54 protein-coding genes (2 of these 54 only partly in view) are annotated in these 57,671 nt (G+C 54.5%); 34 read left to right on the plus strand and 20 right to left on the minus strand.

The window, feature by feature from the left end:
* The 8 genes from IE092_RS07365 to IE092_RS07400 all read left to right on the plus strand — a co-directional run.
* On the plus strand, positions 1-57 hold the 3' portion of the coding sequence (locus IE092_RS07365; protein ID WP_189356413.1) for a DUF3108 domain-containing protein. 687 nt of this gene lie to the left of the window's left edge; 57 of the gene's 744 nt are visible here — the last part of the coding sequence; its start codon lies off the left edge, out of view; it ends in the stop codon at positions 55-57.
* Positions 58-247: 190 nt separating this feature from the next.
* A complete protein-coding gene (locus IE092_RS07370; protein ID WP_189356414.1) occupies positions 248-685 on the plus strand; it encodes a holo-ACP synthase in 438 nt (145 codons plus the stop codon).
* Between the two features lie 50 nt (positions 686-735).
* Positions 736-975, plus strand: coding sequence for an acyl carrier protein (locus IE092_RS07375; RefSeq protein WP_189356415.1), 240 nt, complete (start codon positions 736-738; stop codon positions 973-975).
* 2 nt (positions 976-977) lie between these two features.
* Positions 978-2,144 carry an acyl-CoA dehydrogenase family protein gene (locus IE092_RS07380; protein ID WP_189356416.1) on the plus strand — a complete coding sequence of 389 codons (1,167 nt, stop codon included), beginning with the start codon at positions 978-980 and terminating at the stop codon, positions 2,142-2,144.
* Positions 2,145-2,159: 15 nt separating this feature from the next.
* Positions 2,160-3,071: an amino acid--[acyl-carrier-protein] ligase gene (locus IE092_RS07385; RefSeq protein ID WP_189356417.1), complete on the plus strand. Its 912-nt coding sequence runs from the start codon at positions 2,160-2,162 to the stop codon at positions 3,069-3,071.
* The gene (locus tag IE092_RS07390; RefSeq protein ID WP_189356418.1) at positions 3,068-4,066 is read left to right on the plus strand and encodes a DUF1839 family protein; all 999 of its coding nucleotides are present in this window, start codon (positions 3,068-3,070) and stop codon (positions 4,064-4,066) included. Before IE092_RS07385 ends, IE092_RS07390 begins: the two co-directional genes overlap by 4 nt.
* A 2-nt stretch (positions 4,067-4,068) precedes the next feature.
* Positions 4,069-6,570 carry a glycosyl hydrolase 2 galactose-binding domain-containing protein gene (locus IE092_RS07395; RefSeq protein ID WP_189356419.1) on the plus strand — a complete coding sequence of 834 codons (2,502 nt, stop codon included), beginning with the start codon at positions 4,069-4,071 and terminating at the stop codon, positions 6,568-6,570.
* A gap of 5 nt (positions 6,571-6,575) precedes the next feature.
* The gene (locus IE092_RS07400) at positions 6,576-8,345 is read left to right on the plus strand and encodes a serine aminopeptidase domain-containing protein (protein ID WP_229793112.1); all 1,770 of its coding nucleotides are present in this window, start codon (positions 6,576-6,578) and stop codon (positions 8,343-8,345) included.
* On the opposite strand, the gene IE092_RS07405 is transcribed toward IE092_RS07400, so the two are convergent.
* On the minus strand, positions 8,293-9,603 hold the full coding sequence (locus IE092_RS07405) for a lipopolysaccharide biosynthesis protein (RefSeq protein ID WP_189356421.1): 1,311 nt from the start codon (positions 9,601-9,603) through the stop codon (positions 8,293-8,295). The two genes, IE092_RS07400 and IE092_RS07405, sit on opposite strands and share 53 nt — an antisense overlap.
* A gap of 96 nt (positions 9,604-9,699) precedes the next feature.
* Here IE092_RS07405 and queC point away from each other — a divergent pair, with 96 nt between their 5' ends.
* The 3 genes from queC (at position 9,700) to IE092_RS07420 (ending at position 12,660) form a co-directional block, all read left to right on the plus strand.
* A complete protein-coding gene (gene queC / locus IE092_RS07410) occupies positions 9,700-10,416 on the plus strand; it encodes a 7-cyano-7-deazaguanine synthase QueC (protein WP_189356422.1) in 717 nt (238 codons plus the stop codon).
* Between the two features lie 65 nt (positions 10,417-10,481).
* Positions 10,482-11,225, plus strand: coding sequence for a metallophosphoesterase family protein (locus IE092_RS07415; protein WP_189356423.1), 744 nt, complete (start codon positions 10,482-10,484; stop codon positions 11,223-11,225).
* A gap of 1 nt (position 11,226) precedes the next feature.
* The gene (locus IE092_RS07420; RefSeq protein ID WP_189356424.1) at positions 11,227-12,660 is read left to right on the plus strand and encodes a bifunctional serine/threonine-protein kinase/universal stress protein; all 1,434 of its coding nucleotides are present in this window, start codon (positions 11,227-11,229) and stop codon (positions 12,658-12,660) included.
* 71 nt (positions 12,661-12,731) lie between these two features.
* On the opposite strand, the gene IE092_RS07425 is transcribed toward IE092_RS07420, so the two are convergent.
* Both IE092_RS07425 and IE092_RS07430 read right to left on the minus strand, forming a co-directional pair.
* On the minus strand, positions 12,732-13,988 hold the full coding sequence (locus tag IE092_RS07425) for an ABC transporter substrate-binding protein (RefSeq protein WP_189356425.1): 1,257 nt from the start codon (positions 13,986-13,988) through the stop codon (positions 12,732-12,734).
* Positions 13,989-14,338: 350 nt separating this feature from the next.
* Positions 14,339-15,490, minus strand: coding sequence for an alpha-D-ribose 1-methylphosphonate 5-triphosphate diphosphatase (locus IE092_RS07430; protein WP_189356426.1), 1,152 nt, complete (start codon positions 15,488-15,490; stop codon positions 14,339-14,341).
* Between the two features lie 383 nt (positions 15,491-15,873).
* Here IE092_RS07430 and IE092_RS07435 point away from each other — a divergent pair, with 383 nt between their 5' ends.
* The 4 genes from IE092_RS07435 (at position 15,874) to IE092_RS07450 (ending at position 19,011) form a co-directional block, all read left to right on the plus strand.
* Positions 15,874-16,755: an amino acid ABC transporter substrate-binding protein gene (locus IE092_RS07435; RefSeq protein ID WP_189356427.1), complete on the plus strand. Its 882-nt coding sequence runs from the start codon at positions 15,874-15,876 to the stop codon at positions 16,753-16,755.
* Positions 16,756-16,758: 3 nt separating this feature from the next.
* Complete coding sequence (locus IE092_RS07440; RefSeq protein ID WP_189356428.1) at positions 16,759-17,448, plus strand: DUF1045 domain-containing protein; 690 nt, start codon at positions 16,759-16,761, stop codon at positions 17,446-17,448.
* Positions 17,449-17,505: 57 nt separating this feature from the next.
* Positions 17,506-18,237, plus strand: a complete 732-nt coding sequence (locus IE092_RS07445) for an alpha/beta fold hydrolase (RefSeq protein ID WP_189356429.1) — start codon at positions 17,506-17,508, stop codon at positions 18,235-18,237.
* Positions 18,238-18,456: 219 nt separating this feature from the next.
* Complete coding sequence (locus IE092_RS07450; RefSeq protein ID WP_189356430.1) at positions 18,457-19,011, plus strand: DUF2726 domain-containing protein; 555 nt, start codon at positions 18,457-18,459, stop codon at positions 19,009-19,011.
* Positions 19,012-19,051: 40 nt separating this feature from the next.
* On the opposite strand, the gene IE092_RS07455 is transcribed toward IE092_RS07450, so the two are convergent.
* From IE092_RS07455 to IE092_RS07465, 3 genes are read right to left on the minus strand one after another with little or no spacing between them, the layout of a single operon-like run.
* Positions 19,052-19,543: a hypothetical protein gene (locus IE092_RS07455; protein ID WP_229793088.1), complete on the minus strand. Its 492-nt coding sequence runs from the start codon at positions 19,541-19,543 to the stop codon at positions 19,052-19,054.
* 58 nt (positions 19,544-19,601) lie between these two features.
* Positions 19,602-20,984 carry a CoA transferase gene (locus IE092_RS07460; protein WP_373295325.1) on the minus strand — a complete coding sequence of 461 codons (1,383 nt, stop codon included), beginning with the start codon at positions 20,982-20,984 and terminating at the stop codon, positions 19,602-19,604.
* 30 nt (positions 20,985-21,014) lie between these two features.
* Positions 21,015-21,962: an alpha/beta fold hydrolase gene (locus IE092_RS07465; RefSeq protein ID WP_189356432.1), complete on the minus strand. Its 948-nt coding sequence runs from the start codon at positions 21,960-21,962 to the stop codon at positions 21,015-21,017.
* A 108-nt stretch (positions 21,963-22,070) separates the two neighbouring features.
* On the opposite strand from IE092_RS07465, the gene IE092_RS07470 reads away from it, so the two are divergent.
* Positions 22,071-22,742 carry a hypothetical protein gene (locus IE092_RS07470; protein WP_189356433.1) on the plus strand — a complete coding sequence of 224 codons (672 nt, stop codon included), beginning with the start codon at positions 22,071-22,073 and terminating at the stop codon, positions 22,740-22,742.
* A 22-nt stretch (positions 22,743-22,764) separates the two neighbouring features.
* On the opposite strand, the gene IE092_RS07475 is transcribed toward IE092_RS07470, so the two are convergent.
* Together IE092_RS07475 and IE092_RS07480 are read right to left on the minus strand one after the other, a co-directional pair.
* A complete protein-coding gene (locus tag IE092_RS07475; protein ID WP_189356434.1) occupies positions 22,765-22,995 on the minus strand; it encodes a hypothetical protein in 231 nt (76 codons plus the stop codon).
* 45 nt (positions 22,996-23,040) lie between these two features.
* The gene (locus IE092_RS07480; protein ID WP_189356435.1) at positions 23,041-24,336 is read right to left on the minus strand and encodes an acetyl-CoA hydrolase/transferase family protein; all 1,296 of its coding nucleotides are present in this window, start codon (positions 24,334-24,336) and stop codon (positions 23,041-23,043) included.
* A 182-nt stretch (positions 24,337-24,518) separates the two neighbouring features.
* On the opposite strand from IE092_RS07480, the gene IE092_RS07485 reads away from it, so the two are divergent.
* Positions 24,519-25,130 (plus strand): glutathione S-transferase family protein, encoded by a 612-nt coding sequence (locus tag IE092_RS07485; protein ID WP_189356436.1) that lies wholly within the window; start codon positions 24,519-24,521, stop codon positions 25,128-25,130.
* A gap of 284 nt (positions 25,131-25,414) precedes the next feature.
* On the opposite strand, the gene IE092_RS07490 is transcribed toward IE092_RS07485, so the two are convergent.
* The 3 genes from IE092_RS07490 to IE092_RS07500 all read right to left on the minus strand — a co-directional run bounded on the left by IE092_RS07490 (position 25,415) and on the right by IE092_RS07500 (position 31,186).
* Positions 25,415-25,804 carry a DUF423 domain-containing protein gene (locus IE092_RS07490; protein WP_189356437.1) on the minus strand — a complete coding sequence of 130 codons (390 nt, stop codon included), beginning with the start codon at positions 25,802-25,804 and terminating at the stop codon, positions 25,415-25,417.
* A 73-nt stretch (positions 25,805-25,877) separates the two neighbouring features.
* On the minus strand, positions 25,878-27,353 hold the full coding sequence (locus IE092_RS07495; RefSeq protein ID WP_229793089.1) for a peptide MFS transporter: 1,476 nt from the start codon (positions 27,351-27,353) through the stop codon (positions 25,878-25,880).
* 251 nt (positions 27,354-27,604) lie between these two features.
* Positions 27,605-31,186, minus strand: coding sequence for an indolepyruvate ferredoxin oxidoreductase family protein (locus tag IE092_RS07500; protein WP_189356439.1), 3,582 nt, complete (start codon positions 31,184-31,186; stop codon positions 27,605-27,607).
* A gap of 331 nt (positions 31,187-31,517) precedes the next feature.
* Between IE092_RS07500 and IE092_RS07505 the strand changes: the two genes are divergently transcribed.
* Positions 31,518-33,830, plus strand: coding sequence for a methyl-accepting chemotaxis protein (locus tag IE092_RS07505; RefSeq protein ID WP_189356440.1), 2,313 nt, complete (start codon positions 31,518-31,520; stop codon positions 33,828-33,830).
* Between the two features lie 287 nt (positions 33,831-34,117).
* Here IE092_RS07505 and IE092_RS07510 read toward each other — a convergent pair whose 3' ends face one another.
* Together IE092_RS07510 and IE092_RS07515 are read right to left on the minus strand one after the other, a co-directional pair.
* Entirely contained in the window at positions 34,118-34,603 is a 486-nt protein-coding gene (locus IE092_RS07510) for a porin family protein (protein ID WP_189356441.1), read from the minus strand.
* Between the two features lie 233 nt (positions 34,604-34,836).
* Positions 34,837-35,286: an outer membrane beta-barrel protein gene (locus IE092_RS07515; RefSeq protein WP_189356442.1), complete on the minus strand. Its 450-nt coding sequence runs from the start codon at positions 35,284-35,286 to the stop codon at positions 34,837-34,839.
* A gap of 227 nt (positions 35,287-35,513) precedes the next feature.
* Here IE092_RS07515 and dapF point away from each other — a divergent pair, with 227 nt between their 5' ends.
* The 4 genes from dapF to IE092_RS07535 all read left to right on the plus strand — a co-directional run bounded on the left by dapF (position 35,514) and on the right by IE092_RS07535 (position 38,490).
* Positions 35,514-36,365, plus strand: a complete 852-nt coding sequence (gene dapF, locus IE092_RS07520; protein WP_189356443.1) for a diaminopimelate epimerase — start codon at positions 35,514-35,516, stop codon at positions 36,363-36,365.
* 35 nt (positions 36,366-36,400) lie between these two features.
* Positions 36,401-37,072, plus strand: coding sequence for a DUF484 family protein (locus tag IE092_RS07525; RefSeq protein ID WP_373295326.1), 672 nt, complete (start codon positions 36,401-36,403; stop codon positions 37,070-37,072).
* Between the two features lie 17 nt (positions 37,073-37,089).
* Positions 37,090-38,001 carry a tyrosine recombinase XerC gene (gene xerC / locus IE092_RS07530; RefSeq protein ID WP_189356808.1) on the plus strand — a complete coding sequence of 304 codons (912 nt, stop codon included), beginning with the start codon at positions 37,090-37,092 and terminating at the stop codon, positions 37,999-38,001.
* A gap of 213 nt (positions 38,002-38,214) precedes the next feature.
* The gene (locus IE092_RS07535; protein WP_189356445.1) at positions 38,215-38,490 is read left to right on the plus strand and encodes a TfoX/Sxy family DNA transformation protein; all 276 of its coding nucleotides are present in this window, start codon (positions 38,215-38,217) and stop codon (positions 38,488-38,490) included.
* Between the two features lie 154 nt (positions 38,491-38,644).
* On the opposite strand, the gene IE092_RS07540 is transcribed toward IE092_RS07535, so the two are convergent.
* Both IE092_RS07540 and IE092_RS07545 read right to left on the minus strand, forming a co-directional pair.
* Complete coding sequence (locus IE092_RS07540) at positions 38,645-40,129, minus strand: S41 family peptidase (RefSeq protein ID WP_189356446.1); 1,485 nt, start codon at positions 40,127-40,129, stop codon at positions 38,645-38,647.
* Positions 40,130-40,370: 241 nt separating this feature from the next.
* Complete coding sequence (locus IE092_RS07545; RefSeq protein WP_189356447.1) at positions 40,371-42,353, minus strand: PhoX family protein; 1,983 nt, start codon at positions 42,351-42,353, stop codon at positions 40,371-40,373.
* A 246-nt stretch (positions 42,354-42,599) separates the two neighbouring features.
* Between IE092_RS07545 and IE092_RS07550 the strand changes: the two genes are divergently transcribed.
* The 10 genes from IE092_RS07550 (at position 42,600) to IE092_RS07595 (ending at position 52,448) form a co-directional block, all read left to right on the plus strand.
* Positions 42,600-43,088, plus strand: coding sequence for a Fur family transcriptional regulator (locus IE092_RS07550; protein WP_189356448.1), 489 nt, complete (start codon positions 42,600-42,602; stop codon positions 43,086-43,088).
* A 23-nt stretch (positions 43,089-43,111) separates the two neighbouring features.
* Positions 43,112-44,212 (plus strand): CobW family GTP-binding protein, encoded by a 1,101-nt coding sequence (locus IE092_RS07555; protein WP_189356449.1) that lies wholly within the window; start codon positions 43,112-43,114, stop codon positions 44,210-44,212.
* Between the two features lie 196 nt (positions 44,213-44,408).
* Positions 44,409-44,813 carry an RNA polymerase-binding protein DksA gene (gene dksA, locus IE092_RS07560; RefSeq protein WP_189356815.1) on the plus strand — a complete coding sequence of 135 codons (405 nt, stop codon included), beginning with the start codon at positions 44,409-44,411 and terminating at the stop codon, positions 44,811-44,813.
* A gap of 165 nt (positions 44,814-44,978) precedes the next feature.
* Entirely contained in the window at positions 44,979-45,365 is a 387-nt protein-coding gene (locus IE092_RS07565; protein ID WP_189356450.1) for a hypothetical protein, read from the plus strand.
* An 86-nt stretch (positions 45,366-45,451) separates the two neighbouring features.
* Positions 45,452-47,452: a TonB-dependent receptor gene (locus IE092_RS07570; RefSeq protein WP_189356451.1), complete on the plus strand. Its 2,001-nt coding sequence runs from the start codon at positions 45,452-45,454 to the stop codon at positions 47,450-47,452.
* Positions 47,453-47,724: 272 nt separating this feature from the next.
* The gene (locus tag IE092_RS07575) at positions 47,725-49,182 is read left to right on the plus strand and encodes an STAS domain-containing protein (protein ID WP_189356452.1); all 1,458 of its coding nucleotides are present in this window, start codon (positions 47,725-47,727) and stop codon (positions 49,180-49,182) included.
* A 121-nt stretch (positions 49,183-49,303) separates the two neighbouring features.
* Positions 49,304-49,840: an ATP-dependent protease subunit HslV gene (gene hslV, locus IE092_RS07580; RefSeq protein ID WP_189356453.1), complete on the plus strand. Its 537-nt coding sequence runs from the start codon at positions 49,304-49,306 to the stop codon at positions 49,838-49,840.
* Between the two features lie 37 nt (positions 49,841-49,877).
* Positions 49,878-51,212, plus strand: a complete 1,335-nt coding sequence (gene hslU / locus IE092_RS07585; RefSeq protein ID WP_189356454.1) for an ATP-dependent protease ATPase subunit HslU — start codon at positions 49,878-49,880, stop codon at positions 51,210-51,212.
* Between the two features lie 371 nt (positions 51,213-51,583).
* Positions 51,584-52,108 (plus strand): GAF domain-containing protein, encoded by a 525-nt coding sequence (locus tag IE092_RS07590; protein WP_189356455.1) that lies wholly within the window; start codon positions 51,584-51,586, stop codon positions 52,106-52,108.
* Between the two features lie 136 nt (positions 52,109-52,244).
* Positions 52,245-52,448 carry a hypothetical protein gene (locus tag IE092_RS07595; protein WP_189356456.1) on the plus strand — a complete coding sequence of 68 codons (204 nt, stop codon included), beginning with the start codon at positions 52,245-52,247 and terminating at the stop codon, positions 52,446-52,448.
* A 10-nt stretch (positions 52,449-52,458) separates the two neighbouring features.
* Here IE092_RS07595 and IE092_RS07600 read toward each other — a convergent pair whose 3' ends face one another.
* The 5 genes from IE092_RS07600 to IE092_RS07620 all read right to left on the minus strand — a co-directional run bounded on the left by IE092_RS07600 (position 52,459) and on the right by IE092_RS07620 (position 55,461).
* On the minus strand, positions 52,459-53,463 hold the full coding sequence (locus IE092_RS07600; protein WP_189356457.1) for an NAD(P)H-dependent glycerol-3-phosphate dehydrogenase: 1,005 nt from the start codon (positions 53,461-53,463) through the stop codon (positions 52,459-52,461).
* A 150-nt stretch (positions 53,464-53,613) separates the two neighbouring features.
* Complete coding sequence (locus IE092_RS07605) at positions 53,614-54,060, minus strand: SH3 domain-containing protein (RefSeq protein ID WP_189356458.1); 447 nt, start codon at positions 54,058-54,060, stop codon at positions 53,614-53,616.
* A 34-nt stretch (positions 54,061-54,094) separates the two neighbouring features.
* Positions 54,095-54,568: a protein-export chaperone SecB gene (secB, locus tag IE092_RS07610; RefSeq protein WP_189356459.1), complete on the minus strand. Its 474-nt coding sequence runs from the start codon at positions 54,566-54,568 to the stop codon at positions 54,095-54,097.
* A gap of 210 nt (positions 54,569-54,778) precedes the next feature.
* The gene (grxC, locus tag IE092_RS07615; RefSeq protein WP_373295327.1) at positions 54,779-55,021 is read right to left on the minus strand and encodes a glutaredoxin 3; all 243 of its coding nucleotides are present in this window, start codon (positions 55,019-55,021) and stop codon (positions 54,779-54,781) included.
* A gap of 32 nt (positions 55,022-55,053) precedes the next feature.
* Entirely contained in the window at positions 55,054-55,461 is a 408-nt protein-coding gene (locus IE092_RS07620) for a rhodanese-like domain-containing protein (RefSeq protein ID WP_189356461.1), read from the minus strand.
* Between the two features lie 176 nt (positions 55,462-55,637).
* On the opposite strand from IE092_RS07620, the gene gpmA reads away from it, so the two are divergent.
* Positions 55,638-56,384, plus strand: coding sequence for a 2,3-diphosphoglycerate-dependent phosphoglycerate mutase (gene gpmA / locus IE092_RS07625; RefSeq protein WP_189356462.1), 747 nt, complete (start codon positions 55,638-55,640; stop codon positions 56,382-56,384).
* A 27-nt stretch (positions 56,385-56,411) separates the two neighbouring features.
* Positions 56,412-57,671: the 5' portion of a peptidoglycan DD-metalloendopeptidase family protein gene (locus IE092_RS07630; protein ID WP_189356817.1), read on the plus strand. The gene runs 93 nt beyond the window's last position; 1,260 of the gene's 1,353 nt are visible here — the first part of the coding sequence; its start codon is at positions 56,412-56,414; the stop codon falls past the right edge of the window.

The following is a 57,671-nucleotide window of genomic DNA, read 5'->3' on the forward strand; positions in this document are numbered from 1 at the left end:
GGTGACTTCGTTGATCAGACTTTGGAAAGCCTGAAAAAGACAGGCGTAGGTTCTTAATTTTCGGGAAAGTTTTATAAAATTTCCGGAGCGCAATATCGTTCCGGACAGAAACAGGACGGTTTCATTTCCACATGGAAATGAAACCGTTTTTTTTCGCAGAAAGTTTGCATTTTTTCACGCTCACGTCAGACAGTTCGTCTATCCTATTGGGTTATTACGTTTAGTTACAATTTCCTGCCCACTGCGAATGATGCCTACGCCAGCGCCATTTTCTGCATTCCGCATCCGTCAGCGCCGGCGCGTTGCCGCCCGCCCTTCGGTCTGCTGTGATCTGGCATTTATTCCGGCAGTCAGCGCTTCACTGCAGCAATTCGGCGACCGCTATCTGCACAGAATTTTCACACCTGCAGAAATTCAGGACGCCCGTCCCGGCAGCAGCGGTTTTGCCGCCAGTCTGGCAGCGCGCTTTGCCGCGAAAGAAGCCTGCTTCAAATTACTGAATCCGGATGCTGACACCGCGTTACCGTGGAAACAGGTGGAAGTCGTGCGTCCGCGCGGTCGTGCGCCATTCATACGTCTGCATCAGGATTTACGTCACATTGCTGCAAGGCAAGGGATTTACTATATTACAGTCAGCCTCAGCCACGATCAGGATTACGCGATTGCGGTTGCCAGCGCTGGCTGACATTCTTAAAAAAACAGATAACAATCACTTTTCAAAAAAGGGGAATAACGATGAGCAAAGATACTATCCGTCAGATTCTGAAAGACCACGGCAAATTCACCGTCGATGTCGCCACACTGTCTGATGACGCAGATTTGTACGAAGCCGGTATGACATCGCACGCCAGTGTGAATGTGATGCTGGCACTGGAAGATGCATTTGATCTGGAATTTCCTGACCGCATGCTGAAACGCAGCGTGTTTGAAAGCATCAGCGCGATTAACGCAGCGATTGAAGAACTGAAAGGCTGATCATGTGCACCGCCCTCACACTGACGGAACAGGTAAAGCAGATCGCGAATGATGTCGCGGCTGTGCATGCCGATGCAGTAGACCGCGAAGCACGTTTCCCGCACGAAGCCATCGCTGCGCTGAAACAGGCCGGACTGATGAGCGCCTACGTGCCGCAATCCCTCGGCGGTGCCGGCGTCAGCCTGCGCGAGCTGGTGGTGATGTGCGATACGCTGGCGCGTGCCTGCGCATCCACGGCCATGATTTTCGCGATGCACCAGATTCAGGTGATTACGATCGTCGATCATGCACCGGATGATGCATGGTTCAGCCAGTATCTGCGCGATCTGGTGCAGCATCAGTATCTGATTGCATCGGTTACGTCGGAAGTGAATGTGGGCGGTGAAATGCGCCGCAGTCAGTGTGCAGTGGAAAGCGATGGCCAGCGTTATCACGTGGTCAAAGATGCGACCACCATTTCTTACGGCGCGCAAGCCGATGATTTACTGCTGACCGCACGCCGCAATGCGGAGGCAGGCCCGAGCGATCAGGTACTGATTCTGTTGCGCAAAGGCGATTTCACGCTGGAACAAAAAGGTAACTGGGACACCATGGGCATGCGCGGCACCTGCAGCCCGCCGTTTCTGGTCACTGCCAGCGGCGATGCCGCGCAAATCATGAAAGTGCCGTTCGGCGATATGTCGGCACGGACTGTCGTTCCGGTTTCGCATTTACTGTGGGGCGGTTGCTGGAGCGGTTGCGCATCGGCTGCAGTCAACAAAGCACGCGCTTTTGTGCGCAAACAGGCGCGCAGCAAACCGGGCACCGTACCGCCAACCGCGACCCGTCTGGCGGAACTGGTCAGCATGCTGCAGGGCTTGCGCAGCGCGGTGGAAGCCTGTCTGCATGAATATGAAGTCTTGTCAGCCCGTGAAGATGCAGCGACCGGCCCGTTGTCGTCGATAGGCTACTCGGTGCGGATGAATAATCTGAAAATTGATGCGACTGAAGAATTACCGCGCATCGTGCAAAAAGCCCTGTCGATCTGCGGCATTGTGGCCTATAAAAACGGTACACCGTTCAGCATGAACCGCCATGTACGCGACAGTTTGTCCGCGATGCTGATGGTGGGCAATGACCGCATTCTGGCAACCAATGCCAATCTGCTGCTGGTACTCAAAGACGACTGATAAGGAGAACAAACAATGTCTGCTGATTTTACGCCTGAAGGCTTGCACGATGATCTGGTGGCTGCCGGCCACATTATTCCTGTCGGTGTACAGGGCATTTTCGGACGCGGTCCGGTGTTTGAACAAGTGCTGCGCCAGTTTGATGATTATGTATCGCGCGTCGCTGCGCCGGATCTGGCAACACGGATGTCGTTTCCGCCTTGCCTTGATCGCAAAGTGCTGGAACGCAGTGAATATCTGGATTCTTTCCCGCAACTGGCCGGTACGATTTTCAGCTTCACCGGCAATGATGCGCAACACAAAGAATTGTCTGAGAATGTGCATGAAGGCCGTCCGTGGACCCATCTGCAAACCATGACAGCAGTTTGCCTCACACCGGCTGCCTGCTATCCGGTGTATCCGAGCTTTACCGGCACGCTGCCGGAAGGCGGCCGTCTGGTGGATATGCAGAACTGGGTATTCCGTCACGAGCCATCGCCGGAACCAACCCGTATGCAGTCTTTCCGCGTGCGTGAATTCGTGCGTGTCGGTACGCCGGATGTGGTGGTTGCATGGCGTGATCTGTGGCTGCAGCGCGGTCTGGAAATTCTGACTTCGCTCGGTCTGCCTGCGCGTGCCGAAGTCGCTTCCGATCCTTTCTTCGGTCGCGGTGGCCGTATGCTGGCAGCGAATCAGCGCGAACAGCAACTGAAGTTTGAAATTGTGGTGCCGGTGATCTGGCAGGAAAAACCGACCGCGGTGTGTTCCTTCAATTACCATCAGGATCACTTCGGTAAGCTGTTTGAAATTCAGAACCCGAACGGCGATACCGCACACACGGCCTGCCTCGGCTTTGGTCTGGAACGTATCGTGATGGCACTGTTCCGCACCCACGGTATGCAACTGGCAGACTGGCCAGCCAGCGTCAGGGAGCAACTGGGCTTATGAGCGTCGCCGCCTTTCGTCCCGCACTGGAAAACGGCTATCAGGCGCATGCGCTGCATGCGCCCGACTGCGAATGGGCGGAAACCAATTGCTATATTGATGTCTGGGTAGAGTTGCTGCACAGCCTCGGCCTGAATCCGCTGGCCTGTTTATCCATGGTGTTTGCCAATGATTTTGACGGCGATCAGTGGACGTTTTACAAGCCGCCACATGAAGATTTATTCACGCTGTACGGTATCGATGTACAGGAACTGAATGTCTGGCGCGGCTTGCTGCCGAATGCGCTGACGCAGCTGGAGCGCGGCCGTCTGGTGCTGACCGAAAGCGATGCGTTCTGGCTGCCGGATACAGCCGGTACTGATTACCGTACCAATCATGTGAAAACCACGATTGCGATTCAGGAAATCGACGTCGCAGCACAAAAGCTCGGTTACTTCCACAACAGCAGTTATCACGTGCTGCAGGGTGAAGATTTCGTGGAAACTTTCCGCGTCGGCAAACCGTATGATCCGGCTTTCATGCCGCTGTTTGCCGAATTTGTGCGCACCGACCGCAAACAGATTTTGCCGGAAACCGAACTGGCTTCGCGTGCGCTGACGCTGCTGCGCAAGCATGTGGCGCGTCGTCCTGAGCACAATCCGGTGCAGGCGTTTGCGCCGGTGTTTTTGCAGGAGGTGGATCGTTTAAAAAAGGAAGGCATGGGCGCTTATCATGCGTATGCGTTCGCCAATCTGCGCCAGCTCGGTGCCGGATTTTCGCTGGGTGGTGAAATGCTGCGCTGGCTGACAGCGCAGCAACAGGGCGATTTTTCTGAAGCTGCCGCAGCATTCGCTGCCATTTCCGCCACCACCAAAACCCTGCTGATGAAAACAGCGCGTGCCGTAATGAGTCCGCGTGTCGTCGATCTGGCTGGTCTGGTGGATGAACTGAGCACCCATTACAGCCACGGTATGACAGCGCTGGAAGCGGCGCTGAACGCCGCTAATGTGCAGAAATAATCATGCAGGCTTTTCTCTCCCCCAGCGTTTCTGCCGTGGACAGCCAGTGGGCTATGCAGATCACCGCATCCGGGCAGTTTTCAGCCCCTTCCGCACTGAACTGGCAGGCTGCACTGACTGCGCAGCCGCCCTGCACTGCCGCGTCGGTATACCGCGCTGCGAATCAGGCTTTACCGGAACCGCTGGATCAGCATGATGTATGGTTTCAGACCACGCTGACGCTGCCGGAGGATCTGGCCTTTCTGCATTTTGATGGCCTGGCCGGACCGGCACAGATTTTCTGGAATGATGTGCAGATCGGGCAATCTGAGAATATGTTCATGCGCTGCAGCCTGCCGGACAGCCTGTTCGGTGCACAACGCAGCGGTACGCTGACCCTGTATTTTCCGGCGCTGAACACTGTGCTGGCGCAACGCCGTCCGCGTCCGCACTGGAAAACCCGTCTGGTCGAACAGCAGCAATTGCGCTGGCTGCGCACCAGTCTGCTCGGACGTATGCCGGGCTGGTCACCGACCGGTGCACCCGTCGGGCCGTATCGTCCGGTCTGGTTTGAGCGACGTCAGACCTGGCGCATCAGCCAGCTCCGCTTGCAACCGGAACTGCATGGCCATGATGGCTATGTCCGCTTTCACGCCGATATTCAGCAAACGCACAAATTGAAACGCGCTTTACTGCACGTCGGCCCGCACAGCGCGGAACTCAGCATCCTGCCGCAGGATGCGCAGCGCAGCGAATTGCAGGGCGAATTATTTTTCCCCGAACCGCAGCGCTGGTGGCCGCATACGCACGGCACACCGCATCTGTACACCTGCCTGCTGGAACTGGAAGGCGAAGACCAGCATCTGATGCTGCCGCTCGGTGAAACCGGTTTCCGCAGCCTGCACGCGGATCAGCAGGATGGCGGCTACACCGTGTATGTGAACGATGTCGCAGTATTCTGCCGTGGTGCCTGCTGGACACCGGCGGACGTCACGCGCTTATACGCTGAACCGGCGTCGCTGCGCCAGCATCTGCAACTGGCACGTGATGCCGGTATGAATATGCTGCGTCTGCCGGGCACAATGCAGTTTGAGCAGGATGATTTTTATCAATTGTGTAATGAGATGGGCATCATGGTCTGGCAGGACATGATGTTCGCGAATATGGATTATCCGGTGGGCGATGCAGCGTTTGCAGATATGGTTGCGGCAGAGTCTGCCGCTTTCCTGCAACGCACCCAGTCTGCAGTCTGCCTTGCCATCATTTGCGGCAACAGCGAAGTCGAACAACAGGCAGCAATGCTTGGTCAGCCTGCAGAGAACTGGCGTAATCCTTTCTTCAGCGACACCTTACCGGCGCTGTGCAAACAATGGCGGCCGGATTTGCTGTATATCCCGTCCAGCCCCAGCGGCGGCGTGATGCCGTTTCAGGTGGATGCCGGTATTGCGCATTACTTCGGCGTTGGCGCTTATCTGCGCACGCCGGATGATGCACGTTTATCCGGTGTGCGTTTCACCTCGGAATGTCTGGGCTTTGCGAATATGCCGGAAGACAGTCTGCTCGACCGTATGCATGGCAACGGTGACAGCCCCGGCGCACACCCGTCATGGAAACAGGGTGTGCCGCGTGATCACGGCACTGGCTGGGATTTTGAAGATGTGCGCGATCATTATCTGACGCAAATGTATCAGACGGATGCAATGCGCCTGCGTTATGCCGACCGCGAACGCTATCTGGCGCTGACGCGCCGCGTAACCGGTCAGTTAATGGAACAAACCCTGCAAACCTGGCGGCGTTCCGGTTCTGCCTGCCACGGTGCATTAATCTGGTTCTGGAAAGATTTGCGCGAAGGTGCAGGCTGGGGCGTGGTGGATGCGCACGGACAAGCGAAAGCCGCTTACTACTATCTGAAGCGCAGCATGGCAGCCCAAACGGCTTTTCTGACCGATGAAGGTTTAAACGGTCTGGCCTGCCATGTCGTGAATGACAGTGCGCAGACCATGCGCGGCACGCTGACACTGCGTTTGCTGCGCTTACCTGCGACGACGACCGCTGAAGTCAGTCTGCCATTGGAACTGGCACCGCACAGTCAGTGGCAGCAGCGAGCCGATGCCTTGCTGCCTTACTTCATGGATACCGCGTATGCCTACCGCTTCGGGCCGGTCAGCCATCAGGTCGCCGCCGTACACTGGCAGGCTGAAGACGACGCGGCAGGCAGCATTGCAGGCTATGCATTTCCGGCTGGCCATGTGTTACCTGCCGAGTCGCAAGCCAGCGTAACACTGCAAGTTATTGATCAGACAGCACAGCAAGCGCAGATTCGTCTGTGCAGCGACCGCTTCCTGCAGGCGGTGCATCTGCAGGCAAACGGCGTGCAGTGCAGTGACAATTATTTCCATTTATATCCGGGCGTGCCGCATACGCTGCAGCTGTCCGGCGCTGCTGCCAACACCCGTTTGCAACTGAGTGCGCTGAATCTGAACGGCGTGCTGAAACTGGCCTTCCCTGCGGAGGCCGCAACGTGACCACCATGTTTCATCCTCCTGCTGCACAGGCTTTCTGGCTGGGCGACGCTGCCGCACCGATGCTCGCGCATTATCATCCGGCGCAACACAACAGCAAACTCAGCCGCCGCTGCGGCGTGGTGCTGTGCGCACCGTTCGGCCATGAATACATGGTCAGTTATCTGTCACTGCGTATGCTGGCAGCACGCTTATCAGCGGCCGGTTTTGATGTCCTGAGTTTTGATTACCAAAATACCGGTGATGCTGCCGACATCAGCAGCGCACAGATTGCGGCATGGCAGGACAATATCCGCACCGCCGCTGCGTGGCTGCGTGAACAGGCGCAGGTACAGCATTTGTGTCTGGCCGGTTTGCGCTTCGGCGCTTTGCTGGCAGCCAGTGTCAGTGCGGATTGCCGCGCTGATGGCTTATTGCTGTGTGCACCGGTGATCAGTGGCCGTGCCTATGCGCGCGAATTGCAGGTGCTGCGCAATATGGGTTTGCCGGAAGAAGTACTGGCTACCATGTCGGCCGAAGAGCTGACCGGATATACCTTTCCGCAAGAAACCCGCAGCGCAATGGCCGCGCTGGATCTGAAAAAAATGGCGGTACCGGCGTGTCCGGTATTACTGCTGAGCCGCGATGATATTGAAGGTCAGGAAGCCGCACTGGCTGCGCAATGGCAGCAGCAACATGATGCAGTCAGCTTTTCTGCAGTGCCCGGCTATCAGGCCATGATGCAGGTGGACGCGCACAGCAGCGTGGTACCGCATGCGATGTGGCAGCATTGTACAGACTGGCTGAGCAGCCAGTTTCCGGAAATACATGCAGCGACGACAGCCCCGAAATTAACCGCATCTGCCAACGAAGCACAATGGCTGCAGAGCGCAATCGCTGTCCATGAACAGATCGTGCATTTCGACGGCATGGAAGGTGTGCTGAGTCTGCCGCAAGAACCGGATACACGCAAACCTGCAGTGATTCTGTGCAATATTGGTGCTAATCACCGTACCGGTAATCACCGTCTGTATGTGAAGCTGGCTCGCGCCCTGATACAGCAAGGCTTCACTGTGCTGCGCTTCGATAAATCCGGTATCGGTTACAGCCGCGCTACCGCAGCGGGTAATCATAATGATGTGCATGCCGCTGATGGTGTTGCGGACATCCGTGCGGCGATGGATTTTCTGGAGCAGCAGGGTTATCAGGAATTTGTGCTCGGTGGTTTGTGTTCCGGCGCTTACTTCGCATACAGCACCAGTCTGGCAGACAAACGTATCTGCGGTCTGATGCTGATGAATCAGCTGGTGTATGTCTGGAATCCGGAAGAAACCATAGAACAGCGACGCCAGACGTCGATTAAATCGTCCAGTTTTTACGTCAAAGCATTGCGTGATCCGGCCACATGGAAACGCTTGTTCAGCGGCGATATCCATTTCGGTCTGATCTTTTCCAAACTGACCGGCCGCATTCTGAAACGGCTGGCGGCGATTGCGCACAAGCTGACAGAAAACTGGTTGCCGGTTCCGTTCTTACTGAGCCCGGAAGCCCGCCATCTGCGTGCATTTTGTGCGCTGGGCAAGCATGTGCTGATGGTGATGGATGCCGGCGATGCCAGCGTGGATCTGATGACAGAAAAATTCGGGCGGCACGCTGCGCTGCTAAGACGCAGCAGCCGCTTTGATATGCGGATACTGCGCGGCGCGGATCACACATTCACGCCGCTGGATGCTCAGCAAAAAGTAATCAGCTATCTGACGAAACAGCTGCAGCAGCGTTTTGGCGATTCCGCTGCATAGTCGGCAGGATATAGCGCCAGACCACCACGGTTTCGAAAATCTCCACCGCAATCAGTGCCACAATCGCTCCCGCCGCTGCCAGATACGGCAGCGTTGCGGTGGTGATACCAATCACCAGCAGCAAAGTCACTGTGCCGAGGAAAAACATCGAACGGAATTCGCCGCCGCTCATCAGCCATGATGTGCCGATGGTGCGCGCCGAATTCACCGCAAAGTATGCGCCCCACAGCATGATCAGCGGGTCCAGTCCGTCGTATTTATTGCCGATCACATGACGCTCCAGCCACGGCAGCGTCAGCAGCATAAAGCCGACATACATCAGCACCACTGCTTCGATACCGGCCAGTGAAAACCAGGTCAGCTTGCGCAAGCCAGGCCAGTCATGCGCCGCCATCAGGCGCGCCGCTTCCGGCCTTGCCACACGCACCCATGCTGCCACCGCCAGCGGAATCGGCATTAACAATAAACGCGCTGCATTCAGGTCTGCGATCGCACTCAGACCCAGCCAGATACCGGACAGGTAGATATAACTGTAATTCGATAACCAGCCGACAATCACACCGGCCACAGCCCAGCGGCCATGTCCCTGAATTTCAGTCTGATGGTTTTGCAGAATAATGCTGTCTTCGTCGCTGATGGCTGTATCGCCACCGGTCAGCTGTATCAGGCGCTGCCTTCCGAACAATGCACACAGGGCAGAACAGCCTGCCAGCATGAACATAATCGGTGCCACCGCCATATCACCTTCATGATACAGCCATGCCAGACCTCCCAGCACCGCAACCACATACACGATGTCCTGACGCAGTACGCTGCGGATATCGGACATAATAAAGCCAACGGTACGTCCGTATTCACGCAAACCGTTACCAATGACATACGCGCCGAAAGCTGCGCCGAGCAGTAAGGCTTTATCCGCATGATGCGTGGCCGCCGGTACAAATTCGACAATCAGAAATGCGGTCAGCCCCATCAGCACTGTCCAGAAAATCTGCTTGGCCCAGTAACGGCGCAACAGATTTTTGCGTGTGCTGGCATGCACTGCGCTGGCGACTGTGGTCAGCGGGCCGGCAATCCAGGAATCGACAATCAGTCCGGCCAGCAAGCCACCGGAATACAATTGCCCGTACAAGCCATACTCTTCCTTGGTGGCGAGGCGGATCAGTACCGCTCCGATCAGAAAATTCAGGGCGCTGAGCATGCCCTGATCAATGACCGATAATACCGAGGCAGAGAGAAATTTTTTATGAAAAGTCATGCGCTTGCGTTAACATCGTCCTATGCCCGCTGACGGGCACTGCGCCGCACATTTCATGTGCCCGGCCGGAACAAAGATTGAATAAATTACACTTTTATGAAAATACTAAGTAACAACAACGACACAGCACTGGTCTTATTCAGTGGTGGTCAGGATTCTACTACGTGCCTTGCCTGGGCATTGTCACGTTATGCACGCGTTGAAACAATTGGTTTCGATTATGGACAAAGACATGCCATTGAGTTAACCGTCCGCCCGGCACTGTTGGAAAAAATGCGTACATTCTCGCCGGAATGGGCCGCACGCCTCGGCGAAGATCACATGATAGACCTGTCGCTGATTTCGCAGTTATCGCATACCGCAATGACCGAAGATATCGCAATTGAAATGCAGGCCAACGGTTTGCCAAATACTTTCGTACCCGGCCGTAACCTGATGTTCATGATGGTGGCTGCCACACTGGCGGTGCGCCGTGGTCTGAATGTGCTGGTCGGCGGCATGTGTGAAACCGATTTTTCCGGCTATCCGGATTGCCGTGATGACACCATGAAAGCGCTGCAGGTTGCACTGAATCTGGGCATGGCAACCCGCATGAAGCTGGAAACCCCGCTGATGTGGATTGATAAATCCCAGACCTGGGAACTGGCAGAAGATCTGGGTGGCGCGGCGCTGGTGGATCTGATCCGTCAGGATACCCATACCTGCTATCTGGGTGAGCGCGGCGCACTGCATGACTGGGGCCATGGCTGCGGTACGTGTCCGGCCTGTGAACTGCGCGCACGTGGCTATCAGCAATATCGTGACCGCGTGTAAGTCTGACGTTAGCTTTCCGATTTAAGCTGACAACATGTTTTTGTGAACGGAAAACGGAATCCACCATGCTGATTGCCATGATCACTGATCTGCACGCCAATCTGGAAGCCTTACAGGCTTGTCTGGCGCATGCCGCTGAACGCCGCGTCAGTCAGTTTGCGTTTCTCGGTGATCTGGTTGGCTACGGGGCGGAACCTGCTGCAGTGACCAGTCTGGTCATGGAATATGCTGCGCGAGGTGCCTGGGTGTTACAGGGCAACCACGATGCAGCATTATTTCAAAGCGATACTTCTTCTATGCATCCGGCTGCGCGGCAGGCGTTGGAATGGACACGTTCGCAACTGAATGCTGAGCAATTGTCGTTTTTACGCAATCTGCCTTACCGCATAGAAAAAGACGATTTGCTGCTGGTGCATGCGAACGCATGGGCACCGGAAAAATGGGAATACATCGATGGCGTGATGGAAGCGATGCGCAGTATGCACGCCTGCAAAGCGCAGATTACCTTCTGCGGCCACGTGCATATTCCGACGCTGTACCACATGACCATGACCGGCAAAACCGGTGAATTTCTGCCAGCACCGGAACATTCCATACCGCTGAGTAAACAGCGCCGCTGGCTGGTGATTCCGGGTTCTGCCGGACAGCCGCGCGACGGCAATCCTGCCGCTTGTTACGCCACCTTTGATACAGATACACAAGAACTCACGTTTTACCGCGTACCCTACGACTATGAAACCGCCGCCGGCAAAGTAACTGCCGCCGGCTTACCCGCATCACTGGCAAAACGACTACTGACAGGGGAATAGTATGCGCGCACCGAGCCTGCAACCCGGTATGGAATTTGACGGTTACCGTCTGGAAGAAAAATTGCATACCGGCGGCATGGCTGCGCTGTGGCGTGTCACCGATCTGCGCAACCGCCATGCGGGCAAACCCGGCATGGAAAACGGTGTGCCGCCGCTGATCATGAAAGTCCCGTTGCTGTTTTCCACCGATGATCCGACCGCGATCGTGGCATTTGAAGTCGAACAGATGATTATGCCGAAACTGAAAGGCCCGCATGTGCCGCGCTATTTCGGTTCCGGTGACTTTGATGCGCAGCCGTATATCGTGATGGAACAGATTGCCGGTGAATCTTTACGCGCCCGCTTCGACCGTTCACCGCTGCCGCTGGAAGAAGTGGTGCAGGCCGGAATTCAGGTCGCGTATGCACTGCATGATTTACATCGCCAGCATGTGATTCATCTGGATATCAAACCCAGCAATATCATGTTCCGCGGACCGATTGCGGTGCTGATTGATTTCGGTTTATCGCGCCACGATAAACTGCCGGATTTGCTGGATGAAGAATTCCGCCTGCCGATGGGAACCGGCCCGTATATCTCGCCGGAGCAAGTGCTGGGTGTGCGTAATGAACCGCGCAGCGATTTGTTTGCACTGGGCGTGCTGATGTATCACCTTGCCACCGGCGAGCGTCCGTTCGGCCACCCGACTTCCGTCGCCGGTCTGAAAAAACGTTTATACCGTGACCCGATCCCGCCGCGCTCACACCGGCCGGATTTACCACCGTGGTTTCAGGAAATCGTTCTGCGCTGTCTGGAAGTGCAGCCGTCCGACCGTTTTGATACCGCTGCCCAGCTGGGTTTTTTACTGCAGAATCCGGACCAGATTCCACTGACCGAACGGGCAGAAAAACAATCGCAGGATGGCTTGTTATCGGTGATGAAACGCCGCCTGAAAGCCGCCGGTAAAGAACCTGTGCTTGGTCACAGTATTTCAGAACAGTTAGCCAAATCGCCGATGATTGTGGTGGCGCTGGATTTAACCCACGGCACGGAAGCACTGGCAGAAAGCCTGCGTTCCGTCACGCGCCGTATGCTGCAAACCGAACCCGGCGCGCGGCTGGCCTGCCTGACAGTGCGCAAAACCAGCCGCATCGGCATGGACGAAAGCCTGATACAGCAAGGGGAAAATATTCACGTCAAACAACTGGTGGAATTAAAACACTGGGCGCGGCCTTTGCAACTGAGCGCCGGAAAAATCACGTATCACGTGCTGGAAGCACCGGATACCGCCGGTGCAATTATTGACTATGCGCAGGCAAATGAAGTCGATCACATCATCATCGGTTCACGCGGCAGTTCTGCGATCCGCCGATATCTGGGCAGCGTGTCAGCGCAAGTGGTAGCGGAAGCGAACTGTACCGTGACCGTGGTCAAAACACCGGATCAGAAGTCCTGAATCCGCGCTGTGTTTGCGGCAAAACGTCAACGACCTGAATCGATTGATTTATCAATCAATAAATTGATAAATTATTTCGCAGTTTCTTCCGTACGGCCTTTACGTGCACGGAATTCCACAGCGGCTGCAGCATCTTCGCGGTAAGAAAACCGGACTTGTCCGCGCCAGAATTCCGCAATCACCAGCATGCCGGCGGAAATCGCATCATGCTCATAACGCGAAAACGGTTTCTGATAACGGCTGATCAGCGTGCCCTGCACTTCACCCTGCAAGTCCTCCAGCGCATCGCGGATTTTTTCCGGCTCCGTGGTTTGCGCCTGCTGCACGGCTGCGCGCAGTATCTGCAAGGCATCATAGGTTTGCGCTGCGATGGCCGCTGCCGGTGCCGAACGGCCGCCGTTACTTTGCTGATACGATTGCGTGAATTGTTTGCTGCGCGCGGAATCATGTTCCAGATAACTGAGCGGCATCCGCACGCCTTCGGCACTGTCGCGTGCCAGACTGGTGAAGCTGCGCGTTGCCAGTGCCGCACTGCCTGCCATCGGCAGCACAAAGCGGCTGCGCTGCAACTGATCTGCGACCATCGCTGCCGTTGCCGGTTTGCCGTACACCAGCACCATGCGGGCACCGGCACTGTTAATCTGACGCAGCAATGCGGAACCATCATGCGGCCCCTGTCCCAGTGACACCGTCACCACCGGCTGCACATGACGGCGCGTCATTTCATTCAGCAGACTTTCTTTGCCTGCCAGCCCTTCCGGGCTCTGGTCATGCAGCAAAGCAATCGCTGTGATTTTGCGTTTATCCAGAATGTCATGCAGCAAGGCTTCCTGCTGCACGCTGTCGCTGGCAGCAACGCGGAATACAAAACTGTCCGGTAAAGCCGGTGGCATCCAGGATTGCGGCAAGACATTGCCGCTGGCGGCGGTCAGTAACAAGGGAATACGTGCTTCCTGACATACCGGTGCGGCCTGCATCGCGCTGGCGGTATCGGATAAACCAATCACTGCCACGACTTTATCTTTTTCGATCAGTTCACGGGTCAGCACCGAGGTCTGACCGGCATTCGACTGATCATCTTTTTCCACCAGCTCAACCTGACGACCGAGAAAGCCGCCCTGACGGTTAATCTCCAGCACGAAGGTGCGCGCCGCTCCGCGCATGCTCTCGCCGGCGGCGGTATCCGGTTTGCCGGACAGCGAGGCGATCAGGCCGATGCGGATCTTTGCTTCCTGCGCTGCAGCCAGCGGACTCAGGGTCATCGCTGCCAGCACACAGGGCAGCAGCATCAGTAACTGACGTCGGGAGCGAAGCGGTAAGGTCTTCATAGCGTGGAGGCAAGTGGCAGCAAAACAATGCAAGATTACCATGTGATGCATGATCAGGTCACAACAGGGATTGTGATGCCGCAAACTTTGACGCAGGCTATCCCTGCGGCATCCGGCTGACCTGAGAGCGCTTCAGGCTGAAGCGTATGCAAGTCACCCGAACTGTGCAGCCATCGTCATTTACCATTTTCTGAAGCCCGGACTTTCTGCCGGTGACCGCCGGATCGCTGTGCTGAACACCGCATTTGCGGCATTTTCGTGGCCTGCAGAGCTGGCTGAGCAAATTTGCCCGACAGCAAAACAAAAAGCCGCGCAGCGGCGGCTTCGGTCTGAAAAAATGAAGCGACGGATCAGTACACGCGCTGACCACTGCGCCAGACACCGAGCACGACCGGAATACCGTCGTGCACCCGCACGCGCAGGAAGTCGGCACGCAGGCCGGTGGCGATTTGTCCGCGGTCATCCAGTGCGATCGCGGCTGCCGGTGTTGCGCTGACGGTGGCAATTGCTTCCGGCAGTGAGTAACCGTATTGCTGCAGCATGAACGCTGCCTGCAGCAGACTGGCTGGCACATAGTCGGATGAAAACATATCCAGCAAACCTTCGCGCGCCAGCTCTGCCGCGGACACATTGCCGGAATGCGAACCGCCGCGCACACAGTTCGGCGCACCCATCACCACGGCCAGTCCGTGTTCGCGGGCGGCGCGGGCGGCGGCGATAGTGGTCGGAAATTCGCTGATGCACACACCATCCGCCACACCTTCCAGCACATGCTCCGGCGTGGTGTCATCGTGGCTGGCCAGCGGCAGATTGCGTCCGTCGCGGCCGCACATCGCGACCGCCAGACGACGGTTTTCCGCCACATGACGCTGCTGCCGTTCTGCCAGCACCGCCAGCATCTGATCGACTTTTTCATGGCTCCAGCCGCGCTTGCCGGTGACGTAAGTGCGGTAGTGATCGATATCGCTCCACTGACGCTGACCGGGTGTGTGGTCCATCAGCGACACCAGCGCCAGCCGTTCATCCAGCATAAATGGTGCGAGTAAGCCGGGCAGGTCAGGCTCAGCAAGTTCGAGGCGTAAATGCAGTAAATGTTCTGCGCGCAGCAAACCGGCGGCGGCAGCGCTGGCCAGTCCCTGCGCACAGGGTTGCAGCGACTGATTGCGCAGGCTGTCGGGATCGATGTCGCCAACCGATAAGGCATCGAGCACGGTGGTGATACCGGCGGCAATCACTTGCGCATCATGCGCGATGATGGCGGGCAGCACCGGCCAGTTGACCTTGGGGCGCGGCATCAGGTGTTTTTCCAGATTGTCGGTATGGATTTCGACCAGACCGGGAATCAGGTAATCGCTTTCCCAGTCTTCGCCCGTAGTACCGCTGTTGCCGGTATCCACGCTACTGATGCGGCCGTGGCTGGTGCTGAGTGAACCGCTGAGAACCTGGTTGTGCAGAACCAGTCTGGCATTACGAATAAAAACAGGAGCAGATAAATTCTTCACAGCAACAATCCCGACATTTCCGGTGATTCACAACCTTATCATGATTTGCGGCAACACAGCATCCACATTCAGGAAAAAGGCACAATACGAACAAATTGTAACATTTTAATAATTGGCAAAAATGTATTCTAGGAGATCACCCTCCGGTTTGCATAGAGCAAGCACAAAATTTTTTCTGACTGAAACCTGATTTTTCGATGCAATCTTCTCCACCAGGCTTGTTACATTAAATGATATTCGCATAAAGACGCGGACACGGATGCAACATTCCGGCCATGTTTGCTGCGATATCAGGGCTGGCTGCGGTAACGCAGTTGCCCGGGTCTGAAGAAAGCTGCATCATCAAATCACCCTGCTTACCATTTGATACGGACCACTGACCCATGAAACATCTGACGAGTGCCCTCACAGTAATTGGCCTGCTGGCTTGCGGACATGCAGCCGCGGAAGACACGCTGGCAAAAATCCGCCGCACCGAAACCCTGCAGATCGGTGTGCGCGAAACGCCGCCGTTTGCCTTTACCGATGCGAATAAACAAGCCACCGGATATGCGGTGGAATTGTGTCAGCGCATTGCGGACGGTATCCGCAAAGAGCTGAAACTGCCGGGCATGAAAATTCAGTATGTACCGATTGATTCCGTGACACGTTTCAGTGCGCTGGTTGAAAACAAAATTGATATCGAATGCGGCAGCACGACCAACAATGCAGAACGCCGTCAGAAATACGGCTTCACGATTCCGCATTTTTTCTCGTCTGTGAAAGCGCTGGTGCGCACCGACAGCGGCATCCGCAACTGGGGCCAAATGCGTGAAAAAACCGTGGTCACCACACGCGGCACAACTACTGTGCAATTGCTGAATTCGAAAAACGAAATCAGCGCGCTGCGTATGAAGCTGACCGAAAGCGCCAGCGATCAGGAATCTTTCCGTATGGTCGAAGAGAAAAAAGCCGATGCGTTTCCGATGGATGATGTGCTGCTGTACAGCCTGAAAGCGGAAAGTAAAAATCCGGCCGATTTCCAGATCATCGGCGAACCATTATCGGTGGAACCGTATTCCATCATGTTCCGCAAGGGCGACCCTGCGTTCAAAAAAATCGTCGATGCGGAAATGCTGAAGCTGGTGCATGACGGCGATATTTATAAAATTTACGACCGCTGGTTTATGAAACCGATCCCGCCGAAAAATGCGAATCTGAAAATGCCGATGAGCTTTTTGCTGCGCGATTCGCTGCGTTTCCCCAGCGACCAGTTAGGAGATTAATTCTTGAGCATACGTTACGCCCTGTATTTTGCGCCGGAGCCACACAGTCTGTGGTGGGATGCCGGTTGCCGCTGGCTGGGGCGTGACCCGCTGACCACCGCAGAATTGCCGCAGGTGCGTTTGCCGGATGTGCATCCGCGCGTTCTGCACACCTTAACCCGCGATGCCCGCCGTTACGGTTTTCATGCAACACTGAAAGCGCCGTTCCGGCTGGCGGACGGGCACAGTCTGAGCACGCTGGAAAATCTGCTGCAGCAATTCACTGCGCAGCGCGCGCAGGTAACCATTCCGTCGCCGCGCGTCAGTCTGCTGCGTCAGTTTCTGGCGATACTGCCGGGCGAACCGCAGGATGAAATCAACCGGCTGGCGATGGATTGCGTGCGGGAATTCGATCATTTGCGCGCGCCGCTGACACCGGATGAGCTGGCACGCCGCCAGCGCCAGCAACTCAGTGCGCGCCAGTTGCGGCTGTTATCGCACTGGGGTTATCCGTACACCGAAGAAGAGTATCAGTTTCACATCACGCTCAGCGACAGCCTGCACAATACCGATTCTGCCGATGCCATCGTCGCCGCGGCACAGCGCTTCTTTGCGATCAGCGAACCGCTGGTGATCCGCAGTATTGCGCTGTTCACCGAAGCCGAACCGGGTGCGGATTTCATGCTGCACCGGCATTTCCGTTTCGGTGTCTGAAGCCTGCCACCGGCTGTGCGACAATGCCGGCCTGTTTCCTTTTGCTGAACCTGCTCAATGTCTGTCCTGCCTGCCTCTTCTGCTGACCAGCCTGATCTGGTGCTGATCCCCGGTTTCATGTGTGATGATCGCCTGTGGCAATGCGTGCTGCCTGCGCTGCAAAGCATGGGTCGTGTGCATTGCATGCCTGCGCATCAGCATGACAGTATCGAAGCCTGCGCCGCCGCAGTGGCTGAAAAAATACCGGATAACGCGGTGGTGATTGGCTTTTCGCTGGGCGGCTATGTCGCCCGTCATCTGGCAGCACACTGGCCGCAGAAAGTGCAGCGGCTGTTCTTACTGAACTCCTCGGCGCGAGCCACCACTGACGAAGAAATCGCCCGCGCACAGCAGCAACTGAAAGCACTGGAAGTCTATCCTTACCGCGGCCAGACCCGCACCGCCCTGCTGCGCGCACTGCATCCGCAGCGGCCCGATTCACGCTGGATTGACTGCATGCTGGCGATGTCGGTCGATCTGGGAATTACCACTTTCCGTCAGCAAATGACGATCGTACGCGCTGATGGTCACGCCGAACTGGCGGCGCTGCGCTGTCCGGTACACATCATCGCCAGTGCTGATGATCAGATGCGTAGCCTGCAGGAAGCCGAACGCATGGCAGCGGCCGCCAGCGGCAGCACGCTGGATGTGCTGGCAGACTGCGGCCATATGTCCGTCTTCGAACAGCCGGAACAAGTCATCCGTTTGCTGCAATACCACCTGACAACACTGCCTGCAGGCAAGTTTTAAGCCCTCAGAATACCCCACGGGGGTATTTTTAAAGCCCCTTATTTCATGCCGACAACAAGGCGATTTTCGCCTATACCCCCCTGTTTTTCCAAAAAACAGCCGACATCAGCAATGTTGTAAAAAATTTACGAAATGTAGACACTTTGATATTGAATTGTAGTTATCAATAGTTCAATATTATGTATGTTGCATTTTTTATATTTTTCCGGAGCAAACACCATGCGCTATCTTGCTTTTGTTCTGACCGTGATTTTCCTGATCTGGTTTGCCCATCGTCTGTTTAATGTCCGCCCTGCGCCCAAATCCCAAACGGAGCCGCAGGGTCCGTGGCCGTTTTATGCGCGCCATCCGCTGAACGCCGCGGAACAAGTGCTGTATCACCGCCTGAGCATGGCGCTGCCTGAATACATCATCCTCGCGCAGGTACCGCTGACCCGCGTCATGGGTGTCAGCAAAGGACACAGTTTTTTTGAATGGCAGCCGCGTATCCGCGATCTGCAGCTGGACTTTCTGATCTGCCGTAAAGATTTTTCCGTGGTCGCCGCCGTTGAGCTGGATGAAGATAATCAGCAGGGTCTGGTGCGTCAGGCAGTGGACGAGCGCATCACCCGCGTTTGCCGCGATGCAGAGCTGCGCTTAATCCGCTGGCACACCCGCCTGATGCCGGATGAGCTGGCGATCCGCGCCGCGTTCAGCGAGCCAGTGTTGTCCCGTCCCGCTGACCCGCATGTGCTGGATCAGGAATTTGAAGATATGGTGGCGAAGGCGCAGTAAGCGCCACGCCATGTCGTGTGCTGGCCGGAAGAGTCCGGCCTCAGCGCAGCAAGTCCTCAACCGCATCAATCACCATACGGGTGGCGGTTGCAATAATCAGCACATCGCCGGCAATCGTGACATAGCGATGGCCAGCCGGCAGCGGTGCCAGACGGCGATAAATATCCGGTGGTAATTCGTTGTAACGCAGATCGCCCGGCAGTGCCTGACCGCGCTGCCATTTTTTCAGTTGTCCCGGCGGCATACACTGCGCATTCTTTTTCGCCAGTCCCGGCGGACAATGGCCAGCGCGTTGCTGTGACTGATAGTAATCGCTGAGAATCTGGCGGTCGTGGCTGCTGAAACTCAGGCTGATATTCAGTTGCGCATCGCCGCTACGGTAATCCTGCCGCCCCGCATCCTGTTGCTGCGCCTGTTCGCCTTTGCCACGGCCATGCTTACCAGCCCATTCCGGTTTATCTGCCAGCGCACTCTGGCTCAGCAAACCGGCCAGACTCAGCGCGGCAATGATGATATTTCTTTCTGTTTTCATAGCAGTCTCCCGTGTGATATATGCCTGCAATCTTTAAGGATAGCGCAAAACTACAGCTTCACCACCAGACCGGCGGATGGGTAGCAGCAGGCACTGCCGGCAGGCTGAAATATGGCATACAGGCAGACATTTGCTCCGCCGGTCGCAATGCGGTCAGCGTACCGAAACCGGATGCTTCCTGTTGCAGCCAGTCAGCGCTTTCCGCTTCGCTCAGTTCACGACCTGTGATTTGTTCAGAAACTCCCAGCCGCGTCAGATAAGCACCGGTTTGCGCCAGCGATACCTGTATCTGCCAGTTACCGCCCTCTTCCGCACGGCGCTGCAGCGCACGCATAATCGCAAATGCGGCCAGATAGCCGGTTGCATGATCAAGTGCCTGACACGGCAGTTTGCCCGGCATCTGCAAAGAATCGCCGCTGCCTTCGGTGCAGGCAATGCCGGTTGCCGACTGCACCAGACTGTCGTAACCACGCCGCGTTGCCCACGGGCCCTGTTGTCCGTAGGCACTCAGACTTAACTGAATCAGCCCCGGATAACGTTCTGCCAGCGCTTGTTCTGATAAACCAAACGCCGCCAGCGCACCGGGACGGTATGCTTGTATCAGTACATCCGCCTGCGAAAGCAACTGATGAAACTGTGCCAGTTGCGCCGCATCGCGTAAATCCAGCTGGGTATTGCGTTTGCCGCGACCTGTATCCATCACCAGCGCCGGAATATTCGGTAAATGCGCAGCACCGACTGCCAGTACATCGGCCCCGTGCTGCGCCAGTGTACGCGCTGCTACCGGTGCAGCAATCACCCGCGACAAATCCAGCACCCGCACACCCTGCAAAGGCCGCGCAGCAGCTGTCCACGGACGCGGTGGCGCATCACCGCTGCGCTGCAAATGAAATAAGGACTGCGCCGCAATCGCCGCTGCCTGCGGATGCGATTGCCATTCAGCAGGCGTACGGATCAGCGAAGCACACAGGCCACGTTCGGATAAGGCTTCGGTCAGACTGGCTGCGCTATGTTCACGGATCGCAGCAGCGACCGCATCGCGGCTGTCTGCACAACCCAGATGCTGCAGCACGCCCTGTAAATGATGAGGAAAATTGGTATGCAGTTGCAGCCAGCGCTGATCGCCAGCCTGATAGTAGCCGGATACCGGGCTCCAGGGTTCCGGTGGCATACCGCCATTCAGACGCAGATAACGTTCGCTGCGAAACACCGCCAGCGCATGACGCTGGTTCACCGACACGGTTTGCTGCACGCCGCCGCGTGCTGCAAAAATCTGCTGCGCCGCCAGCGCTTGTGCTGCAATGCTGGCGGATGCCAGTGCACCGACCTGATAACGCGATGGCAATTGCTCTGCATCACCGGTGAAATGTACGACGGGCAGGCTGGCAGCGTCCGCACCGCTGAGTTGCCACCAGTCCTGAACGATTTGCTGCGCTGTCAGTGCCATGCTCAACGCTCCGGAAAATCAGGTTTACTGAATAAATATCTTTACAGCTGCCAGTGTCACAACAGGATTTTCTTCCTGCGGTACATGACCGAGTTCATCAAACATAATCAGTTTAGAACCGGCGATATCCTGATGAAAATGTTCTGCATATTCAGGCGGAATCAGCTTGTCTTTACCGCCCCATAAAATCAGTGTCGGCACGCGTACTTCTTTGATCAGTGCAGCTTGTTCACCCGCCTGCAACTGGCGCAGACGCTTGCGCAATGCAGCGCGGTTACCGGCGCGTACTGTCATCGCGGTATAACGTTCTATCAGTTCCGGCGTGACTTTTTCAGGATTACCGTAGACATCACGCACACTGTCTTCCATCGTGCTTTTGGGCAGTAAAAAATCCATCGGCCATGCAAGGATAGGAATCCGTGCAATCTGAAATCCGACCGGAACCGATTGCGGTTTGAAATCGTAACCGGATGCATCCAGCAAAATCAGTTTTTCCACGCGTTGCGGCATGTCAGCCGCGAAGCGCCATGCGATTTCACCGCCCAGAGAATTACCGGCGATGATGGCTTTTTTCACGCCCAGTGTATCCATCAGGCTTTGCACAAACCGCAGATAAGCCGCGATGCTGTAATCATTATCCGGTGCCGGTCCGGTCAGCCCGAAACCGGGCAAATCAAAACTGATGACGCGGTGATCTTTCTTCAGATCTTTGGCCCAGCGCTCCCAGGTGTGCAAACTGGACGAGGTGCCGTGTATCAGCAGCACAGGAACCGGATCCTGCGCCCAGCCTTCATCACGCACATGCACCTGCATACCATTCACGCTGACAAAGCGCGACGGCGCAGCCGCCCAGCGATCCTGTAACTTTTGTACCGGCTGATCCGGCGCCCAGTTCATCGCCACCACTACCGTTACCGCCAGCACTGCCAGCGCCAGCAAACTCCACATCACCATTCGGGAACGTTCACGCATAACACCTTACCGATTACAGACTGTGCTGCAATCAACGATCTGTCAAAACAGCTATTGTCCCATGTCAGCGCAACAAACAACAGTGGCAGGCATTTCCTGCAGGAAAGTATGTATCAGGGCGCTGCGCTGCTGTTCGCAACATCCGAAACGAACGCTTACATTTTTCTGATTGCCCGCCAGACGCACTCTGATTATCTTGTGCGGTTTTCTGTTACCCGCTTTTGTATGGATGCCGTCTTGCGAAAAAACCGTTTCCTGATCCGTCGTCAGGTCAGCCTGCCATGGGCCGGCCAGCACTTTGACGTGCTTGATCCGGATACCACGCAACCGGTAATGGAATGCCGTGAACAACGTGGCAGCTGGTTGCGCAGAATCGCGCAATGGCTGGACTGGTCTGCGGGGATGCCGGGGCCGGTGGAATGCAGTACGCCGGAGGGGAAAGTTGTTTTAAAAATCCGCAAGCACTTTTCGCTGATGTCACATTGCCTGTCATTTGAAAATGCTTACGGCTGCGTGCTGGGGAAGGCAGTCTGGTCGCGCCATGCATCCGACAGTCAGGTGACCGTCACAGACGCGCATGGCCGCTGTCTGGGTATGCTGGTGCGTGCTGACAAAGGCTGGCATTACCTGAGCAATGGTCAGCAGAGTGCTGCCAGTCTGTCGGTGTATCAGCCGAGAGCTCAGTTGCTGGATATTGATCCGGGACTGGCACCGGAAGCGCTGGTCAGGCCGCTGATTCTGGGCGTGATGCTCGGCACCTCAGCTTACTCGCCGGAGTAAGCTGACTACGCGGATCTCCGCTTTATTTCCGTGCCGGTTCGGACGAAGGCGGCGTACCGTACTGTGGTTTTTTCTTTCTGTCCTGACCATTCGGCCGCACATTCACCACTTTGCCTTTGCCCTTACACGGTTTATCGGACCAGACCTGACGGCCATCCACTTCACAGCGGAACACCGGCACTTGTGCCTGTGCTGTGTCCGCAATCCAGAGTAATCCTGCCAGTGCAAGACCGGCTGCAGCGATGCATTTCATAGTAATCCTGATGTCGTGGTCAGCCCACAGGATACTGCAAGCGCATCACAAAAGTTGTAACTGTCGCGCCTGCTCACGCAAAGTCGCGCGGAAATCCGGATGTGCAATCGCAATCATGGCTTCCGCCCGCTGGCGTGCAGACTTACCGCGCAGTTGTGCCACACCGTATTCTGTCACCACATAATTGATATCGTTTTTACTGGTCGTGACATGCGTGCCGGGACTGAGTACCGGCACCACGCGACTGATGCTGTCTTCTTTGGCAGTGGATGGCAGTACGATAATCGCTTTGCCATTTTTGGAACGGTTAGCGGCACGGACAAAATCCACCTGCCCGCCGGTGCCCGAATACGGCAGATGTGCCAGACTCTCCGAACCACACTGTCCGAGCAAATCAATTTGCAATGTGGCATTAATCGCGACCAGATTGTCATTCTGCGCGGCGATATACGGGTCATTGGTAAAATCAACCGGATGCATTTCAATGGCAGGATTGCGGTGCAGGAACTGATACAGTTTGCGTGAACCCAGTGCAAAGGTGGCGACCATTTTGCCCGGCATAAAATTTTTACGGCGATTCGTGACCACACCCTGCTCAATCAGCGACAGAATGCCATCACCGATCATTTCGGTATGGATACCAAGGTCTTTTTTATCCGTCAGCTGCATCACCACCGCATCCGGAATACCACCGTAACCGATTTGCAGCGTAGAACCGTCTTCAATCATATCCGCCACATACTTACCGATGGCTTGCTGAACCGGGCCGATTTTCGGCAAACCGACTTCCGCCACCGCATCAGTGCTTTCTGTCAGTGCGGTCACCTGTGAAATGTGCACGTGGCAGGCACCGTAAGCAAACGGTACATTTGGATTGACTTCCAGAATCACGGCGCGGGCTTTGGCAATGGCTGCCATGGTGTAATCAGCGGCCAGACTCAGCGCAAAATAGCCATGCTCATCCATCGGTGAGGCCATCGCAAACACGACATCAGACGCCATCCAGCCGCGCGAAATCAGCGCTGGCAATTCAGAAAAATACGCCGGTAAGAAATCAATTTGTCCGGCCTGCCCGCCGGCACGCGACGCTGCGCCAAAAAATAAGGCCAGATGCCGCACATGCGCAGTCGTTTCAGGATCGAAATAGCCATATTTTTTGACTGCCAGAATCTGCGCGACTTTGACATCACGGAACTGACGACGCTGTTCCGATAAGGCATTCAGTAATGACGGTGGCTCACCGACGCCGGTCGGCACAATAATGGTGTCGCCGTCACGGACGTGGGCAATGGCGTCGCTGGCTGAACAAGATTTCTGACGATAAAGCTCCTGAACCTGCATGATGTGCTCCTGTCTCCAAGGTGGGATGTCCTGCAACCTGTTGCCGGTGCTGTGGACACATGTCGTGTAATACCAGTCTCTTCCTGTTTGCTTACATCAACATGACAAGGCCCGCCTGAAACAATTGCCTGTGCATGTTACTCTGCTGATCTGCATCAACCGGAACATAAAAAGGAAAATCCATGCTCGAGTTACATCATCTGAAGGAATCACGTTCACGCCGTATCAGCTGGCTGCTGGAAGAACTGGAACTGGATTATCAGGTCATCATCTATGAACGCGATCCGAAAACCCGTTTCGCGCCACCTGAGCTGAAAGCAATTCATCCGCTCGGTAAAGCACCGGTGCTGAAGGATGATGATCAGGTGCTGATCGAGTCCGGTGCAATTATCGAATATCTGATTCAGCGTTACGGTAACGGTGCGCTGGTGCCTGCTGCCGGTACAGCGGCGTATTACCAGTACCTGCAATGGATGCACTATGCGGAAGGCTCCGCCATGCTACCGATACTGCTGCGTTTGTATGTCGGCAAACTCGGTGAGGCCGGTGCACCGCTGCATCCGCGCATCCACTCGGAACTGGCGAATCATCTCGGTTATATGGAGCAATCGCTGGAAGGAAAAACCTGGTTCTGCGGTGACGAGATCACCGGTGCAGATATCCAGTTATCGTTCGTCGCACAAATTGCGGTGCGCACCGGTGGTAAAGACATGTATCCGAATCTGGCGCGTTTTGTTACAGCACTGGAAGCGCGTCCCGCATATCAGCGCGCTGTTGCGCGCTACGGTGAGTAAACCGAATAGTTAGAACTCATTTCATAAATAGCCACGAGTGCGAACGCGGGGTGCCGGGAGGCAGTGCGCGGCGTCGTTGCGCAGCACAGGCTGGTGCCTGTGCAAGCGACGCAACAAAGCAATGCGCCCGGCACCTCCGTTCCCGAAGGGTTTGCCTCATAGCGCACGCTGGACAGCGTTGGACGCGTTGTGAATAGCATCGCTATTCACTGCCTTGTCCGCCTTGCCAGCCCGCGCTATGAGACAAACGCATCTCGCGGATATTTATGAAATGAGTTCTAATTTCAGACTGCTTTGCGCTGGCGCCATGCCAGCTGCGCCAGCCAGCCCCACGCGAGCAGAAAGGCCACGCCGCCGAATGGCGTTACGGCGCCAAGCCAGCGTATGCCACTGAGTGCCAGCAGATACAAGCTGCCACTGAACAACAGGATGCCTGCAAGCATCAGCCAGGCCGGTACAGAAAGACGCCAGTCCGGTTTCTGAATTTGCAGGATGCCAATACCCAGTAAGCCCAGCGCATGCACCATCTGGTAATGCACTGCGGTTTGCCAGATCGCCAGCATGTCGGCATCCAGTATTTTTTTCATTGCATGCGCACCGAACGCACCGGTTGCCACCGCAATCAGCATCCCGAGCGCACCGGTGAGCAGCATATGTTGAGCAGAAAATTTCATTGTTGTGTCCGTAAAAAACGCTGCCCCCTGACGGAGGCAGCGTTATTGTCGCATGCGTTACAAAAATGCAGAATCAGTGCGCCGTTTTGGTTTCCGGCCCGGAGCTGATCAGCTTACGCAGGAAAGGAATCATCACGATCATCAGTACACCGACCGCAACGGCACCCCAGCCAAGGCGCGAAAAAATCATATCGTACACAGGATTGGTCAGCGCTGCTTCGCCTTCTTTAGCTTCAGGAATCATCCCGGAGAAATAGCTGGCCAGAATCGAAGCAGTACCTGTGGTCAGCATCCATGTCCCCATCATCACACCCTGATAACGGGCCGGTGCAAGTTTACCGATCATTGCGTAACCCACTGGCGAGATAAACAGTTCACCAACGCTTTGCAGCAGGTAGCTAATAAAAATCCATTCAAACGCCACCATGCCGGAAGCCGGTGCCAGATGAATCCCGAGCGGCAATACCAGAAAGCCTGCACCGATGAGTAACAAAGCAACCGAAAACTGTGTAGGAATATTCACATCAATACCGCGCTGACGCAGGCTGTTGAACACCGCTGCCATCATCGGGCCACCGATCATAATCACAAAGCTGTTGATGTTTTGTATCCACTGCGGTGCGATTTCGTAACCATGTACGATGCGGTCAACATTGTTCACTGCAAAAATCTGCAAGCCCATCGGTGCCATTTGGTACAAAGTCCAGAACACCAGCGAACCGAGCGTCAGCAACAGATACGCCATCATATTTTTCTGCTCACGCTTGTCTTCATGACGCAGGGTCAGGAAGGCGATGATGAGACCGATCAGCACGCTGACGATCAGGACCAGATTACCGGTCAGTTCTGCATGATGCAGCATGACATAAATCACCGGAACCAGACCAACCAGCACTGCCAGTCCGACAGCCAGACGGCCACGGAATTGCGCCTGTGTCACCTCCATCAGCGGAGTACTGATATCCGCGATGCGCTTCCAGTTAAACAGCGCCAGCACGATCGCAAGGAAATTACCGATGGTCGCAAAAATGAACAGGCCACTGTAATCTTCACGCAACTGATATTCACCGGCAGCCAGGAAGCCAATGAAAAAACCCAGATTCATACCGGCGTAATTCCACAGGAATGCACTTTCGCGGCGGTCATCTTCCGGTTTAAAACGCTGCGTCAGCATCATGTTCAGGCAGGTCACATTCAGACCGCTGCCGGTCAGAAATAAAGCCAGCCCCCAGTACAAACCGGTATGGCTGCCCAGAGAAATCGCGGCACAGCCAAGCACCTGTAACACCATGCCGCCGACAAACAGATTACGGTTACTGATAAAACGGCCGCCCAGATAACCACCGAATAAATGCAGACCATAATTAAACGCGCCGAACACGCCCATGATGGCGGTGGCATCTTTGTTAGTGAAACCGAGTTTTTTGGTCGCGTACAGCACCAGTGTGGAATACAAAACGGCAAAACCCAGTGTGGCGAAAATCTGAATAAAAAACAGTGCCGCCGATCCTTCAGGAATATTCCTGAGTTTGTGTTGCAGTGAAGACAAAGTCACCTCCGGTGAGTACCGGTACGGTCTGTGATTTCCACCCGGAAAAAATCAGCCATACCGTTGAATTGTTATAGGGTGGCAGCATTGTAAAGCAGCACCGCGGCGAACCCTAAGCGCATTTATGGCAAAACAACGATGATACAGGCATAAAAAAAGCTGACCGGGTTCCGTTCAACCCGGTCAGCTTTTTTTATGTTGCGGCGCAAATAACGGCTACTTTATGCTGTTATCTGCGCCTTTTACCTGCATCAGGCTGCGCTGCGTTTGACCTCACGCATCTGAAATTCCGCCAGTAAGGCGGCTTCTTTTTGCTTTGCAGAAGCCAGATAGCGTTCTTTTACATGGCCGTAACCACGGATGTCTTCCGGAATGCTTGCAATCGCTACCGCTTTGGCCAGATTGTCGGCATTCAGCGAAGACAGCAAACGGCTGATCGTTTCACGATATTCCACAGGCAAGCGGCGTTCGGTACGACGCTCTTCGGTGCGGCCAAAAGGATCAATGGCCGTACCGCGCAGGAATTTCATTTTAGCGAGCAATCCGAATGCCTTCATCATCCACGGACCGTAATGCTCTTTCACCAGATGGCCTTTGGCATCTTTCTTCGCAAACATTGGCGGTGCCAGATGGAAATGCACCTGATAATCACCTTCAAACATATCGGCAATTTTCTTCTGGAAGCGACCATCGGTGTACAGACGCGCAACTTCATACTCATCTTTGTACGCCATCAGTTTGAACAGGTATTTCGCCACTGCTTCGGTCAGACGTAATGGCGCACCGGCCACGACTTTTTCTTCTGCAGTTTTGACCTGATCAACAAATGCTTTGTACGACGCTGCATAGTCTGCATTCTGATAATCGGTCAGGAAAGCAATACGCTTCTCAATAACTTCATTCAGATTCGGCTGACGCTTAATTTCCACCACTTGTGCCGGTGTGGCCAGACGTTTTACTGCAGCCAGATCATGCGCTGCCAGACGGCCCCAGTTGAATGCCTGCTTATTGAAATCAATCGACACACCATTCAATTCAATCGCACGCATCAGTGCAGCTTCTTCAAGCGGCACCCAGCCTTTTTGCCAGCTGTAACCGAGGATGAACATATTCGTCGCAATATTGTCACCCATCAGTGCAGTCGCAATCGCACCCGCATCCACCAGATCCACACGACCTTCACCGCAGGCACGCAGAATATCCGCTTGTGCAGAATCGCCGGGGAATTGCCAGTCCGGATTGCGGATAAAGGTGGAGGTCGGCGAACCATTGGCATTGATCGCAGCATAAGTACGGCCTTCACCCATACGGGATAAGCAATCTTTGCCTGCAGTCACGATCAGGTCGCAACCAATCACCAGATCTGCCATACCGGTGCCGACGCGCGTGGAATGCAATTGTTCTGCACGGTCTGCCAGACGTACGTGCGACATTACCGCACCGCCTTTTTGCGCCAGACCGGTCATATCCAGTACCGAGCAGGCTTTACCCTGCAAGTGTGCCGCCATCGCCATAATCTGACCGATGGTAATTACGCCCGTACCACCGACACCGGTCACCAGTACGCCGTAAGGGTTGCCGGTTGGTGGCAGTGCAGGTTTAGGCAATGCATTCACATCCAGCGCTGAACCCGGCTCCAGTTTGGTTTTGGCTGGCTTTTTCAGCTTGCCGCCTTCCACCGTCACAAAGCTCGGGCAGAAACCATTCACGCAGGAGAAATCTTTATTACAGGAAGACTGATTGATCTGACGCTTGCGGCCGAAATCAGTTTCCAGCGGTTCAACGGACAAGCAGTTCGACTGTACCGAGCAATCACCGCAACCTTCACACACAGCTTCATTAATCACTGCACGTTTCGCCGGATCCGGGTAAGCCGGTTTGCCGTCTTTACCGATTTTTTTGCGGCGGCGGCGTTTTTCCGATGCACAGGTCTGATCGTAAATCATCGCGGAAACACCCGGACATTCACGCAGCTCACGCTGTACCACATCCAGTTCAGAGCGGTGACGGACTGTAACACCCGCTGCCCACGGATACGACGGCCCGTATTTTTCCGGTTCATCCGTGACCACGATAATCGGATTCACACCTTCTGCCGCAATCTGACGGGAAATCATGCCCGGATCGAGCGGGCCGTCAAACTCTTGTCCGCCGGTCATCGCGACCGCATCATTGAACAGAATTTTATAAGTGATATTCACACCACCGGAAATTGCTGCACGGATTGCCAGCAAGCCAGAGTGGTAATACGTACCGTCGCCCAGATTACAGAAAACGTGTTTTTCATTGGTGAATGGTGCCGCACCAACCCAGGTCACACCCTCACCGCCCATATGGGTAAAGGTAGACGTTTCACGGTCCATCCATGTCACCATATAGTGACAACCGATACCTGCCAGCGCACGGCTGCCTTCCGGTACTTTAGTGGATGTGTTGTGCGGACAGCCCGAACAGAAATGCGGCACACGGTCTTTATTCGGATCCGGCTTGCCGACATTCGCCAGTGCCTTTTCTTTGGCTTCCAGGAATTCCACGCGCTTTTTCACGCTTTGCTCAACCGGATGACCTGCAAAATAACGGGTAATACGGGATGCGATCGCACGGGCAATTTGCGCCGGGCTCAGTTCATAGGTTGCCGGCAACAGCCATTCACCATGACCGGAACCGTGCAAGTTACTCCACTCGCCGGAATCGTCAAATTTACCCACCACACGCGGACGGACTTCGTCTGCCCAGTTGTATAACTCTTCTTTCAGCGCGTATTCAAGAATCTGACGTTTTTCTTCAACGACCAGAATTTCTTCCAGCCCCTGCGCAAATTCGCGCACGCCTTCGGATTCCAGCGGCCAGGTCATACCGATTTTGTACAGGCGGATACCGATATCCTTGGCAACCTGCTCATCAATGCCCAGATCCGCCAGCGCTTCACGTGTATCCAGATAGGATTTACCGGCAGTAATAATACCGATCTTGGCATGCGGACTGTCCCAGATAATCTGATTCAGTTTATTGGCACGGGCGTAGGCCAGCGCTGCATACCATTTATAGTTATTCATACGGACTTCCTGTGCCAGCACAGGGTCCGGTGTACGGATATTCACACCATCTGCCGGCAGTACAAAGTCTTCCGGAATAACAGGTTTAACGCGCTCAGGATCAATTTCAACGACCGCACCGGATTCCACCACATCGGTGACGCATTTCATCGACACCCACAAGCCGGTATAACGGGACAGCGCGATACCGTGCAGACCATAGTCCAGATATTCCTGTACGGTGGACGGATACAGCACCGGAATACCGCAGGCTTTCAGAATATGTTCGGACTGATGCGCTGCTGTCGAGGATTTTGCCGCATGGTCATCACCGGCAATGACCAGCACGCCGCCATGTTTGGATGTGCCGGCCAGATTCGCATGCTTAAACACGTCACCGCAACGGTCCACACCCGGGCCTTTGCCGTACCACATCGCGAATACGCCATCGTATTTCGCGCCGGGGAACATATTGACCTGCTGCGTTCCCCAGACTGAAGTGGCCGCCAGATCTTCATTCACGCCCGGATGAAATTTCACATGGTACTGATCGAGGTGTTTTTTGGCTTTGGCAGCGGTCAGATCGACATTGCCCAGCGGTGAGCCGCGATAGCCACTGATGAAGCCACCGGTATTTAAACCACGCTGTTCATCGGCCTGACGCTGCAGCATCATCAGCCTGATCAGCGCCTGCGTACCGGTCATAAAAGCATGACCTTTTTTCAGGGTGTATTTATCGTCGAGTGTGACAGACGTATCAATGGCCGCCTGCTGCCCGTTACTGAGAGGTGCGTTCATGGGGTCTCCGTGTTTTTTATCTCTGAAGATCACGCCGGTGCGGCGGGATCACACTGAATCACCTTATGAGTGAATCATAGCGCTTATTTTGGATCGCACAGTATCACGCAGTACTGGTCTGCCCCATGTACAGGTTCTGAAAATCTGACCGGTACAGTACGACTGACAGTGACCCGAACTGTACTGGTCTGCCAGTCCTAAAAAATTTTGCATCGCACAAAAAATCGCTTTGTCCTTTTTGCATTTATGTGCTGAAATAACAGGCACCCCTATAGAAATCTTCCTCAGTTTTTCCGTTGTTGGTCAGCGCTTCCCCTCTTCCGGAGGTTTTATGTCTGTCACAATGAAACAATTGCTGCATCCGGTAAACGGATTCTTAGAGCGCATGACTTTACGCAACAAGCTGCTCAGTGTTTTTATTCTGTTTGTCGTTCCATTAATCATTCTCAGTTTCAGCCTGTTTCAAAAGAATCAGTCGGACCTGAACATAACCCTGTCCGAGGCAGAGGGGTCCGCGATCAGTCATCAGATCATGCAATTGATTGTGACTACACAACAACACCGTGGCACAGTCAACCTGTCATTCTCCGGTGAAACGGTGACTAATAAACTGCAATCCTTGCGTCAGCAATTACAAAAAAATATCGGGGATCTGGATAGCAGTGATGCACAGTTAAAAGACTGGAAACTGATATCTCTTTGGCAGGATGCACGCAGCAAGCTGCAAGCTCTGGCCGAGGGAAAGACTGCTGACAATGCAGGCGCCAGCCTGAGCCAGCATACCTTACTGATTAATGATCTGATGACTCTGAACTACCGGGTTGCCGAATCCAGTGGATTGTTACTGGATCCGTCTGCCGACAGCTATTTCCTGATGGATCTGGCCATCCTCAAACTGCCTGCATGGATAGAAGAAATTGCACTGATACGCGGTAAGGGTGCCGGGCTGATTCGCTCAGGGAAAGTCACTACCGCGGAGAAGTCCGGCTTGCTGGCGCAAATCAAGTCCGTCGAAAAAATGTTACAACTGGTCAGTCTGTCAGAAGGCTCACTGGAACGCGCTGGTTTGAGCCTGCCACCGGAAGCAAAGAACGCGAAATCCGAAACTCAGGCGTTTCTGACACTGGCAGCCAATGCGTTTGGTGCGGAAGAAGTACACGGTGACGCGACTGCCTATTTTCAGAACGGCACCCGCACAATTGACAGCGTACTGGTGTTGCAGAAAAACTACCAGCAGCAACTGGAAGAACGGCTCGAACAAAGGGTGGTAACCCAGCGTTCTGAACGTAACTGGCAACTTGCGATCATTATTATCAGTTTGGGTTTAGCCTGTTATCTGATTACTGCCGTGTATATCAATATTCTGCGTACCACACGCATTCTGCAAAAATCCGTCGCCGGTGCAGCGACCGGCGACCTGACCCGCGCCGTTGATATACATGGTGTTGATGAAGTGGCGACGACCGCACAAGAGTTTGAGAAGATGACGCTGAGTCTGTCCGGGATTGTAGCGAACGTACGCTCAAATGCGAACGTCGTGCATCAGTTAGGCATCGACTTATCCGGTGGCATTCAGGATTTATCCGTACGTACTGAGCAGCAGGCATCCAGTCTGGAGCAAACATCGGCCAGCATTGAAGATTTGTCCGATACCGTGCGGCACAATGCACAGAGTGCAACTGCCGTGGATCAGCTTGCCAATCAGGTTCGCCAGATTGCGGAGTCCGGTCGTCAAACCATGCTCGGCGCAGTGCAGTCGATGCAGGGAATACAAAGTAGTGCCGCGAAGGTACAGGAAATCATCAGCATCATTGATGGCATTGCATTTCAAACCAATATTCTGGCGCTGAATGCCGCAGTCGAAGCCGCCAGAGCCGGTGAACAGGGTCGGGGATTTGCGGTGGTGGCATCTGAAGTGCGCAGTCTGGCGCAACGCAGTGCACAGTCATCCCGCGAAATCCGCTCGCTGATCGATGAGTCTGTGCGTCAGGTTGATCACGGCGTGAAAGAAATTCATCACGTGAATCAGACGCTGGAAGATATCGTCAAAGGCATCCGCGAACTGGCATCCAATATCAATGCCATTTCAACAGCCTCGGTCAGTCAGAGCGACAGCCTGCAACAAATCAATGAAGCCCTGCATCATCTGGATGAAATCACACAAAGTAATGCGACCTTGTCAGAACGTGCCAAGCAGGTTGCCGGGCAACTGGAAGAGCGCTCTCAGCAACTGGCCAGTTCGGTCAGCAATTTCCGCCTGCGTCAGGGAACCGCTGATGAAGCCCACGCCATGGTGCAGAACGCAGTCCGCGCATACCATAACAATCCGCGACAAACTTTGAATCAGATTACCGAAAACCATCAGCAAGCCTTTGTAGACCGCGATATGTACGTGTTTGCCTTCAACCGTCAGGGTGAATACCTGGCTTTCGGCGGCAACCCGTCCAAACTGCGGGTTAGTCTGATGAATCTGCCCGGACTGGACGGACAAAAATTAGTAGAAGATGCCTTTGCATTGCCGCAGACCGGTGGCTGGGTGGATTATCAGATCACCAATCCGTCTACCGGGCGGGTCGAACATAAAACCTCGTATATCGAAGCGGTCAGTGATGATCTGGTGATAGGCTGCGGCGTCTATAAATAAACCCGGGAATCCGGCTTATTACGCAGCACGCCGTTGGTACCTAGCGAACGATGGCAGACAGCAGAAATCGTCATGCTGCGATTCGGCAGACCCGGACTTTCTGCCGGCGAGCGCCGTATCATTATGCTGAACTCCGCATCAGGTCATGTTCAGGGCCATAAAAGGTGGCCGCGAGCTAAAGCGCAATAAAAAACACCGCTAGCCATATTCGGGCAGCGGTGTTTTTTGTTCAGCCTGCAGCAAAACCAGTTTGCTGTCTGTCAGTCCCTGAAAGCTCAGGGCCGGGATCAGAAGGAGTAATGAACGCCAACGCTGAAGTTTTTAGTGTCGCTTGCAGGACGCTGGTATTCAGCACGGATACCAACTTCTTTGTTTACCTGGAAGTTCACGCCAACGCCGTACAGTGCGCCGGAAGTGGAAGAAGTAACGGTTGTGTTACCGGCAGAAGCACTTGCGCTCAGGTTGTTGTAACCCAGACGTGCGAATACGGAGAATTCTTTGCTCACTGGAACGATACCCAGAACGGACAGGCCAGTCTGAGTTACGTTAACGCTGTTCCATTTAGTCAGGTGACGGAAATTTGCTTCTGCTGCAACGTTGTCGTTGAATTTGTAACCACCGAAAATGCCGTAGCTCAGCTTGTCCGCACCGTCCAGACCGTCAACTTTAGTGTTACCGATATCTGCGCCAGCGTAGAAAGCGTTGTTGGATTGTGCTTGTGCGGAAGCGAATGCAGCAACCAGAGTCAGTGCGACAGCAACTTTTTTCAACATGATCATTCCTTAGAAAAACATTAATCAGGGGCGCGATTCTAAGGAAGAAAAACCATGTACATCAAGCAATTTATTGCTTTTTTACTTATTTTTTGTGGATTTACAACACAATTTCCGTCAAACGGTAAAAAAATGTATAACCTATGCAAATCATAAAAATAATATGCTAAACAAATAAAAAAGAGCGGCATAGCCGCTCTTTTTATTTGCCGGATGCTGACCAGTGGCCGCAATCAGAACGAGTAATGCACTGCTGCGTTCACGTTCTGGAATTCAGATTGCGGACGTGCGATTTCGAAGCGTACACCAACTTGTTTGTTGTACTGATAGTTCACGCCGACTGCGCCCATACGGCCATCTTCACCGGATACGCCTTTCAGTTTTTGATAAGACTGGCCCAGACGGATGTAAGGACGGAACTGGTCTACCGGTACGGAGAACAGTGCGGAAACAGTCGTGTGGCTGAAGTCGCTGGCGTAACGGGTGTAACCGATTTCTGCGCCGACGAAGTCATTGAACTGGTAGCCGGCGAACACGCCTTTGCTGGTTTTACGCACGCCGTCTGTACCGAACAGACGGGAAGTACCGATATCGGCACCTGCGTAGAAAGAAGAAACGGATTGTGCCTGTGCTGCACTTGCTGCTGCGATCAGAGCGATCGCGATTGCTGCTTTTTTCAACATCTGAGTAATTCCAAAACTAAAAATGAGGCGCGATTATAACGACAAAGCCGCAAATGACCACGAAAACTGCACAATATATCGGCATCTTCTGCGTTTTCGCATGCGGACGACGCGGCAGAGCAGCGCGCTGAACCGGATTCAACATGGCCGGGAACAGTCGGAAAATTCGGATTGAATTCCATGGTTTTGCGCAAAATTCCCGCATGTTGTCGGGCTATAATCTGCACATGAACATCAAATTCACCAAAATGCATGGCGCCGGCAATGATTTCATTGTGATCGACGCCACCCGTGCGCCACTGAACCTGAGCGCGGCCCAGTGGCAGCGTCTGGCAGACCGTCGTTTCGGCATCGGCGCGGATCAGATTCTGATTGTGGAAAGCGCATCCTCGCCGGATGTGGATTTCCGCTACCGGATTTTCAATGCCGACGGCAGCGAAGTCGAACAGTGCGGCAATGGTTCGCGCGCGTTTGTGCGTTTCGTGACTGAAAAAGGTCTGACCAGTAAATCCGCAATCCGTGTCGAAACCATGTCCGGTGTGATTGAGCCGCGACTGGAAGCCGACGGCAGTATCACGGTGGACATGGGCGCGCCGGAACTGACGCCGGAAAAAGTGCCGTTCAACAGCACTGGTCTGGATGCGCAAATACAGGGACGTGATCCGCTCTGGCCTTTGCAGATCAACGGCAAGCAAGTGCTGGTGTCGGTGGTATCGATGGGCAACCCGCATGCGGTGCAGGTGGTGGAAGACAGCGAAGCCTTTCCGGTCGCTGCCGACGGGCCGCTGATTGAACACCATGAACGCTTTCCGCGCCGTGTGAATGCGGGCTTTATGCAAGTGAAGGATCGTCACCATATCCGTTTGCGCGTGTATGAACGCGGTGCCGGTGAAACACTGGCTTGCGGCACCGGTGCCTGCGCTGCTGTCGTGGCCGGTATCCGTCGCGGCTTGCTGGACAGTCCGGTGCGTGTCACCACGCATGGCGGTGAATTGCAGATTGCCTGGGCCGGTGAAGGTCATTCCGTGTTTCTGAGCGGTCCGGCTGTCACCGTGTTTGAAGGCGAAATCACGCTCTGATCTTTTGTGCCCGCTGCGGCGGGCTGATTCTTCTGATAATCAACGCAATGAATTCCTCTGAAATTGTTACCTATCTGCTGGAAAATCCGCAGTTTTTTGAAGAGCACGCTGAATTACTGAGTACCGTGCGCCTGACCAGCCCGGTGATGGGAAAAGCGATTTCCCTGCAGGAGCGCCAGATGGAAGTGGTGCGTGACAAATACCGCACACTGGAATTAAAACTGTCGGATCTGATGCGCAATGCGGAAAGCAATCTGGATATCAGCCAGAAATTCCAGCGCTGGACCCGCGAACTGCTGCAAACCCGTAACGATATCGATTTGCCGCACGTACTGACCCAGAGCATGAAAGATATTTTCGGTCTGCCGCATGCCACGCTGCGCGTCTGGAATGTGACGCCGGAATTTGCGCACGGCTGGTTTGCCGAAGCGGTCAGCGATGATGCGCGTTTGTTTGCCAAAGGTCTCAACGCGCCGTTCTGCGGTCCGAATCAGGATTTCGAAGCCGCACGCTGGCTGGAAGGTGAAACGCCGGTTGCGTCGGTAGCGATGCTGCCGCTGCGCAGCGCCGCCGGTGCGCCGGTATTTGGTTTGCTGGTGCTCGGTTCCGATGATGCATCGCGCTATACCAAAGACATGGCAACCGATTTTCTGGTGCAGATTGCCGATACTGCGGCAGCCGCACTGCATTTCCTGACGCAACACTGATCTGAGATTCCGTGGGACTGAGCGCTGATTTTCAAAGCTATCTCAGTCAGTTACGCTTTGAGCGCAAACTGTCTGAACGTACCGTCGATGCGTACACCCGCGATCTGGCCTTGCTGGAAACCCTGCTTGAAGGCCAGTCTTATCTGCAGCTGCAAACCGCGCAGGCGCGCCGTCTGGTCGCCAGACTGCATCAGCGTGCGCTGAATCCGCGCAGCATTGCGCGCATTCTGTCCGGCTGGCGCGGTTTTTATCAGTGGCTGTGTGAACAGGACAAACTGGCGGCGAATCCGCTGCTCGGCGTGCGTCCGCCCAAAATCCGCAAACCCTTACCGGAAGCACTTTCCGTGGATGATGCGGTGCGTCTGGTTGCCAGCGGATCGGATGAAACGCCGGATGATCTGGCGAATAAAGCCATGTTTGAACTGCTGTATTCCAGCGGTCTGCGCGTATCGGAACTGTGTTCGCTGGATGTGACTGCGGTGCGCGACGGTGATTACCAGTCAGCGGGCTGGATTGATTTCAGCGAAGGCATGGTGATGGTCACCGGTAAAGGCAATAAGCAGCGCATGGTGCCGGTTGGCAAGGCAGCGCTGCAGGCGCTGCGGCTGTGGCTGGATGCACGTGGCGAACGCCTCGGTCACGATCCTTACCCGCTGTTTTTAAGTCAGCGCGGCAAACGCATCACACCGCGCATGGTGCAGCAACGCATCAAACAACATGCGCAAATGCTGGGGATTCCGGCCGATGTGCATCCGCATATGATGCGCCACTCGTTTGCATCGCACATGCTGCAATCGTCCGGCGATTTGCGTGCCGTGCAGGAAATGCTGGGACACAGTTCGCTGGCATCGACGCAGGTCTACACCGCACTCGATTTTCAGCATCTGGCGGCGGTCTACGATAAAGCCCATCCGCGCGCGAAAAAGTAATCATTCCAAAGTCTGACTGTGCAGAAGTCCGCATTCGTGTTTCGCGGAGGCCCGGACTTTCTGCCGACGACAGCCGGATCGCTGTGCAGAACTCCGCAATTCGGCCATTTTCTGCCGGTTTCCGGTCTGCTACCGGCTTGACGCTCGGTGCACCGCAGCGGAACATGCTTCATCCTGCTGCCATCGCCGCGCCATTCCGCCACTGCAACCGCCATGACCCACCCTGAAAAACTGGCCGGACTCGGCCCGAAATCCCTGCACATGCTGCAAGCCATCGGCATAGAAAGCACGTCCGCATTTCTGGCCGCCGATGTGTATCTGTTGTACGCGCAGCTGAAAGCACGCTTCCCGGTCACCAGTCTGAACATGCTGTACGCGATGATCGGTGCGCAGGAAAACCGGCACTGGACTTCAGTGAAACAGGAAAGACGTACAGAGATTCTGCTGAAGCTGGATCAGATGGGTCTCGCACCGCGAAAAAAGGCTTAAATGCGGTGTTCAGCACAGCAATCCGGCGCTCGTCGGCAGAAAGTCCGGCGCTCCGGAATTGCCGGATGCGGAGTTCTGCACAAACAGGGATAAAAAAATGCCGGCGCACTGGCCGGCATCCGTGTTTCGCTGTCTGTGTTTTGGCTTCAGCAGATTACAAGCCGCGTATCCACGCCATGACGGCAGCGGTATCGCTGATATCGCCTTCAAACACCTTCGACGGTGTATGCGGTTCATTATTGCCACGCGGACGGTCACGGTACACTTTGGTCGGCAGATAGGCCTTGGCCGGATACGATGACATACTGATTTCAGAAATATCCATGTACACCGTGTCGCCCGACGTCTCACGCCCGACCTGAATACCGCCCAGCGCCTTCCAGAGATCCACCGCATCCAGACAAGCCGATGCACAGGTCTGGTCGGTCAGCACATAGACTTTTCCTTTGTACGGTGCGGGTGCCACATAGGAGGATGGCGCCCCGTCTTCGCCGCGCAGCACCGCCGGTTCGCGCCACAGTGTCAATCCCTGCGCCCTGGCATCCTTCAGTCCCTGCAATACCGCTTTCCAGTAAGTGACGGTTTCTTTGTCATAGCCCATCAGTCCGGCAAACATCATGTATTTATCCATGATTTTGATTTTTTCCTCGGACGGACGCCATTCCACATAGGCTTTTTTAGAAGGCTGATACGCAACAGCGTGTTCGCCCCAGATCGCGCGGGCCAGCAAGCGGCTGTAATGCGAAGAACCGCCGCCATTGCCGCGCAGATCCAGCACGATCGCATCGGTGGTTTGCAGGCGCGCCTGATCGGCAGCGAGTTTTTCCACATACTGATCGATGGTTTTCGCCGTTTCTTTGCCCGGGGTCGGGTCAAAATCACGCAGTGCAATTCTGAGCATATTCCCGCTGTACGCATACTCAAACTGTCCGCGATACGGACTGGTCAGCGCCTGTACCCGTTGCTGTGCATCGGCTTCACTGATTTCGCGCCAGTTCAGCGTGACGGTTTTTTGTCCGCCACTGCCTTCAAACACACAGCTTTTCAGATCGCTGATATACGGATTACTGGTCTTCAGAAATAAGCGGTAACTCTGGCGGAAACGCTGCGACTGCAGGCTCCAGCGGCCATAAAAGCGCCCCACTCTGTCATTCAGTAAGGTCGCCGCATCGGTGCCATCACAGGACACGAGTACATCACCGGTGGCGGGCAGCGTTGCATCATCCGCACGTGACAACACCACTTGTTTGCCCAGACGTTCCGCCGTCAGAAAACCCGGCCAGAATCGCTGCTTAATCGCAGGCAGTTTGTCGTCGTAAGAATACGATAAATGGCCATCGTTGAAGGAAGCGACAAATTCACTCATCGCCCAGTAATAAGACCAGAAATCGGTTGCACTGTCGCTGCGCTGATTCAGCACCGCCAGTGCGGCATTCATACGGCTGACGAATTCCGGATTGCGCTCGTCATAGATGCCGGGATGCACACGGGTAATCGCATCGTATAACTCTTTACCGTCGCCGCGCAGTTGCTGTTTCCAGTCGCGCTCACCACCGGACCACCAGCCAGCCTGCGCCGTCGCCATTCCGCTCAGGCCACTGACGACCATCAATGCTGCTGCCCACTGCTTTGCTGTCATGAAGTGCTCCCCCTTCTGATTTTTTCTTTGCAAAAGCTGCCACACCGGATGCCAGAGAATGCAATCTGCATAAATTAACTGTCAAGAAATTCAGATAAGCGCGTCGTATTTACGGTGCACTGCCTGCAGCAGGCGACAGGAAAGGCGGCAAAAAAAAAGAGGCGATCAGCGATCGCCTCCAAGGATACCGGAGAGTTGGTCAGCAGCCATGACGGCTGCTGTTGCTGCTGTGACTTCAGCTTCAGACTTTACCGAGTTTGACGCTGGTTGCATCTGCGGTCAGATAACCGACGGCAGCGGCAAAACGGTCTTTGTAGTTGGCACGGACCAGCGGGTCCAGTGTCGCTTTGACTTTGGCATGCAATGTGGAATCCCAGTCGCCAGGATGCTGGAAGTTGCTGGTGATGTAAGTCCAGCCATTGATATCGTCCGCCACGGACAAACCGGTTGCTTCCGCACCGGCTGGCATCGACACCAGACGCGACAGCGTTTTGGTATCCACGTTGTATGCCCAGACGAAGTTATTCACGTGCTGACCACTGTCTTCACCGATAAACAGCGTGCGCAGTTTTTCCGAGAATTTCAGGTTGTCCGGATTCGCGATTTTGTCTGCATTCGCGAGGTTACCCAGCGCATCCGCAGCAATATCTTCACCGGCCAGCAGGGTTTTGCTCGAAGCAGGCATCCATTCACTGTTAATTGCGCCGCCGGCGGTATCTTTCAGGCCACCGGTCAGTGTGTGTGCCAGTACCATACCGGCTTTCAGACGTACCGGAATACTGATGTTTGCATTCGGGTCCCATGCTTTGTCATTGGTGACCATGGAATTCTGTACGTTTTGCAGTGCAGAGTAAGCAATCTTATCTTTGATATTAACAGTCGTACCTTCCATCTTGGTGAAGGCCATCGAACCGCCCACCAGTGCTGCGTAGCGATGAGTTTCGAGGAAGGCTGCGGCTTTTTCCATACCCGGTTTCAGTTTGACCCATTGCACACCATTGTTGAAGTAAATCTTGGTGAAGCTGGTGTCTTTCGGATCAGTCGTTGACACCGTCATGATGTCGGTTGGCTTCAGGGTATTCGCCAGTGTTTCGATTTCTGCGCTGGTTGCGGAACCGAGTTTGATCCAGTTGACTTTCGCGCCTGCGGCTGCAGGGTCAGTCGACAGGCCTGCATCAAATTTCGCCACATACAGGGTACCGGAAGACAGATCTTTTTCTTTGTCTGCGACGAACGCAAACAAACCACCGTTGGTTGCATCATCACCCATCAGCGCGGTGCGGTTGTCCGGCATCACCTGAATCAGTTCGTGGGAAATACGGCCCATGCAGTAATGTTTTTTGATGCTGCCGGTACCGTCCGGATTGACCGTTACTTCCGGCAGATGGCCGTAGTGGTAAGGATTGGCTTTACTTGCATCACCGTACAGATTGGTGCTGTATGCAGCAAACATGGTGTTGCTGGCGATGGTGAATGCATCCGGTTCGTATTCTTCACTGGACAAATGCGTGCCCCATGGCGACAGGCTGGCACCGCAGGTAATCCACAAACCTTTGACCGACGACGTATCCACGTTGTGGTATTTCACCAGACTCAGCTTACCAGTGGACTGATCCTGATCCAGTGTCAGCACAGCGATCGGTGATGGCAGCGTGCCGTAAGTGGAACCGCCGTCAATACCGGCTTCTGCCTGATTGCGGGTGGTGTATTCAAACTGCACAACTGCAAATACCGGTTTGCCTTTCACACCAGCGACGTTTGCGTTGGCAACAGTGATCAGGCTGGTGCCGTCCGGGCTGTCAGAGAAGAACTGACGCTCTTTACCGGCCACCGATTTATCCATGATCGGTTTGTTGTTGATATCAAAGTAGCCGCCGGCCAGAATTTTGCCGCCTTTACCGTCATCCACCAGATCACCGGTGGTGAAGAATGGCTGGTAAGACAGTTTGTAAGACACAGTGGAATTGTCGCTGAGGGTCACGTTCAGTGCAGATGCCACGGTAGTGGTGGCCATTTTTGCCGGTGTGCTCAGATCAGGTGCCGCCATCGCTGCGAAAGCCGCAGAAACAAAGCTGGCGGCCGGTGCGACCACTGGCGCAGAAGAGGAAGAACCGCCGCAGGCGCTCAGTAAGCCTGCTGTGGATGCTGCACCGAGTGGAAGTAATGGTGCACCTGCCAGAAATTTCAGGGCCTTACGGCGGCCTGGTTGCATTGCTTGAGTCATTTTTCGTTCCGCTGATTCTGCCGGCGCAGCCGCCGGCGGGTTAAAAGAATTCGTTGTCATCCTTGGTGGATGCGGAGCGAAGTGTATTTATGCTTTATGACAACAGAATTAAAAACCGATACTTTTCGTTACAGTCAGTGCAGAAAGCGGCAAATTTCTGACATAGATGCAAATTCCCCCTATAATTTGCAACTCAGTTGCAACTTCGGGCATAATGCAGCCTCTTCCTGTGCTTACCCACGTACCATGGTGCCTGATCTTTCCCTCCCTTCGAAAACGCTGCTCGCAGAAGCAGACCGCCAGTTACGCGCTTCCGGTGTGCGGGTTACGGCATCCCGTCTTGGTGTGCTGTGTGTGCTGCTGCGGGCCAGACGTGCGCTGACTCATCAGGAAATCCATGACGACATACCGGATCTGGATCGCGTCACGCTGTACCGCACGCTGGATTGCCTGACCGAACACGGAATCACCCACAAAATTTCCGGCGATGACCGCGTGTTTCGCTACGCCAGTCATCAGAACACGCCGCAGGCCGTCAGCAGCCATCAGCACAGCCATTTCAAATGCACACGCTGTGCGCAGATTTTTTGTCTGGACGAATCTTTGTCTGCAAAGCAATTACCGGACACGCTGAATGCCAGCCTGCAAGCCATTCTGGGCACGGGCTATGTCTGCCACGAACTCGAACTGACCATCAAAGGCTGGTGCAAACACTGCGCCGGCCTGTCTGAATAAACGCTTACTGACGAGGAATTTGTATGGCTCTGATCCCTACCACCATCCTGACCGGCTTTCTGGGTGCCGGTAAAACCACGCTGCTGAACCGTATTCTGCAGGAACAGCACGGTATGAAAATCGCCGTGATCGAAAATGAATTCGGTCAGGAAAATATCGACCACGAAATTCTGGTGCAGGATACGCGCGAGCAAATCGTGGAAATGAGCAACGGCTGCATTTGCTGCACCGTACGCGGCGACCTGATCGTAGCGCTGGGTAATCTGATCGCGCGCCGCAATGCCGGTGAAATTGACTTCGAACGGGTGGTGATCGAAACCACCGGTCTGGCCAATCCCGGCCCGGTCGCGCAGACTTTCTTTATGGATGAAGAAATCGGCATGCACTATATGCTGGATGCGGTGGTCACACTGGTCGATGCACGTCATGCGATGCAACAGCTGGATGAACACGAAGAAGCCCAGCGTCAGGTCGGTTTTGCCGACAAAATCCTGTTATCCAAAACCGATTTATCCGATCCGGCTTCGGTACAGGCACTGCGCTCCCGCCTGATACACATGAATCCGCGCGCCACGATAGGCGAAGTGCATTTCGGCAAAGTCGATATCCGCGAAGTGTTTGATCTGAAAGGTTTCCACCTGAATGCGAAACTGGAACTGGACCCGGATTTCCTGAAAGCCAGCGGGCACGATGAACACCATCATCATGATCACCACGATCATGAGGGGCATGACTGCGATGAGCACTGCAGCCACGATCATCAGCATGATCATGCGCACGGTCACGAGCACAAACATCAGCACAATCACCATGACAGCCACCACAGCGACGATATCGCCGCTTTTGTTTTCCGCAGCGCACGTCCGTTCAATACCGCCAAGCTGGACGAGTTTCTGGGCGGCATGGTCCAGGTCTTCGGCCCGCGCATGCTGCGCTACAAGGGAGTGTTGTATATGGAAAACGCTGAGCGTAAGGTGATTTTCCAGGGAGTTCACCAGATTATGGGAACAGATCTCGGAATGAAGTGGGAAGATGGCGAAACAAAGCAAAGCAAAATGGTCTTTATTGGCAAAAATTTACCAAAAGAAGCATTAATTGCAGGATTGGAGCAATGTTTGGTATAAACTAACGGGCTGCTGTGCCGGACCATTTCTGTTTGGGCAACAAACCCCGGCGGAATCCTGCACAGTTTGGGGAGGATAGTCCGGAACCGCGATGCCTGTTTCCACGCATCCTATGTATTAACCCGTTGTATCGAAAGTCTGCGAAGTGGCAACTAAATCATCTAAATCGACTGCAACTGTCAGCGCACCTCAAGCTCTGCTTACCGAAGCGGAAATCCTCGCCATGGGCGAAAAGGATTACATGAATGCCGCACAGCTTGCTTTTTTCAAAGCACGCCTGCAGCAACTGGAAAAGGACCTGCTCAAGAACGCCGACGAAACGACTGAACATCTTCGCGAAACCGTTCTGGTACCTGATCCGGCTGACCGCGCCACCATCGAAGAAGAGCATGCGCTGGAATTGCGCACCCGTGACCGCGAACGCAAACTGCTGAAAAAAGTGCAGCAAGCCATCGTGAGCATAGACGAAGGAGACTACGGCTGGTGTGAAGAAACCGGTGAACCCATCGGTATTCCTCGCCTGCTTGCCCGTCCGACAGCAACCCTGTCGCTGGAAGCACAGCAGCGCCGTGAAATGAAACAGAAGCTGTACGGCGACTGATTTTTGTTTCCTGACTGACATCACGTCAAAAGGCGTGCAGGTTTCTGCACGCTTTTTTTATTTTCAATTGCAACAGAGTTGCGATAAACTCGCCTGCCAGCGGAACTCCCGCTGATATTTCCGGTCACAAACCGGTATTCACTCTGACATCCTGCTGAATTGCGTATGCCAAACCTGCTTCCTGTACTGCGCCGCCTGCACCGCCGCAGCCGTCACTGGCTGATGTGGCTGTTGCTGCCTGCGCTGCTGCTGGGGCAATGGACGGGCTTCACGCACAAGCTGGTGCATGCAGGCTGGCAAAACGGCAAGGTACAAACCCTGGTGCCGCAATCCGGTCTGCTGCGCGATCTGATGCCACAGTCAGCAGAAGACTCTCTGCTGCATTCGTGCGCACTGACCGATGCCAGTTTTGCTGCGGATTATCTGCACTTCACACCGCCGGTGTTCTCTGTGCTCACCGTCAGTGCAGTGATGCAAGCCTTTCCTCCCCAGATTATCTGGCTCGCCAGTCTGAGGCTGGCATTTTCATCCCGCGCACCGCCTGCTAACTGAAATCTCTGATGAATGCTGACCTGCACACGCCACCGGCGATGCAGGCCGTTTCTGTTTTTCTCTGATTTTTTGTTTCAGGATTGAATATGCGTCTGTCTTTATCTCTGACAGCAGCTGCGGCTGCCGTTTTGTCTGCGTTTACCTGCTCCCCTGTTTTTGCTGAGGAAGCATCTTCCGTCATCATCAGTGCCAACCCGCTCGGCAAGTCCGAAGAAATGCAGGTGCTGACACCTGCCAAAATCCTGACTGGTAATGAATTACGCAACAAACTCAGTACCTCGCTCGGTGACACGCTGAGCGGCGAACTGGGCGTTTCCGCATCCGGTTTCGGTGCTGCTGCATCGCGTCCTGTCATTCGTGGTCTGGAAGGTCCGCGCATCAAAATTCTGCAAAACGGCATGGGTGTCGCCGACGTTTCCAGTCTGTCCAACGATCATGCGGTCGCGACGGAAAGCGCGACTGCACAGCAAATTGAAGTGTTGCGCGGCCCGGCTTCCCTGCTGTACGGCAGCGGTGCAATTGGTGGTTTAGTCAATGTCGTGGATAAACGAATTCCAACCGAAATCACCGGCAAAACCAGCGGCGAGGCAGAATTGCGTGCCGGCAGCGGTAACGACGAAAAGAGCGGTAGTTTCTCGCTGGACGGATCGGCACAGCAATGGGCATGGCATCTGGAAGGCAATAAACGCCGCACCGGTGACTATGCGATTCCGGGTTTCGCACGTCAGAACGATGCCGGCTCACAAAATGGCCGTCTCGCATCCAGCTTTACCCGTGCTCAAAACCTGAGCGCCGGAGCATCTTATATCGGCGCCTGGGGTTATGCCGGTTTGTCATTTGAAAATCTGCAACAGACTTACGGCATTCCGACCGATGAACGTTCTTTCATCGATCTGCGTCAGAACCGCACCGATTTCGACAGCCTGATCAAAAAACCTTTCAGCGGCTTTGAAGATCTGAGTCTGAAACTCAGCCACACTGATTATCAGCACACTGAAAATCAGCAGGATGGCACACCGGACACCCGCTTCAAAAATAAGACCACTGAAGCGCGTCTGAGCATGAAGCATCTGACCATTGCTGGCTGGCAGGGCAGTATTGGTCTGCAGGCACAACGTGAAAATTTTTCTGCACTGGCAGTGGCTACCGGACGCTCCGACACCATTCCGGCAACCAGCTCTGACACTTACGCCTTATTCGCCGTCGAAGAAAAACAAATGGGTGACTGGTTGCACAGCGTCGGTGCCCGTATCGAAAATGTCAGCCGTAATCCTGAGCAGCAATCCGCGCTGCCTGCCCGCAGTTTCCGTCTGTGGTCCGCTTCTGCTGGAACCTTGTGGCAATTCACACCGGGCTATGCCGCCGGCGTGAGTGTTTCGCTGGCACAGCGCGCACCGGCAACAGAAGAACTTTACTCTCAGGGTCCGCATGAATCGACCGCGACATTTGATATCGGTGATAACACGCTGAAGAAAGAAGAATCCCGCAATCTGGAACTGAGTCTGCAGAAAAATACCGGCTTACACCGCTGGAAAATCAATGCGTTTTATAACGCAGTGAATAATTATGTTTACGGACAAACCGATGGCAGCCGCGTCGATGAAGAAGGCAATCCGGCAGCCGACGGCGAGTTCATGATGCGTAACTGGAAACAGGCTAAAGCCCATTTGTACGGTGTTGAAGGTGAATGGACTTACAATCACAGCGGCGAAGGCTGGTCCGGCCGTGTGTTCGGTGATCTGTCGCGCGGTTATCTGGATAATGCAGGCAATCTGCCATTACAACCTGCGGTCCGCACCGGTTTCGATATTGGCTATCGTCAGGGCGTCTGGCGCACTACGCTGCGTACACTGCACGCGATGAAACAGGACAGACTGGCCAGCTTTGAGAACTTTGTGACCCCGTCGTATACCAAAGTGGATCTGGATATTACGTGGACGCAGTCACTGCCATCCGCGCAGCTGACCTGGTTCCTGACCGCGAAAAATATTCTGAATCAGGATATTCGCCTGTCCACATCGATTCTGCGCGAAACCGTACCGCAACAAGGCCGCCATCTGGCAGCCGGCGTGCGCGTCAGCTTCTGATACAAGCGCCTCCTTGTTACGAATTGTAATAAGAAAATCAGGGCAGTTTGTGACTGACACCCTCGGAGAGGCGGAGAAATCCGCCTTTTTTGCATGTAAAATCGGCGAAATATGCCCAATCCCCTTACAAACAGTAAAAGATAATTCTTAAATTTTGGTTAAAATCAGTGCCCTGCACGCTGCCTGCTTCACAATTGCACTGTGATTAGGCATATACTTTCAGCAGGTTGCTGATGTAGTAGCGGTTTTGTTTCAACTCTTTTAGGAACAACGTGGGGATTTTTTCACTGTTTGGTAAAAAAGGTGGCAAGAAAGACGAGCGCTCATCCGAGAAAAGCTCGTCGAAAAAGACACGCACCTCTTCAGGTAGCACCATCATTACCAGCTTTCCTGACAGCGAAATTTTCTCCAACTCCATCATCGCGCAACGCCATATCGCAAGAGCGACCGAACGCAAAATCGATGCAATCGAATTTGAAATGTCGCGCGATATCGTCAAAACCCGCCCGCCGGTATTAACCCGCAGTGAACACAAAAATCACGGCAATCACGAAGGTGACACTGTCGGCAATCTGATTGCCCATACCGAACCGATCGCACGGCCGGTTAGTGCTGTGGATTTTGAGACCACGCTGCCGATGATGATGCCGTCCGATTATCTGATGGGGCAAAACACGGAAATTCACGGCAATATTCTGGCTTACAGTGAATCGGTACCAATTCTGGAAGAAGCCGCCATTCTGTATTCCAACGGTCAGAACGATGCGGCAGAACAAATGCTGCAAAGTGCGATCCGCCACCAGAATCTGGGCAGTGCCACGGAAGTCGCATGGCAAATGCTGTTTGACCTGTATCGACTGACACATAATCAGGAACAGTTTGAAAGCCTGTCGCTCGATTACGCCAGCAAATTTGAAACCTCGCCGCCACTGTGGCCAGCAGACACCAAAGCAGCCGAACCTGAACCGGAAGTCGTTTCCGGCTCCGGCCCTTCTGTTCTGTTCCCGTCCAAGCTGGATATCGGGGTCGTGAAAACGATAGAAAAAGTACAGAACTTTGCTGCCCGCTCTGAAAGCCTGCGTCTGGACTTTTCGCGCATCCGCGAAGTGGATCCGGTCGGCTGCGGCTTATTGCTGCGCAGCCTGAAACAGTTAAAACGATCCGGCATTTCGCTGATGTTGGTCGGCGCTCAGGATCTGACCGACCGCATCCGCTCGATTCTGCAGGTGGGACGGCGTGATGAAACCGAAGCACCATGGCTGTTATTGCTGGAATTGCTGCAGTTTTTGCATCTGGAACGCGCATTCGAAGAAGTCAGTATGGATTACTGCGTCACCTTTGAAGTGTCGCCGCCATCGTTTGAAGCCCCGCGTCAGAACATCAGCAGTGCATTCCCTGAAATCACGCTGCGTGAAGACGAAGAACTCAATAGCGAAGAGCAGCAAGAGGGTAACAGTTTCCGCATGCCGCGTCTGGTACACGGCAAGCTGGATACGCTGCTGAAACGGATCACAGAATTCTCTGAAAAACACAATCCGCTGATTCTGGACTGCACGGATCTGGAACGCGTTGAGTTCTCTGCCACAGCCGAATTGCTGAACGGCCTCGCACCGATTTCCGGTCAGCCGGGTGCTGTCATTCAGTTCACCGAAGTCAATTATCTGGTCATGATGCTGTTTAACGCGATGGGACTCAAAAACATTGCGACAATCACCCTGCGCAAGCACTGATCCTCCCCGGCGCTTGTAATCCGGCGAACACACCCCATCTGAGACGGCATTCAGGCTTGTTGCAAGCCCGGACGACACAGCTACGGCTGTACCTGTCTGCTTTTTTACTCAGAGGTATCTCATGGAACAATTTCACGGCACAACCATCCTGACCGTTCGCCGCGGTAATCAGGTGGCACTGGGTGGCGATGGTCAGGTCACACTGGGCAATATCGTCATGAAGGGAACAGCCCGCAAAGTCCGTAAGCTGTATCACAACAAAGTGCTGGCCGGTTTTGCCGGTGGCACCGCTGACGCATTCACCCTGATTGAGCGTTTTGAAGCGAAACTGGAAAAACATCAGGGCCACCTGATGCGCGCTTCCGTTGAGCTGGCGAAGGACTGGCGTACCGACCGTATGCTGCGCCGTCTGGAAGCCATGCTGCTGGTGGCCGACAAAGACACGACGCTGGTGATTACCGGTAACGGCGATGTGCTGGAGCCGAATCAGGGCATCGGTGCAATTGGTTCCGGTGGCAATTATGCGCAGGCTGCGGCGATTGCCCTGTTTGAAAATACCGAATTGTCGCCGGTGGAGATCGTCAAAAAATCGCTGACGATTGCCGGTGAAATGTGTATCTACACCAATCTCTCGCACACCATCGAAACACTGGAATAAGCTGCGCCGCGCGCTGTTCTCACGACAGGATAAGACTATGAATATGACTCCGCAGGAGATTGTCTCCGAACTCGATAAACACGTGGTTGGCCAGGCCAAAGCGAAAAAAGCGGTTGCGATTGCGCTGCGTAACCGCTGGCGTCGTCAGCAGGTGCAGGAACCGCTGCGCCACGAAATCACGCCGAAAAACATTCTGATGATCGGCCCTACCGGTGTCGGCAAAACCGAAATCGCGCGCCGTCTGGCAAAGCTGGCGGATGCACCGTTCATCAAAATCGAAGCCACCAAATTCACGGAAGTCGGTTATGTCGGCCGCGATGTGGATACTATCATCCGCGATCTGGTCGATATCGGCATCAAACAAACCCGTGAAAGTGCGATGCGCAAAGTGCGTATGCGCGCGGAAGATGCGGCCGAAGACCGTATCCTCGACATTCTGCTGCCACCGGCACGTGATTTCGGCATTCATCCGGAAGGCGAACAAAACGCCGCCGACAGCGGTACCCGCCAGACTTTCCGCAAACGTCTGCGTGAAGGTGCGCTGGATGATAAAGAAATCGAAATCGAAGTCGCAGAACCGGTAGCGCACATGGAAATCATGGCACCACCGGGCATGGAAGAAATGACCGAGCAGATCAAAACCATGTTTTCCGGCATGGGCAATGGCAAAAAGAAAGCGCGCAAGCTGAAAATCAAAGAAGCTTTCCGTCTGCTGGTGGATGAAGAAGCCGCCAAAATGGTCAATGAAGAAGAGCTGAAACAGGAAGCGATCCGCAACGTCGAGCAAAACGGTATCGTATTCCTCGATGAAATCGACAAGATTGCGTCGCGCTCGGAAGCCGGTGGCGCCGAAGTGTCGCGTGCCGGTGTGCAGCGTGATCTGTTGCCGCTGGTGGAAGGCACGACGGTCAACACCAAATACGGCATGATCAAAACCGATCATATTCTGTTCATCGCATCCGGTGCTTTCCATCTGGCCAAACCATCGGATCTGATTCCGGAACTGCAGGGCCGTTTCCCGATCCGCGTGGAGCTGGAATCGCTGTCAGTGGCCGATTTCGAATGCATTCTGACCAGTACCGATGCCTGCCTGACCCGTCAGTATCAAGCCTTGCTGGAAACCGAAGACGTGAAAGTAAGCTTCACGCCGGATGGTATCGAGAAAATCGCCAGCATCGCGTACTCGGTCAATGAAACCACAGAAAACATCGGTGCGCGCCGTCTGTACACCGTGATGGAGAAACTGCTGGAAGATCTGTCATTCGAAGCCCAGCAACACAGCGGCCAGACTGTCAGCGTCGATGCCGCTTATGTCGAATCCCGCCTCGGCGCTTTGTCGGTGGATGAAGATTTGTCGCGTTACGTGCTGTAAGCCTGTACTTGTTCAGCCGCTCAACGCTGGCTGAACACACCCGAAAGCACCGCTTCCGCCTGCCGGAATCCGGTGCTTTTTGTTTGCTGCTGCCACGAAAGGCCGCCGGAGCATCAAAAATGCCTCAAATGCGGTGTTCAGCACAGCGATCCGGCGGTCGTCGGCAGAAACTCCGGGCCTCAGAATATGTCAGATGACGATACTTGCACAGTCACGGTTCTCTGAATGTGTGCTGCAGCCACTGCCTGCCAGGTGTAACGGCGTCAGCCACAGACCTGTGTTCTCAGTTTCCGGTATCATAAGCGCGCGTTTTCCGGCGCCGCGCCGGTGTTCATGGCACGGCCATTCACTTTTGATTTGAAAGATATCGCATGTTTGAAACCGCTGCGGCCACAGACCGCCCTGATTATTCCCTGCTCACGCAACAAGTTTCCAGCATTCTGACCGGCGAAACCGCGCTGATGACCAATGCCGCGCAATTTTCTGCGCTGGTGTATCACAGCCTCAGCGATCTGAACTGGGCCGGTTTTTACCTGTGCACACCAGCCGCCAAAGCCGGTGGCGAATTCAGCCATGATTTGCTGCTCGGCCCGTTTCAGGGCAAAGTTGCCTGCGTACGTATTCCTTTCGGTCGCGGCGTTTGCGGCACCACCGCCTCGCAGCGCAGCACCATTCTGGTACCGGATGTCCACGCTTTCCCCGGCCATATCGCCTGCGATTCCGCATCGAATTCTGAAATCGTGATTCCGCTGATCAAAGACGGCAAACTGTACGGTGTATTTGATATCGACAGCCCGAAACTGAACCGCTTCACGGCAGAAGATCAGCAGGGTCTGGAAGCGATGGTGGCGGCGTTTATGCAGGCCACGGATTTCAGCCAGATCAGCGGCGCATAAGCCTGCGCACTTTTCCGGCAAAGGATCAAAAAAAACGGCCGCAAACGCGGCCGTGATTCTTTTGTAGCAGGACTGGCAATTTTGCAGTGTCTCGCATAGACTGCAGGCTTATCTGACGCTCTGCATCACCCTCATCATGTCCGGATGCCGCAACCGCAAACGCTGCCGCAAATTACGCCACTCATTAAGACGGCGTGATCTGTGTACACGTATGGTGGTGGAACTGGGCATTCAGTACGCGGAACTAATGGGTCAGGCATTTGCCCGCGATTTTTTACAGGGGCAGGCGGTGCCGGCACCGGTGATTCAGCGCTTATTCCCGCAAAACCATCTGCGTTAACCCACGATGCTCAGCGCGCCTTCAACTCCTGCTTCGCATCACGCGCCATCAGCCGCTGTATCATGTCCTGCGCACTCATCTGATCAAACAGCACCGCTGCCACCGCATTGGTGATCGGCATATCCACACCCAGACGCACTGCCATTTCGCGCACAGCACGGGCGCAACGTACCCCTTCCGCCACATGACCGAGCTCGCTGACGATCTGCTCCAGCGATTTGCCCTGCGCCAGCGCCAGACCAACGCGACGGTTACGCGATAAGTCGCCGGTACACGTCAGTATCAGATCGCCGACACCGGTCAGGCCCATCAGCGTTTCTGCTTTGCCACCCATTGCCACACCGAGGCGGGAAATTTCCGCCAGTCCGCGGGTCATCAGCGCGGCACGGGCATTCAGCCCCAGACCGAGGCCGTCAGCGACGCCGGTGGCGATCGCCATAATATTTTTGACCGCACCGCCGATTTCCACACCCGCCACATCATCGCTGGAATACACACGAATCGCGTTACCATGCAGCGCTGTCACCACATCGCGGCATAAGGCTGCAGAAGCCGATGCAATCGTCAGTGCGCAAGGCAAACCCTGCGCCACTTCCTGCGCGAACGACGGGCCGGACAGCACGCCGAGCTCGCAACTGTCGCCCAGCACTTCGGCCGCCACCTGATGCGGTAACAGACAAGTTTGTTCTTCCAGACCTTTGCACAGCCAGACAATGCGGCGCGGGCGGTGCAAAGCACAGTCTTCCAGCGTCGGACGCAGGCCAGACACCGAGGTGGCGATGATCAGCATATCGGCCGGCCCGCTGGCATGCGCTATCGCAGCATCGAAATCGGCAGTCAGTTGCAGAGATTCAGGTAAAGGATAACCAGCCAGATAATGGATATTTTCACGCGCGGCTTCCATTTCCTGCATGGCACGCGGATTACGCCCCCACATCACCACCTGATTTTTCGCTGCCAGCGCAATCGCGACAGCGGTACCCCAGGCACCTGCACCTAACACACTGATATTCATATTGCTCCTGCTGTTGTCACGGAAAAACTCCGTATCAGGCGGGAATATACCGCAGATTTCGCAGAAATTTACAGCTTTTCGGCCATGATAAGGAAAGAATGAAAAAAGGACAGCGCACTGTCCTTTTGGATGTTTTTTGCAGCGGCAGGCTTACAAGCCCCAGACTTCGCTGATTCTGACGTAACCGATCTGCCCGTCTTTGTGTTTGACCTTGACCCAGCCTGCTGAAGCCGGTTCCGCCATTTCCAGCAGCACATGCTTATCGGCGCTGAACACCAGCGGCGCAGCCTCGTCTGCGCTAGCGCGGATTTTCGCGTTAGCAACTTTCACAATCAGATTGCGGCGGGTGATCAGGTCTTTGGTTTCCACCCAGCTCATTTCACCGCTGACATCACGCACTTTGCTCCATGCGCCGGAAGTGAATACCACTTCCACCGGCATGCCGCGCGGCGCGACATACAGTTTGGCACCTTTTAACGAAGGTGCATCATACATAATTACCGGATTCGGGCCGACCGAACGGTATTCCAGCGCGTGTGCGGGCAGGCTGCCAGCCAGCGTCAGGAGAGAGAAAACAGAAATAATCAGAGTGCGCATAAAATCATAAGGGCCCCGCAGGGCCCTTTCAGGATTACTGTACAGTTGCCGGTGCTTCTGTATTTGCCTGTTGCTCAGTCGCGATTTGCTGACGCTGAACGTAGAATGCCTCGAAATTGATTTCGGACAGATGGATAGGCGGGAAGCCAGCGCGTGTGATCGCATCAGCGATATTGGAACGCAGGTAAGGGTAAATGATGTTCGGGCAACCGATACCCAGCAGCGGATCGATCTGATCGTCAGGGATATTGCGTGCTTCGAAAATACCGGCTTGTTTGCCTTCAACCAGGAAAGCCACTTTTTCGCCGATTTTTGCAGTAACTGTTACGGTTACTGTGGATTCATAGATACCGTCTGCCAGTTTTTCCTGACCAACGTCCAGAGAAACTTCGATAGCAGGTGCTTGCTGTTCCAGGAAAATAGCTGGGGAATTTGGCTGTTCAAGCGACAGATCTTTCAGATATACGCGTTGAATTTGGAATACGGGCTGCAGATTTTCGTCAGACATGTGAGACTTTCTATATTTCTAAAAGATTAACAATGAACAGCTGGACGACTCAGGTCGGCTATGCCTGTGCGGTCTCCTTGCCGGCATAACAAAACCCAGATGAGGACAAAACCGCCCTTTTCAAGATTTCGCGCAGGCATTTTAGCAAGGAGATGAGAAAAACAGCAATTTGCGGCGACACAGGCCTGTTATTCGTTGTTATTCGTCAAGTCAGGGATTCAGCAAAGCATCCAGCTTACCGGCGCGGTCCAGTGCCGATAAATCGTCAAAACCACCGACATGGGTATCGCCGATATAAATCTGCGGTACGGTGCGGCGACCGGTTTTCTGCATCATCGCTTCGCGCACGGCAGGATCGAGATCCACGCGGATTTTCTCAATCTCTTCCACGCCTTTGGATTTCAGCAGGCGCTCTGCCATCACGCAATACGGGCACACGGCCGTGCTGTACATCACAACTTGAGGTTTCACTTGGCTACTCCTGATTATTTGATGATAGGCAAGCCCTGTTCACGCCAGGAATCGGTACCGCCTTCCAGACTAAACACTTGCGCAAAACCGGCTTTGGTCAGCACCGAAGCGGCACTGGCAGAGCGTACACCGGATTTACAAACGGTGATTACAACGTTATTGCGGGATTTTTCCAGTTCAGCGATACGCTGCGCGAGTTCCTGCAAAGGAATATTTTTCGCTTTCGGCAAATGACCTGTCGCAAACTCTTCTGCGCTGCGCACATCCAGCACCAGTGTCTTGCCCTGATTCATCATTTGGGTTGCCTGAATCTGGGACACACGTGCCCCGCGACGTTGTAACACAGGCAACAATAAAGCGATACCGGAAACTACGGCCATCGCGATCAGGATCAGATTATTCCAGTCTAAAATGAATTTCACAGCTTTCCCGTCGTAAAAATGGTTATCGGAAGCCTGTCATTATAAAATAGATGCCGCTGCCGCACAGAACTTGCGCAACAGGTTCAGGAAAGTCTGCTACCAAAGGCAGAACACGGAACAAATTCCGGCTCAGCGCGGATTTTCCTGAACCTATTAACAACACACTGACTTTGACTATGTATAAACTCGTACTGATGCGCCATGGCGAATCCACATGGAACCTGGAAAACCGTTTCACTGGCTGGACCGATGTTGATTTAACTGAAAAAGGTGTGGCTGAAGCTGCTGCAGCCGGCAAACTGCTGAAAGAATCCGGCTACAGCTTTGACGTGGCTTACACCTCCGTGCTGAAACGTGCGATCCGCACACTGTGGGGCACACTGGATGCCATGGACATGATGTGGCTGCCGGTGAAACACGACTGGCGTCTGAACGAACGTCATTACGGTGCACTGCAAGGTCTGAACAAAGCCGAAACCGCTGCCAAATACGGCGACGAACAAGTGCTGGTATGGCGTCGCAGCTACGACACACCGCCAAATCCGCTGGCAGAAGACGATGACCGCACATCCTTCAACGACCCGCGTTACGCCGGTCTGGACCGTGCACAGATCCCGCTGACCGAATGCCTGAAAGACACCGTTGCGCGCGTCATGCCGGCATGGGAAGACAGCATTGCACCGGCAATCCGTTCCGGCCAGCGCGTACTGATCAGCGCCCACGGTAACAGCCTGCGCGCTCTGATCAAAATGCTGGATAACATCAGCGACGACGATATCGTCAACCTCAATATTCCTAACGGTCAGCCACTGGTGTACGAACTGGATGCCGACCTGAAACCAATCCGTCATTACTATCTGGGCGACCAGTCCGCGATTCAGGCTGCGCTGGCAGCTGTGGCAAGTCAGGGAAAAGCGAAGTAAGTCCGGATGCCCGATCGCAATTCCACAATGCGTTCGCTGTTACTGTGCCTGTCTCTGGCAGGCGCAGTTTCGGCCGCGCTGGCAGCAAGCCCGAACCGCACGCAGCAAAAAGCGCGCGCCGAAGCAGAGCGGGCCGAATTACAACAGCAGTTAAAAGCGCTGAAAGCCGATATCAATAAAACGGAAAACGCGAAAGATCATGCCGCCGATGCGCTGGCTGAATCTGAACGCGCCGTCTCAGAAGCCAACCGCTCACTGCGCGATCTTCAAAGCGAACAGGCAGATACCGAAGCCCGTTTGCAGCAACTGTATGCGAAGCGCGCCGCACTGGAAGCTGAGGTTGAAAAACAAAAGCAACGTTTATCCGGCTTTCTGAAACGCCAGTACATGCACGGCGACAGTGACCGTATGAAGTTATTACTGTCCGGCGACAATCCGAACCGGATTAACCGTGATTTGCAGTACATGGGTTATGTGTCGCAAACGCAGGCCAAAATGATTGACGGTTTGCGTAGCAGCCTGAAAGCCGTTGAGCAGAACACGCTGGAAACCCAGCAGGTTAAGGCAGAACTGGATGAAATTACTGAAGAAGAAAAAGAACACAAAGCTGCGTTAGAGCGTGAAAAGAAAAAACACGCAACGCTGGTGACCCAGTTATCCGATAAATTATATGCACAGCGCCGTCAGGCCGATAATCTGCAAAAAGATGAGCAAAGGCTGACACAACTGGTCGGAAAACTGAACCAGTTGATCGAAGAACAGATCAAAGCAGAAAAAGCCCGCGCGGAGCGGGAAGAGAAATTGCGGCAGGAAAGACTGGCCGCACAGAAGGAAAAAGAACGTCTGGCAGAACTGGAGCGCAGGAAAAATGCGAACCGCCCTGCAGACAGCAACAAACCGGCACTCGTACCGTCTAAACCGATTAAACCGGCAGAACCGGAAGAGCCCGTGCGCGAAGCGCGCAGCAGTATTCCGGCTGCCGGCGAGTTTGACAAACTCAAAGGCCAGATGCGCTTACCGGTACGCGGCGAAATTCTGGCGAAGTTCGGCAGCCGGCGCGGTGATGGCCCGACCTGGAAAGGTTTGTTCATTAAAGCGCCCGAAGGTAGCGAAATACGCGCCGTTGCACCGGGTAAAGTCATTTTCGCTGACTGGTACAAAGGCTATGGCAATATGGTCATTGTCGGACACGGCGATAAGTACATGAGTATCTACGGCAATAACCAGTCGGTACTCAAACATGTCGGCGATACCGTTAAAGCAGGTGATGTCATCGCCAGCGCCGGC

The sequence above is a fragment of the Cognatundibacterium squillarum genome, from assembly GCF_014652435.1.
Classification (GTDB): Bacteria; Pseudomonadota; Gammaproteobacteria; order Burkholderiales; family Burkholderiaceae_D; genus Undibacterium; species Undibacterium squillarum.

Excerpts from the sequence above, each read along its gene's own strand:
- IE092_RS07370 (WP_189356414.1), top strand. The coding sequence starts at position 248 with ATGATGCCTACGCCAGCGCCATTTTCTGCATTCCGCATCCGTCAGCGC.
- IE092_RS07375 (WP_189356415.1), top strand. The coding sequence starts at position 736 with ATGAGCAAAGATACTATCCGTCAGATTCTGAAAGACCACGGCAAATTC.
- IE092_RS07380 (WP_189356416.1), top strand. The coding sequence starts at position 978 with ATGTGCACCGCCCTCACACTGACGGAACAGGTAAAGCAGATCGCGAAT.
- IE092_RS07385 (WP_189356417.1), top strand. The coding sequence starts at position 2,160 with ATGTCTGCTGATTTTACGCCTGAAGGCTTGCACGATGATCTGGTGGCT.
- IE092_RS07390 (WP_189356418.1), top strand. The coding sequence starts at position 3,068 with ATGAGCGTCGCCGCCTTTCGTCCCGCACTGGAAAACGGCTATCAGGCG.
- IE092_RS07395 (WP_189356419.1), top strand. The coding sequence starts at position 4,069 with ATGCAGGCTTTTCTCTCCCCCAGCGTTTCTGCCGTGGACAGCCAGTGG.
- IE092_RS07400 (WP_229793112.1), top strand. The coding sequence starts at position 6,576 with ATGTTTCATCCTCCTGCTGCACAGGCTTTCTGGCTGGGCGACGCTGCC.
- IE092_RS07405 (WP_189356421.1), bottom strand. The coding sequence starts at position 9,603 with ATGACTTTTCATAAAAAATTTCTCTCTGCCTCGGTATTATCGGTCATT.
- queC (WP_189356422.1), top strand. The coding sequence starts at position 9,700 with ATGAAAATACTAAGTAACAACAACGACACAGCACTGGTCTTATTCAGT.
- IE092_RS07415 (WP_189356423.1), top strand. The coding sequence starts at position 10,482 with ATGCTGATTGCCATGATCACTGATCTGCACGCCAATCTGGAAGCCTTA.
- IE092_RS07420 (WP_189356424.1), top strand. The coding sequence starts at position 11,227 with ATGCGCGCACCGAGCCTGCAACCCGGTATGGAATTTGACGGTTACCGT.
- IE092_RS07425 (WP_189356425.1), bottom strand. The coding sequence starts at position 13,988 with ATGAAGACCTTACCGCTTCGCTCCCGACGTCAGTTACTGATGCTGCTG.
- IE092_RS07435 (WP_189356427.1), top strand. The coding sequence starts at position 15,874 with ATGAAACATCTGACGAGTGCCCTCACAGTAATTGGCCTGCTGGCTTGC.
- IE092_RS07445 (WP_189356429.1), top strand. The coding sequence starts at position 17,506 with ATGTCTGTCCTGCCTGCCTCTTCTGCTGACCAGCCTGATCTGGTGCTG.
- IE092_RS07450 (WP_189356430.1), top strand. The coding sequence starts at position 18,457 with ATGCGCTATCTTGCTTTTGTTCTGACCGTGATTTTCCTGATCTGGTTT.
- IE092_RS07455 (WP_229793088.1), bottom strand. The coding sequence starts at position 19,543 with ATGAAAACAGAAAGAAATATCATCATTGCCGCGCTGAGTCTGGCCGGT.
- IE092_RS07465 (WP_189356432.1), bottom strand. The coding sequence starts at position 21,962 with ATGCGTGAACGTTCCCGAATGGTGATGTGGAGTTTGCTGGCGCTGGCA.
- IE092_RS07470 (WP_189356433.1), top strand. The coding sequence starts at position 22,071 with ATGTATCAGGGCGCTGCGCTGCTGTTCGCAACATCCGAAACGAACGCT.
- IE092_RS07475 (WP_189356434.1), bottom strand. The coding sequence starts at position 22,995 with ATGAAATGCATCGCTGCAGCCGGTCTTGCACTGGCAGGATTACTCTGG.
- IE092_RS07480 (WP_189356435.1), bottom strand. The coding sequence starts at position 24,336 with ATGCAGGTTCAGGAGCTTTATCGTCAGAAATCTTGTTCAGCCAGCGAC.
- IE092_RS07485 (WP_189356436.1), top strand. The coding sequence starts at position 24,519 with ATGCTCGAGTTACATCATCTGAAGGAATCACGTTCACGCCGTATCAGC.
- IE092_RS07490 (WP_189356437.1), bottom strand. The coding sequence starts at position 25,804 with ATGAAATTTTCTGCTCAACATATGCTGCTCACCGGTGCGCTCGGGATG.
- IE092_RS07500 (WP_189356439.1), bottom strand. The coding sequence starts at position 31,186 with ATGAACGCACCTCTCAGTAACGGGCAGCAGGCGGCCATTGATACGTCT.
- IE092_RS07505 (WP_189356440.1), top strand. The coding sequence starts at position 31,518 with ATGTCTGTCACAATGAAACAATTGCTGCATCCGGTAAACGGATTCTTA.
- IE092_RS07510 (WP_189356441.1), bottom strand. The coding sequence starts at position 34,603 with ATGTTGAAAAAAGTTGCTGTCGCACTGACTCTGGTTGCTGCATTCGCT.
- IE092_RS07515 (WP_189356442.1), bottom strand. The coding sequence starts at position 35,286 with ATGTTGAAAAAAGCAGCAATCGCGATCGCTCTGATCGCAGCAGCAAGT.
- dapF (WP_189356443.1), top strand. The coding sequence starts at position 35,514 with ATGAACATCAAATTCACCAAAATGCATGGCGCCGGCAATGATTTCATT.
- IE092_RS07535 (WP_189356445.1), top strand. The coding sequence starts at position 38,215 with ATGACCCACCCTGAAAAACTGGCCGGACTCGGCCCGAAATCCCTGCAC.
- IE092_RS07540 (WP_189356446.1), bottom strand. The coding sequence starts at position 40,129 with ATGACAGCAAAGCAGTGGGCAGCAGCATTGATGGTCGTCAGTGGCCTG.
- IE092_RS07545 (WP_189356447.1), bottom strand. The coding sequence starts at position 42,353 with ATGACTCAAGCAATGCAACCAGGCCGCCGTAAGGCCCTGAAATTTCTG.
- IE092_RS07550 (WP_189356448.1), top strand. The coding sequence starts at position 42,600 with ATGGTGCCTGATCTTTCCCTCCCTTCGAAAACGCTGCTCGCAGAAGCA.
- IE092_RS07555 (WP_189356449.1), top strand. The coding sequence starts at position 43,112 with ATGGCTCTGATCCCTACCACCATCCTGACCGGCTTTCTGGGTGCCGGT.
- IE092_RS07565 (WP_189356450.1), top strand. The coding sequence starts at position 44,979 with ATGCCAAACCTGCTTCCTGTACTGCGCCGCCTGCACCGCCGCAGCCGT.
- IE092_RS07570 (WP_189356451.1), top strand. The coding sequence starts at position 45,452 with ATGCGTCTGTCTTTATCTCTGACAGCAGCTGCGGCTGCCGTTTTGTCT.
- hslV (WP_189356453.1), top strand. The coding sequence starts at position 49,304 with ATGGAACAATTTCACGGCACAACCATCCTGACCGTTCGCCGCGGTAAT.
- hslU (WP_189356454.1), top strand. The coding sequence starts at position 49,878 with ATGAATATGACTCCGCAGGAGATTGTCTCCGAACTCGATAAACACGTG.
- IE092_RS07590 (WP_189356455.1), top strand. The coding sequence starts at position 51,584 with ATGTTTGAAACCGCTGCGGCCACAGACCGCCCTGATTATTCCCTGCTC.
- IE092_RS07595 (WP_189356456.1), top strand. The coding sequence starts at position 52,245 with ATGTCCGGATGCCGCAACCGCAAACGCTGCCGCAAATTACGCCACTCA.
- IE092_RS07600 (WP_189356457.1), bottom strand. The coding sequence starts at position 53,463 with ATGAATATCAGTGTGTTAGGTGCAGGTGCCTGGGGTACCGCTGTCGCG.
- IE092_RS07605 (WP_189356458.1), bottom strand. The coding sequence starts at position 54,060 with ATGCGCACTCTGATTATTTCTGTTTTCTCTCTCCTGACGCTGGCTGGC.
- secB (WP_189356459.1), bottom strand. The coding sequence starts at position 54,568 with ATGTCTGACGAAAATCTGCAGCCCGTATTCCAAATTCAACGCGTATAT.
- grxC (WP_373295327.1), bottom strand. The coding sequence starts at position 55,021 with ATGTACAGCACGGCCGTGTGCCCGTATTGCGTGATGGCAGAGCGCCTG.
- gpmA (WP_189356462.1), top strand. The coding sequence starts at position 55,638 with ATGTATAAACTCGTACTGATGCGCCATGGCGAATCCACATGGAACCTG.